Source organism: Psychroserpens luteolus (assembly GCF_021032705.1).
Taxonomy (GTDB): Bacteria; Bacteroidota; Bacteroidia; order Flavobacteriales; family Flavobacteriaceae; genus Psychroserpens; species Psychroserpens luteolus.
The window spans coordinates 288,358-346,028 of record NZ_JAHVXI010000002.1 but is presented as its reverse complement, the minus strand read 5'-3'; the positions used below and the strand labels follow the sequence as shown (position 1 = coordinate 346,028).

At 33.5% G+C, this 57,671-nt stretch carries 55 protein-coding genes (2 of these 55 only partly in view); 26 read left to right on the top strand and 29 right to left on the bottom strand.

All coding sequences use genetic code 11. From position 1 onward, the window contains the following. The 7 genes from KWG70_RS07200 to KWG70_RS07170 form a co-directional block, all read left to right on the top strand. Positions 1 to 685 carry the 3' portion of a retropepsin-like aspartic protease gene (locus KWG70_RS07200; RefSeq protein ID WP_230935321.1) on the top strand. 551 nt of this gene lie to the left of the window's left edge, so 685 of the gene's 1,236 nt are visible here — the last part of the coding sequence; its start codon lies off the left edge, out of view; its stop codon occupies positions 683 to 685. A gap of 4 nt (positions 686 to 689) precedes the next feature. After that, a complete protein-coding gene (locus KWG70_RS07195) occupies positions 690 to 1,172 on the top strand; it encodes a hypothetical protein (protein ID WP_230935320.1) in 483 nt (160 codons plus the stop codon). Next, the gene (locus KWG70_RS07190) at positions 1,172 to 3,820 is read left to right on the top strand and encodes a DNA gyrase/topoisomerase IV subunit A (RefSeq protein ID WP_230935319.1); all 2,649 of its coding nucleotides are present in this window, start codon (positions 1,172 to 1,174) and stop codon (positions 3,818 to 3,820) included. The genes KWG70_RS07195 and KWG70_RS07190 overlap by 1 nt, the downstream gene beginning before the upstream one ends. A 160-nt stretch (positions 3,821 to 3,980) precedes the next feature. After that, on the top strand, positions 3,981 to 4,418 hold the full coding sequence (locus KWG70_RS07185) for a thioredoxin family protein (RefSeq protein WP_230935318.1): 438 nt from the start codon (positions 3,981 to 3,983) through the stop codon (positions 4,416 to 4,418). 1 nt (position 4,419) lies between these two features. After that, positions 4,420 to 5,409: an FAD:protein FMN transferase gene (locus KWG70_RS07180; RefSeq protein ID WP_394801629.1), complete on the top strand. Its 990-nt coding sequence runs from the start codon at positions 4,420 to 4,422 to the stop codon at positions 5,407 to 5,409. Next, positions 5,402 to 5,614: a DUF4266 domain-containing protein gene (locus KWG70_RS07175; protein WP_230935317.1), complete on the top strand. Its 213-nt coding sequence runs from the start codon at positions 5,402 to 5,404 to the stop codon at positions 5,612 to 5,614. Before KWG70_RS07180 ends, KWG70_RS07175 begins: the two co-directional genes overlap by 8 nt. Positions 5,615 to 5,635: 21 nt before the next feature. Next, a complete protein-coding gene (locus KWG70_RS07170; RefSeq protein ID WP_262910615.1) occupies positions 5,636 to 6,952 on the top strand; it encodes a DUF3570 domain-containing protein in 1,317 nt (438 codons plus the stop codon). Here the strand turns inward: KWG70_RS07170 and KWG70_RS07165 are convergent. The 3 genes from KWG70_RS07165 to KWG70_RS07155 all read right to left on the bottom strand — a co-directional run bounded on the left by KWG70_RS07165 (position 6,949) and on the right by KWG70_RS07155 (position 8,621). Then, entirely contained in the window at positions 6,949 to 7,767 is an 819-nt protein-coding gene (locus KWG70_RS07165; protein ID WP_230935316.1) for a TerC family protein, read from the bottom strand. The two genes, KWG70_RS07170 and KWG70_RS07165, sit on opposite strands and share 4 nt — an antisense overlap. A gap of 1 nt (position 7,768) precedes the next feature. Continuing rightward, positions 7,769 to 8,155 carry a hypothetical protein gene (locus KWG70_RS07160; protein WP_230935315.1) on the bottom strand — a complete coding sequence of 129 codons (387 nt, stop codon included), beginning with the start codon at positions 8,153 to 8,155 and terminating at the stop codon, positions 7,769 to 7,771. Positions 8,156 to 8,243: 88 nt separating this feature from the next. Further along, complete coding sequence (locus tag KWG70_RS07155) at positions 8,244 to 8,621, bottom strand: helix-turn-helix domain-containing protein (protein ID WP_230935314.1); 378 nt, start codon at positions 8,619 to 8,621, stop codon at positions 8,244 to 8,246. Between the two features lie 305 nt (positions 8,622 to 8,926). On the opposite strand from KWG70_RS07155, the gene KWG70_RS07150 reads away from it, so the two are divergent. From KWG70_RS07150 to KWG70_RS07140, 3 genes are all read left to right on the top strand, one after another. Beyond that, a complete protein-coding gene (locus KWG70_RS07150; protein ID WP_230935313.1) occupies positions 8,927 to 10,057 on the top strand; it encodes a M14 family zinc carboxypeptidase in 1,131 nt (376 codons plus the stop codon). 75 nt (positions 10,058 to 10,132) lie between these two features. Beyond that, positions 10,133 to 10,612 (top strand): Lrp/AsnC family transcriptional regulator, encoded by a 480-nt coding sequence (locus KWG70_RS07145; protein ID WP_204345223.1) that lies wholly within the window; start codon positions 10,133 to 10,135, stop codon positions 10,610 to 10,612. A gap of 85 nt (positions 10,613 to 10,697) precedes the next feature. Further along, positions 10,698 to 11,213 carry a DinB family protein gene (locus KWG70_RS07140; protein ID WP_230935312.1) on the top strand — a complete coding sequence of 172 codons (516 nt, stop codon included), beginning with the start codon at positions 10,698 to 10,700 and terminating at the stop codon, positions 11,211 to 11,213. Positions 11,214 to 11,266: 53 nt separating this feature from the next. On the opposite strand, the gene KWG70_RS07135 is transcribed toward KWG70_RS07140, so the two are convergent. Then, on the bottom strand, positions 11,267 to 11,749 hold the full coding sequence (locus tag KWG70_RS07135) for a hypothetical protein (RefSeq protein WP_230935311.1): 483 nt from the start codon (positions 11,747 to 11,749) through the stop codon (positions 11,267 to 11,269). Positions 11,750 to 11,900: 151 nt separating this feature from the next. Here KWG70_RS07135 and KWG70_RS07130 point away from each other — a divergent pair, with 151 nt between their 5' ends. The 8 genes from KWG70_RS07130 (at position 11,901) to KWG70_RS07095 (ending at position 21,801) form a co-directional block, all read left to right on the top strand. Next, positions 11,901 to 14,822 carry an FAD-binding and (Fe-S)-binding domain-containing protein gene (locus KWG70_RS07130; protein WP_230935310.1) on the top strand — a complete coding sequence of 974 codons (2,922 nt, stop codon included), beginning with the start codon at positions 11,901 to 11,903 and terminating at the stop codon, positions 14,820 to 14,822. A gap of 162 nt (positions 14,823 to 14,984) precedes the next feature. Continuing rightward, a complete protein-coding gene (gene aroC / locus KWG70_RS07125; protein WP_230935309.1) occupies positions 14,985 to 16,046 on the top strand; it encodes a chorismate synthase in 1,062 nt (353 codons plus the stop codon). A 44-nt stretch (positions 16,047 to 16,090) separates the two neighbouring features. Further along, positions 16,091 to 17,413 carry a dicarboxylate/amino acid:cation symporter gene (locus tag KWG70_RS07120; protein WP_230935308.1) on the top strand — a complete coding sequence of 441 codons (1,323 nt, stop codon included), beginning with the start codon at positions 16,091 to 16,093 and terminating at the stop codon, positions 17,411 to 17,413. A gap of 56 nt (positions 17,414 to 17,469) precedes the next feature. Next, the gene (gene gshB, locus KWG70_RS07115) at positions 17,470 to 18,507 is read left to right on the top strand and encodes a glutathione synthase (RefSeq protein ID WP_230935307.1); all 1,038 of its coding nucleotides are present in this window, start codon (positions 17,470 to 17,472) and stop codon (positions 18,505 to 18,507) included. Continuing rightward, a complete protein-coding gene (locus KWG70_RS07110) occupies positions 18,500 to 19,324 on the top strand; it encodes a sulfurtransferase (RefSeq protein ID WP_230935306.1) in 825 nt (274 codons plus the stop codon). The genes gshB and KWG70_RS07110 overlap by 8 nt, the downstream gene beginning before the upstream one ends. Before the next feature lie 151 nt (positions 19,325 to 19,475). Continuing rightward, entirely contained in the window at positions 19,476 to 19,805 is a 330-nt protein-coding gene (locus KWG70_RS07105; protein ID WP_230935305.1) for a hypothetical protein, read from the top strand. 5 nt (positions 19,806 to 19,810) lie between these two features. Beyond that, positions 19,811 to 20,638: an N-formylglutamate amidohydrolase gene (locus KWG70_RS07100; RefSeq protein WP_230935304.1), complete on the top strand. Its 828-nt coding sequence runs from the start codon at positions 19,811 to 19,813 to the stop codon at positions 20,636 to 20,638. A gap of 2 nt (positions 20,639 to 20,640) precedes the next feature. After that, complete coding sequence (locus KWG70_RS07095) at positions 20,641 to 21,801, top strand: flavohemoglobin expression-modulating QEGLA motif protein (protein ID WP_230935303.1); 1,161 nt, start codon at positions 20,641 to 20,643, stop codon at positions 21,799 to 21,801. Positions 21,802 to 21,948: 147 nt separating this feature from the next. Here the strand turns inward: KWG70_RS07095 and KWG70_RS07090 are convergent, their stop codons facing one another. The 4 genes from KWG70_RS07090 to KWG70_RS07075 all read right to left on the bottom strand — a co-directional run bounded on the left by KWG70_RS07090 (position 21,949) and on the right by KWG70_RS07075 (position 28,170). Further along, positions 21,949 to 24,120: a DUF4139 domain-containing protein gene (locus KWG70_RS07090; RefSeq protein ID WP_230935302.1), complete on the bottom strand. Its 2,172-nt coding sequence runs from the start codon at positions 24,118 to 24,120 to the stop codon at positions 21,949 to 21,951. A 367-nt stretch (positions 24,121 to 24,487) separates the two neighbouring features. Continuing rightward, positions 24,488 to 24,907, bottom strand: coding sequence for a thiol-disulfide oxidoreductase DCC family protein (locus KWG70_RS07085; protein WP_230935301.1), 420 nt, complete (start codon positions 24,905 to 24,907; stop codon positions 24,488 to 24,490). Between the two features lie 138 nt (positions 24,908 to 25,045). After that, positions 25,046 to 27,211 (bottom strand): endonuclease MutS2, encoded by a 2,166-nt coding sequence (locus KWG70_RS07080; RefSeq protein ID WP_230935300.1) that lies wholly within the window; start codon positions 27,209 to 27,211, stop codon positions 25,046 to 25,048. Between the two features lie 80 nt (positions 27,212 to 27,291). Further along, positions 27,292 to 28,170: a cupin-like domain-containing protein gene (locus KWG70_RS07075; protein ID WP_230935299.1), complete on the bottom strand. Its 879-nt coding sequence runs from the start codon at positions 28,168 to 28,170 to the stop codon at positions 27,292 to 27,294. Between the two features lie 135 nt (positions 28,171 to 28,305). On the opposite strand from KWG70_RS07075, the gene ung reads away from it, so the two are divergent. Continuing rightward, positions 28,306 to 28,971, top strand: coding sequence for a uracil-DNA glycosylase (gene ung / locus KWG70_RS07070; protein ID WP_230935298.1), 666 nt, complete (start codon positions 28,306 to 28,308; stop codon positions 28,969 to 28,971). A 368-nt stretch (positions 28,972 to 29,339) separates the two neighbouring features. Here the strand turns inward: ung and KWG70_RS07065 are convergent, their stop codons facing one another. Genes KWG70_RS07065 through KWG70_RS07045 form a run of 5 tightly spaced genes read right to left on the bottom strand, consistent with a single transcriptional unit; the run spans position 29,340 to position 33,328 of the window. After that, positions 29,340 to 30,197, bottom strand: coding sequence for a substrate-binding domain-containing protein (locus tag KWG70_RS07065; protein WP_230935297.1), 858 nt, complete (start codon positions 30,195 to 30,197; stop codon positions 29,340 to 29,342). Between the two features lie 19 nt (positions 30,198 to 30,216). Next, entirely contained in the window at positions 30,217 to 31,092 is an 876-nt protein-coding gene (locus KWG70_RS07060; protein WP_230935296.1) for a nucleoside phosphorylase, read from the bottom strand. Beyond that, the gene (locus KWG70_RS07055; RefSeq protein ID WP_230935295.1) at positions 31,082 to 32,029 is read right to left on the bottom strand and encodes a DUF1835 domain-containing protein; all 948 of its coding nucleotides are present in this window, start codon (positions 32,027 to 32,029) and stop codon (positions 31,082 to 31,084) included. Before KWG70_RS07055 ends, KWG70_RS07060 begins: the two co-directional genes overlap by 11 nt. Continuing rightward, entirely contained in the window at positions 32,030 to 32,362 is a 333-nt protein-coding gene (locus tag KWG70_RS07050; protein WP_230935294.1) for a translation initiation factor, read from the bottom strand. Positions 32,363 to 32,380: 18 nt separating this feature from the next. Continuing rightward, complete coding sequence (locus KWG70_RS07045; RefSeq protein ID WP_230935293.1) at positions 32,381 to 33,328, bottom strand: isopenicillin N synthase family dioxygenase; 948 nt, start codon at positions 33,326 to 33,328, stop codon at positions 32,381 to 32,383. 153 nt (positions 33,329 to 33,481) lie between these two features. On the opposite strand from KWG70_RS07045, the gene KWG70_RS07040 reads away from it, so the two are divergent. Both KWG70_RS07040 and KWG70_RS07035 read left to right on the top strand, forming a co-directional pair. Further along, the gene (locus KWG70_RS07040; protein ID WP_230935292.1) at positions 33,482 to 35,482 is read left to right on the top strand and encodes an alpha-ketoacid dehydrogenase subunit alpha/beta; all 2,001 of its coding nucleotides are present in this window, start codon (positions 33,482 to 33,484) and stop codon (positions 35,480 to 35,482) included. A 9-nt stretch (positions 35,483 to 35,491) separates the two neighbouring features. Continuing rightward, a complete protein-coding gene (locus KWG70_RS07035) occupies positions 35,492 to 35,803 on the top strand; it encodes a hypothetical protein (RefSeq protein ID WP_230935291.1) in 312 nt (103 codons plus the stop codon). Between the two features lie 16 nt (positions 35,804 to 35,819). On the opposite strand, the gene KWG70_RS07030 is transcribed toward KWG70_RS07035, so the two are convergent. Next, positions 35,820 to 37,127, bottom strand: coding sequence for a dipeptidase (locus tag KWG70_RS07030; protein ID WP_230935290.1), 1,308 nt, complete (start codon positions 37,125 to 37,127; stop codon positions 35,820 to 35,822). A gap of 88 nt (positions 37,128 to 37,215) precedes the next feature. On the opposite strand from KWG70_RS07030, the gene KWG70_RS07025 reads away from it, so the two are divergent. Beyond that, entirely contained in the window at positions 37,216 to 37,608 is a 393-nt protein-coding gene (locus KWG70_RS07025) for a 3D domain-containing protein (RefSeq protein WP_230935660.1), read from the top strand. Here KWG70_RS07025 and KWG70_RS07020 read toward each other — a convergent pair. Continuing rightward, positions 37,605 to 38,174 (bottom strand): ExbD/TolR family protein, encoded by a 570-nt coding sequence (locus tag KWG70_RS07020; protein ID WP_230935289.1) that lies wholly within the window; start codon positions 38,172 to 38,174, stop codon positions 37,605 to 37,607. The two genes, KWG70_RS07025 and KWG70_RS07020, sit on opposite strands and share 4 nt — an antisense overlap. Positions 38,175 to 38,878: 704 nt before the next feature. Between KWG70_RS07020 and KWG70_RS07015 the strand changes: the two genes are divergently transcribed. Then, on the top strand, positions 38,879 to 40,390 hold the full coding sequence (locus KWG70_RS07015) for a DEAD/DEAH box helicase (RefSeq protein ID WP_230935288.1): 1,512 nt from the start codon (positions 38,879 to 38,881) through the stop codon (positions 40,388 to 40,390). A gap of 85 nt (positions 40,391 to 40,475) precedes the next feature. Continuing rightward, positions 40,476 to 41,198: a hypothetical protein gene (locus tag KWG70_RS07010; protein ID WP_230935287.1), complete on the top strand. Its 723-nt coding sequence runs from the start codon at positions 40,476 to 40,478 to the stop codon at positions 41,196 to 41,198. On the opposite strand, the gene KWG70_RS07005 is transcribed toward KWG70_RS07010, so the two are convergent. The 4 genes from KWG70_RS07005 to KWG70_RS06990 are packed head-to-tail and all read right to left on the bottom strand — an operon-like array spanning position 41,199 to position 46,314. After that, positions 41,199 to 42,602 carry a TolC family protein gene (locus tag KWG70_RS07005; protein ID WP_230935286.1) on the bottom strand — a complete coding sequence of 468 codons (1,404 nt, stop codon included), beginning with the start codon at positions 42,600 to 42,602 and terminating at the stop codon, positions 41,199 to 41,201. It abuts the gene before it with no gap. Positions 42,603 to 42,610: 8 nt separating this feature from the next. Beyond that, positions 42,611 to 43,966, bottom strand: coding sequence for an HlyD family secretion protein (locus KWG70_RS07000; RefSeq protein ID WP_230935285.1), 1,356 nt, complete (start codon positions 43,964 to 43,966; stop codon positions 42,611 to 42,613). A gap of 12 nt (positions 43,967 to 43,978) precedes the next feature. Then, on the bottom strand, positions 43,979 to 45,637 hold the full coding sequence (locus KWG70_RS06995; protein WP_230935284.1) for a peptidase domain-containing ABC transporter: 1,659 nt from the start codon (positions 45,635 to 45,637) through the stop codon (positions 43,979 to 43,981). Beyond that, positions 45,634 to 46,314, bottom strand: a complete 681-nt coding sequence (locus KWG70_RS06990; protein WP_230935283.1) for a TetR/AcrR family transcriptional regulator — start codon at positions 46,312 to 46,314, stop codon at positions 45,634 to 45,636. The genes KWG70_RS06995 and KWG70_RS06990 overlap by 4 nt, the downstream gene beginning before the upstream one ends. 165 nt (positions 46,315 to 46,479) lie before the next feature. Between KWG70_RS06990 and KWG70_RS06985 the strand changes: the two genes are divergently transcribed. Next, positions 46,480 to 46,941, top strand: coding sequence for a cold-shock protein (locus KWG70_RS06985; protein WP_230935282.1), 462 nt, complete (start codon positions 46,480 to 46,482; stop codon positions 46,939 to 46,941). 55 nt (positions 46,942 to 46,996) lie between these two features. On the opposite strand, the gene KWG70_RS06980 is transcribed toward KWG70_RS06985, so the two are convergent. The 9 genes from KWG70_RS06980 to aroB all read right to left on the bottom strand — a co-directional run bounded on the left by KWG70_RS06980 (position 46,997) and on the right by aroB (position 56,125). Beyond that, entirely contained in the window at positions 46,997 to 47,569 is a 573-nt protein-coding gene (locus KWG70_RS06980; RefSeq protein ID WP_230935281.1) for a pseudouridine synthase, read from the bottom strand. 1 nt (position 47,570) lies between these two features. Next, positions 47,571 to 49,886, bottom strand: coding sequence for a type IA DNA topoisomerase (locus KWG70_RS06975; RefSeq protein WP_230935280.1), 2,316 nt, complete (start codon positions 49,884 to 49,886; stop codon positions 47,571 to 47,573). Between the two features lie 121 nt (positions 49,887 to 50,007). Next, entirely contained in the window at positions 50,008 to 50,520 is a 513-nt protein-coding gene (locus KWG70_RS06970) for a hypothetical protein (protein ID WP_230935279.1), read from the bottom strand. Positions 50,521 to 50,529: 9 nt separating this feature from the next. Beyond that, positions 50,530 to 51,462 (bottom strand): hypothetical protein, encoded by a 933-nt coding sequence (locus KWG70_RS06965; protein WP_230935278.1) that lies wholly within the window; start codon positions 51,460 to 51,462, stop codon positions 50,530 to 50,532. Further along, entirely contained in the window at positions 51,459 to 52,478 is a 1,020-nt protein-coding gene (locus KWG70_RS06960; protein ID WP_230935277.1) for a TlpA family protein disulfide reductase, read from the bottom strand. The genes KWG70_RS06965 and KWG70_RS06960 overlap by 4 nt, the downstream gene beginning before the upstream one ends. Before the next feature lie 107 nt (positions 52,479 to 52,585). After that, complete coding sequence (locus KWG70_RS06955) at positions 52,586 to 53,476, bottom strand: MBL fold metallo-hydrolase (protein ID WP_230935276.1); 891 nt, start codon at positions 53,474 to 53,476, stop codon at positions 52,586 to 52,588. After that, positions 53,473 to 54,081: a GNAT family N-acetyltransferase gene (locus KWG70_RS06950; RefSeq protein WP_230935275.1), complete on the bottom strand. Its 609-nt coding sequence runs from the start codon at positions 54,079 to 54,081 to the stop codon at positions 53,473 to 53,475. The genes KWG70_RS06955 and KWG70_RS06950 overlap by 4 nt, the downstream gene beginning before the upstream one ends. A 93-nt stretch (positions 54,082 to 54,174) precedes the next feature. Beyond that, positions 54,175 to 54,882, bottom strand: a complete 708-nt coding sequence (locus KWG70_RS06945) for a DUF6624 domain-containing protein (RefSeq protein WP_230935274.1) — start codon at positions 54,880 to 54,882, stop codon at positions 54,175 to 54,177. Between the two features lie 166 nt (positions 54,883 to 55,048). Further along, on the bottom strand, positions 55,049 to 56,125 hold the full coding sequence (aroB, locus tag KWG70_RS06940) for a 3-dehydroquinate synthase (RefSeq protein WP_230935273.1): 1,077 nt from the start codon (positions 56,123 to 56,125) through the stop codon (positions 55,049 to 55,051). An 83-nt stretch (positions 56,126 to 56,208) separates the two neighbouring features. Here aroB and KWG70_RS06935 point away from each other — a divergent pair, with 83 nt between their 5' ends. Then, positions 56,209 to 57,381 carry a proline dehydrogenase family protein gene (locus tag KWG70_RS06935; RefSeq protein WP_230935272.1) on the top strand — a complete coding sequence of 391 codons (1,173 nt, stop codon included), beginning with the start codon at positions 56,209 to 56,211 and terminating at the stop codon, positions 57,379 to 57,381. A 52-nt stretch (positions 57,382 to 57,433) separates the two neighbouring features. Here the strand turns inward: KWG70_RS06935 and KWG70_RS06930 are convergent, their stop codons facing one another. After that, positions 57,434 to 57,671: the end of a GumC family protein gene (locus tag KWG70_RS06930; RefSeq protein ID WP_230935271.1), read on the bottom strand. 2,105 nt of this gene lie beyond the right edge of the window; only the last 238 of its 2,343 coding nucleotides appear in the window; the start codon falls outside the window, past its right edge; it ends in the stop codon at positions 57,434 to 57,436.

Genomic DNA, 57,671 nt, shown 5'->3' with positions numbered 1-57,671 from the left:
TCAAGGTAGTCCCTATGTTTGGATAGAACTTCATGGAAAAGACAAAGGCAGGGAACTCGTTTTAATTGACACAGGTATGGGAGGTCTATATGATCTGTCTCGAGAAAATTATGATATTTTTAAATCCAAAGCTATCTTTAATGCTATTGGTCAAAGTAATGGAGCGTCATCAGTAAGTTTATTTGGTGAAGTTCCTGTGAATAATCAGTTAAGAGTGCATTTGCCGAAATTGGTTATCAATGATTTTGAAATTGAAAATTGTATCACGCACACCACTAAAGATGATAATTCTAAAATAGGCGCTGAATTATTAAATTATGGTGTAATGACAATCGATTATAGAAATAAGCGATTTTACTTCAAACCAAAAACAGAAACATTAGATGTGAGTAAGCCAATGTCTGGATATACTTCGACATATAAAAATAATACTATTGTTGTTGGCTATGTTTGGGATAAAGCGCTACAAAAAAGACTTAATTATGGTGACCAAATCCTTGCCGTAAATGGAGAACAGATTACAGAAAGTAAAATTTGTGACTATATTACTAAAGCTTCAAATACAGAAGAATTAAAACAATTAACTTTAAAAGTAAAAAATAAAGAGGGAGAAATTATAGATGTAGATATCACCAAAAAAGACCTCACTACTATTTTAAGTGATTTTAATATTAAATTAAATTAGTACAATGCGTACCAATAATTCAAAAGTAAAGAACACAATCATATCAGTATATTTTGTATTGATACTTCTTGCTGTGCTTTTTGCGACTGTCTTTAGGGCGTTTAGTGAAGTCACTGATAACCCAACGCTTACTTTTTTTATTATTGTTTTTGGGTTTGTGATGCTTTTAGTTTTAGTACATTACATTTCAAAATATTTTGAGTATGATAGTGATGGTGTTAAAGTAGTGGTAATTAATCGAGGGCTGCTGCTTTCAGAAAAATACAATTATAGAGAGCGTAAATTAGAATTTGAAAAAGAACGATTATATGCGTTTAAGTTTAGAAACTATATCGTTTATAAAACACTTACATTTTATCTTAGAGATAGTCGTGGTAGAAAAACCAAGCAGTCCTTTAATGTAACTCTGGTTCCTCGAAAAAAACGGCGCTATATCAGGCAGTCTCTAAGTAAAATTATTAAAATGAATAAAAACAAGAAAGATTAATGAGCGAAGATAATACTGATATCATTGATAATCAAGATGAACCACAAGAAAGCATTACCAGAGTTACTGGTATGTATAAAGATTGGTTTTTAGATTATGCATCTTATGTAATTCTCGAAAGAGCAGTTCCTGCAATTGAAGACGGCTTCAAGCCTGTGCAACGTCGTATTATGCATTCTATGAAAGATTTAGATGACGGTCGATATAATAAGGTTGCAAATATAGTTGGTCATACCATGCAGTACCATCCTCATGGTGACGCTAGTATTGCTGATGCTATGGTTCAGATTGGTCAAAAAGACCTTCTTATCGACACGCAAGGAAACTGGGGAAACATACTTACAGGTGATAGCGCTGCTGCTTCTCGTTATATCGAAGCACGTATTTCTAAGTTTGGATTGGACGTGGTTTATAATCCAAAAATTACACAATGGCAAGCAAGTTATGATGGTCGACGTAAAGAACCAATCAATCTTCCAGTGATGTTTCCTTTACTTCTAGCTCAAGGCGGAGAAGGTATTGCTGTAGGATTGTCAACCAAAATATTGCCCCATAATTTTATAGAACTTATAGATGCTTCTATTAAACACCTTAAAGGAAAACGTTTTACTATTGTTCCAGATTTCCCAACAGCTGGTATTGCTGATGTATCTAATTATAATGACGGACTTCGAGGAGGAAAGGTTCGCGTACGTGCTAAGATCTCCCAATTAGACAAAAACACGTTGGTTATTACCGAAATCCCTTTCGCTACAAACACATCGTCTTTGATTGATTCTATTCTGAAAGCAAATGACAAAGGAAAGATTAAGATTAAAAAAATCGAAGATAATACTGCTGCAGATGTAGAGATTTTGGTGCATTTACCTAGCGGTATTTCACCAGACAAAACAATAGATGCGCTTTATGCATTCACCAATTGTGAAACTTCAATTTCGCCTCTAGGTTGTGTGATTGAAGATAATAAACCGTTGTTTATTGGTGTTTCTGAAATGTTGAGACGTTCAACAGATAATACAGTTCAACTTCTGAAAAGTGAATTGGAAATTAAACTTGGTGAGTTTGAAGAGCAATGGCATTTTGCATCTTTAGAGCGTATTTTTATTGAAAACCGAATTTATCGTGATATTGAAGAAGAAGAAACTTGGGAAGGTGTGATTCAAGCTATAGATAAAGGGTTGAAGCCTCATGTGAAGCATCTTAAACGCGAAATTACAGTCGACGACATTACACGTCTAACCGAGATTAGAATTAAACGTATTTCAAAATTTGATATTGACAAGGCGCAACAAAAAATTGATGCGCTTGAAGATCAAATTGATGAGGTTAAACATCATTTGGCTAACCTTATCGATTATGCTATTTCCTATTTTCAACGTTTAAAAAAGGATTATGGCGATGGTCGTGAGCGTAAAACAGAAATTAGAACATTTGAAGATGTAGATGCAACTAAAGTTGTGATTAGAAACACAAAACTATATGTCAATAGAGCAGAAGGCTTCATAGGGACATCGCTTAGAAGAGATGAATATGTTTGCGATTGTAGTGATATTGATGATATTATAGTGTTTACTCAGGAAGGTAAAATGATGGTGACTAAAGTGGGAAGTAAAACCTTTGTTGGGAAAGATATTATACATGTTGCTGTCTTTAAAAAGAAAGATAAACGTACTATCTATAATTTGATTTATCGCGATGGGAGTAAAGGGCCAACTTATGTGAAGCGTTTTGCGGTGACGTCTATGACAAGAGATAAAGAATATGACCTTACTAACGGATCAAAAAGTTCTAAGTTATGGTACTTTTCTGCAAACCCAAATGGAGAAGCTGAGGTTATCACAGTCCATTTGCGCCAAGTAGGAAGTATTAAAAAGCTTAAATGGGACTTAGATTTTGCTGATGTATTAATTAAAGGTAGAGCTTCAAAAGGTAACCTGGTAACGAAGTATTCGGTTAAGAAAATAGAACTCAAAGAAAAGGGAGTTTCGACATTGAAACCGCGTAAAATATGGTTTGATGATACAGTGCAACGACTTAATGTTGACGAGCGTGGAGAATTGATAGGTGAATTTAGAGGAGAAGATAGATTGCTTATAATTACACAGTCTGGTGTTGTAAAAACGATTTTGCCAGAGTTAAGTACGCATTTTGATGATGATATGATTGTATTGGAAAAATGGATTCCGAAGAAGCCTATCTCTGTCGTATACTACAATGGAGAAAAGGAAATGTACTATGTTAAACGCTTTCTTATAGAGAATGAAGGTAAGGAAGAATCTTTTATTTCAGACCATCCAGACTCTCAATTAGAAATCGTTTCTACAGATTGGAAGCCAATGGCTGAAATAGAATTTAAAAAAGAACGTGGAAAAGATAGAAAGGATAACGAAGAGATTAATCTCGAAGAATTTATTGCAATAAAAGGAATTAATGCTTTAGGTAATCAATTGACGAAAGAGAAGATCAACCAAGTCAATCTATTGGAGCCATTACCATATGAAGCGCCTGAGGAGATTCCAGCGGTAGAAATTGAAGTGATTGATGAAACTGTAGAACCTTCTGATACGAAGTCTGCTTCTGATGAAAAACCTGAAGATAATCCTAAAAAGGATACTGAAGACGATGAGGGACAGATTACTTTGTTTTAATTGATAGTTATCATTTTATAGGATTTGAATACTTCAGTAATTTGATTTTTAGTGACAGTTGTGTAAGTTGAAAAGTTAGTTTTAACATTTTTTAACTGACCGATTGTATGTATTTGATTTTTTTGCCGTTGTAACAACAACCTATTAACTATTAATCATTATGAAGCATAATATCATAGTTGCTTTATGTATACTTTTTTCTGTATCGGCATTTTCTCAAGAATGGATTACAGATTTTGACACAGCTAAATCTTCAGCTCAAGAAGAAAATAAAAAAATAGTGCTGGTTTTTCAAGGATCAGACTGGTGTGCGCCTTGTATCAAATTAGATAAAGAGATATGGCATACGGATGAATTTGAAAATTACGCCAAAGATCATTTTATAATGCTTAAAGCTGACTTTCCAAAACGAAAGAAAAATGCATTATCTCAATCTCAGCAAGAACACAATAATAAATTAGCTGAAACTTATAATAAAAATGGATATTTCCCTTTTGTTGTCGTTCTGGATGCTAAAGGGAATAAGTTAGGAGCTACTGGTTATAAAAAAATGTCGCCTTCCGATTATATAAAAATTTTAGAGTCTTTTAAATTATAATATTTTGAAAAAGATCTCAATACTACTCTTTTTACTTCTCACACAATTTTGTGTTCAAGGACAAATCACACATAAACGTACTTTAAAGCTTATGGGTAGCCGATTTGATATTACAGTAGTGGCAAAAGATACTATTCAGGCAAATCAATATATTGATTTAGCTGTCTTGGAAATAACGAGAATTGAAAAACTGATTTCCTCATGGGATATAAAATCTCAAACTTCCGAAATTAATAGAAATGCTGGTTTAAAACCAGTTGTAGTAGATAAAGAGTTGTTTGATTTAATTCAACGCTCATTATCTATCTCTAAACTAACAGATGGCGCCTTTGATATTTCTTATGCTTCAATGGATAAAATTTGGAAGTTTGATGGAAGTATGAAGCAAATGCCTTCAAAAACAGATATAAAAGCGTCAGTTGAAAAAGTTGGATACGAAAATGTAGTATTGAATTCTGATAATTCTTCAGTTTTTTTAAAAGAAAAAGGAATGAAGATTGGCTTTGGAGCCATAGGGAAAGGTTATGCAGCAGATAAAGCCAAATCTCTTTTGAAATCCAAAGGAGTAGCCTCGGGAATTATAAATGCTTCGGGAGACATGAATACTTGGGGTAAACAGGTAAGTGGAGACGAATGGAACGTGGCAATCACTAACCCATTAGACAAAGCCAAAGCTTATGCGCTGTTACCTATATCTAATGGAGCAGTAGTGACTTCGGGTAATTACGAGAAACACGTCACGTTTAACAATAAGCGTTATTCTCATATTATAGATCCTAGAACCGGTTATCCATCATCGGGAATTATAAGTGTTACTGTATTTGCTCCAAAAGCCGAGTTAGCCGATGCGTTAGCAACTTCGGTATTTGTTATGGGAATAGATGTAGGTCTAAATAGGGTAAATCAATTGCAAAATATAGAGTGCATTATCATCGATGATAATGGTAATCTCTTTACATCAAATAATATAAAAATCAAATCAGATGATTAAAAAAGCATTATTACTCGTTATGTCGATATCATTTTTAACGTCTTGTGTGGCAGTAAAAGAATATGAAAAAGTAAACCTTAATGATCCTGATATGGTTTTGGCCGACAGGAAATCGGATAGAAATATATTAACAGCTCATTCTTATAGAGAAGCAGCGTCTGGTGCTAATGGAGGAAAAACCGGAGGCGGCTGTGGTTGCAATTAAATAATTAAATAAAACAGAAATTTGAAAAAAGGAAGTTTGATTGTTCTTGCCATATGTTCATTTCAATTTGTATTTGGACAATCTCAAGATTCTACGCAAGTTTATAAAAAGAGAGTTTTGGAGACTACTGAAGTTGATTTTCTGTCGAGTTATTATACTCAAGATGGAGATAATGCTGCTGTAAGTGGTGGAATTGGGACAGAAGAACTTACAGATGTTACAGCAACATTTATAGTGTCTATTCCATTAAATGACGATGATATATTAACAATAGATGCAGGTGTTTCTGCTTATACGTCGGCATCTTCAAGTAACGTTGGTCCTTTTGATGTAGATAGTGGAGCTGATCCATTTGTTGCTAGCTCAGGAGCTTCTAAAGGTGATGTTTGGACTAATATAACAGGATCTTATAGCCATAGTTCTGATGATAGAAATGACATTTGGTCTGCTAAGCTTTCTATATCTGCAGAATATGATTATTTCTCAATAGGAGTTGGAGGGAGTTATACAAAACTTTTTAATGAAAAAAATACTGAAATTAGTATTAATGGAAATGTTTATATAGATACTTGGAATGCCCTTTACCCAACAGAGTTAAGGCCGTTTCAAGAAGGCGGTGAAGGCTTAAATAGCAGTTTGTTCAACCAAAATATAGTTACAGGAAACTCTAATTATAATCCAAATTTCACAATTTTTGATAATGAAGGTCGTAACTCCTATGCCTTGGGTTTTGGGTTTTCTCAAATACTATCCAAAAACCTTCAAGGGTCTATTGCACTTGATTTAGTTATGCAAGACGGGCTGTTATCTACACCTTTTCAGCGTGTTTATTTTAGTGATATAGAAGATTCATTTATTGATAATTTTCATCTCGCTGATGATATAGAGCGTTTACCAGACTCTAGATTTAAAATCGCATTGGGAGGACGATTAAATTATTATATAGATGAAACATTTGTGTTAAGAACGTTTTATCGCTATTATACCGATGATTGGGGAATTAAGTCTCATACTACTAGTGTTGAACTTCCTATAAAAATAAGTGATAAATTCACCTTGTATCCATCCTATCGCTTTTATAATCAAACAGCAGCAGATTATTTCAATATTTATGAAGGGCATTTGTCTACAGATGAGTTCTATACATCAGATTATGATTTATCTAAGTATAGTGCGAATCAGTTTAGTTTTGGAGCTTCGTATACAGATATTTTTACAAAACTTCATATATGGAAACTCGGACTAAAGAGTATCGACTTGAAATACACCTATTATGATAGAGATAATAGCTTAAGTTCAAGTATTATAACGACAGGCTTTAAGTTTATAATGGACTAGTCTGTTTTTGTTTTTTTCTTGTTCTTCTTCTGTGCCTTTTTATTGAGCCTGTAATTCAAAAACTCTACAAATAAAGAGAAAGCGATAGCAAAATAGAGATAACCTTTAGGTATTGCGCCAACCTTATTTCCAAAGAACTCTGTATTCGATAAGTGAGCAGCTTCGGTAATTAGCATAAAACCTATTAATATTAAAAAGGCTAGTCCTAACATTTGAATACTCGGATTGGTATCTATAAAGCGACGTATAGGATTTGCAAAAGCAATCATAATCACAATAGAGATCATTACAGCAATAATCATTAATACTAAGGTGTAATTTTGATTAGGATGCAGCCCATTGGTCATTCCTACTGCTGTAAGGATAGAATCTATGGAAAAAATAAAATCAATAATGAGTATTTGCACCAATGCGTTAGATAAAGATTTAATTGTCTTTCCTTTCACCTGGTCTTCATCATGCTCTGGATCTGTAACTTTTTCTCTAATTTCAGAAGTACTTTTATAAATCAAAAATAAACCACCAATAAACAAAATTAGGGCTTGCCAACTAATATGCAGCTGGAGCCAGTTGTTCTCAATAGTATAAAAAGGTTTAGACAAACCAACAAGAAAAGAGACAAAAAACAGAAGAATAACGCGTTGCACTAAAGCTAGGATTAGCCCTATATTTGTGGCTTTGCTTCTCTGATTCTCCGGAAGTTTATTAGCTGCAATAGAAATAAATACAATATTATCTATTCCTAAAATTATCTCTAAAAATGTCAAAGTTAACAATGCAATTATAGCATCACCAGTTAATAAAAATTCTAACATGTTATTTTATCTTTTTTGCAATGCCTTTTTCTACACGTTGCTTTTTAAAATCCTCTTTTACAGCTAATTTATACTCAAAAGTATAAGAATCTTCAGTTGTGCTCAATATTTTAAAATGAATAGCTTTCTGCTCTTCCTTATTTTTGGGGTGTAACTCTTTCTGAATAAATTCACAATCATTAATCCATCGTATGGATGCGGAATCAATTTTATTGTCAAAATAATCGATGTTATAATCTTTAGTCCTAACAAATGTGCCTGTCTTTTCAATACCATCAATTATGTAAGTGAATTCAAAGGTTCCGGTTTTAAAGTCGGTACAATTGCGCTCAGCTTCATAGCAATTTAGAAAAAATAATGGCAGAAGAAGAAGTAACCAGTGTCGCATAATTTGAGTTTTGTACAAAATTACAAAATGGAACATGATTTATGAGACATATTAGAATAATCAGGTATTAAAAAAATAGCTAGCAGATTTATGACTGCTCAAAATTCTTAAATGTACCATCCTTATAAAATATGACTATGCGTTCTATTGATTTATCGTCGGGTTTAGAAATTTGAGGAATTTCTAAGACCGCATTTTTTTCAACTTCGGAAATGGGATGAGAAGATGCTTTGTTTTTTTTAGATGGGAAATTTCCTTTGCCATTCATTAGCCAGTATAATTCCACTTCAGGAAAGGAGGAGAGTACTTTTAAAACAAAATCTAAACTTGGCTTATTTCGACCAGATAATATATGAGAAATACTAGAGCGTTGGACGCCTATTTTTTCTGCAAAAGAAGATGCCGATTCTCCGTAAAAATCGATGACTTTTTGAAGTCGTTTTGTAAATTCTTCGTTGTTGATCATTGTAAACCTTAAAGTTTAATTATGTAACGTTACAAATGTAAATAAAATTGTAAACTCTAAAGATAAAGAACTAATAATAATATATTATATATAAAACTTAAACTTTACTTAAATTGATTTAATTATCTGAATATTAATTATTTGATGCTAATAAATATTTTTTATTGCATTTTCTTCAATTAACATTTAGGTATAAGAGGTAAATTGTATACAAATATCAACAAATGAAACTGTAATTGGATATTTCGTGTGTTTACAATTGTAAATTAACAAATGTTTACCTTTGTGATTGGTAATTTGTAAATATGCAGTTAGAAACTCTTAAAACATTATTCAAAACACACAAAGAAAAGTTGCTTTTTGGACGCTATATTCACCATGGTTTTATAGCGCCTTTACTTAAGAAATTTGATAAAAATTTTAGCATTGATTTGGTTGGGACTTCTGTGAATTCATTACCTGTTTATACAATTACTTTGGGGCATGGAGACAAAAAGGTTTTAATGTGGTCTCAAATGCATGGCAACGAAAGCACAACAACCAAGGCAATTTTTGATATGCTCAATGCTTTTGCTGAGAACACTTTTGATTTGGATTTAATTTTGGAGCAATGTACTATTAAAATAATTCCAATTTTAAACCCTGATGGAGCTTTAGCTTATACGAGACATAATGCAAATGATATAGATTTAAATCGTGATGCTCAAGACTTATCCCAGCCTGAAAGCAGGGTGTTGCGTTCTGTTTTTGAAAAATTTAAACCGCATTTTTGCTATAATTTACATGGACAACGAACAATCTTTAGTGCTGGGCATACGAATAAATCGGCAACAGTATCCTTTCTAGCTCCAGCACAAGATGCTGAGCGTACAGTTACGTCATCCAGAATGGTAGCTATGGAGATTATTACTGTAATGAATAAGAATCTCCAATTGCAGATTAAAGATCAGGTTGGTATATATGATGACGGATTCAATATTAACTGTGTAGGCGATACATTTCAAGCTAAAGATGTGCCAACGGTGTTATTTGAGGCTGGTCATTTTACAAATGACTATATGAGAGAGCAAACGCGAGAATTCATGTTTCAGTCATTACTAGTGTCACTATCTTACATTGCGAACAATGTAGTAAACGGACATAAATATGCGACCTATTTAGATATTCCAAAAAACGAAAAGTTGTTCTATGACATTATTATTAGAAATACTAGCGGATTGGATGTGGCTGTTCAATTTCATGAAAGGCTAGTGGGTGGTGAGGTGAAATTTATCCCTAAAATTGAAAAAATCTCAGATTTAAGCGATTTTAATGCACATAAAGAGCTCAATGCTAATGGATATCAAGTATTCGGAGAGAATAATACTACAATTTCCGAGGGCAACGAAAACGATTTCGTAGTCATAAATAATGAAAAATTCTTATTAAAACCGTAAAAAAGTCCATTTTTAATGCAGTATCTTTAAGGAAATTGCATTATTTTTGTATAATATTTATAAAAAAGTAAGAAAATGGCGAAATTTAAATTAGATGAAATTGATCATCAAATTTTAGATATGTTAATCGATAATACGAGAATTCCTTTTACGGATATTGCTAAAAAATTAGTGATCTCGGCAGGAACTGTGCATGTAAGAGTTAAAAAAATGGAAGAAGCTGGTATTATCAGAGGCTCGTCTTTAACTCTAGATTACCAAAAGCTTGGGTATTCATTCATAGCTTATGTTGGTGTGTTTTTGAATAATACATCTCAAACGAAATTTGTTTTAGAGCGTATTGCTCAGATACCTTATGTAACTGTTGCGCACATCACTACTGGTAAGTTCAATATTTTCTGTAAGGTGAGAGCAAAGAACACGTCTCATGCAAAAGATATTATCTTTATGCTAGACGATATTGAAGGAATTTACAGAACAGAGACTATGATTTCTCTAGAAGAAAGTATTAACGACAAGAAGCGTTTAATGCATACTATTTTTAATGAACTATAACTATTTTAACATTTATAAAATTAACCCTTTGTCATGTATTTGATGAAGGGTTTTTTGTTGCATTTAAATTCTAAACACCATAATTATGACTAAAGATGACTTATTAAAAAGTGAATATAACCCTTATTATCAAACCTATATAGAAAAGGCAGATTCATCTCATTTAAATGAAGGTTTAAAAGATAATGGTAATGCTACAATTGCTTTTTTAGAGTCTATTCCAGAGGACAAACTGGAATATAGATATGCTGAAGGGAAGTGGACTGTAAAAGAGATTATACAGCATTTAATTGATACAGAACGCGTATTTACTTATAGAGCGCTTGGTATTGCTAGAGGCGATAAAACTTTATTCCCTGGTTTTGATCAAGATGAGTATGCAGCCAGTTGTAATGCAAACAATCGCTCGATATATAGTTTAATGAATGAGTATAAAGCTGTTCGATTAGCTACTATTAATTTATTTGATGGCTTTACTGAAGAGATGCTTGCTAAAATTGGAACAGCGAGCAATAGTAATTTATCTCCACGGGCTGTGGCATTTATTGTTACTGGACATGAGAACCATCACTGTGACGTTATTAAAGAACGATACTTATAAAAAAAAAGCCACTTCAAACGAAGTGGCTTTTTAAATATAGTCTTAGATTGATTTTAGAATCTATATCTAATTCCGAGTGCAATATCGAAATCTAAATCATCTCTAAAGTCGCCAAAACCAAGTTCTGGCCTAGCATCAAGAGATAATTGTAGCGGAATGTCAAAATTGTATTCAATACCAATATCTCCAGCTACGAATATAAACGTTTCACTGTCATCAGCACCATTAGGAACATTGTCGAAACTGTATGATCCAACACCGCCACCAGCACCTGCATACCAGTTAAAAGCGCCATCAATATTCCAAACCCATTGATAAAGTCCAGCAAGCTTAAAGCCATCATAATTATTCCCGCTTCTTAAACCGAGATCTAACTCTAAACGATTGTTATCTCCAAGGGCTCTTTGGTATGAAATTTCAGCGCCAAAACCATCACTGTCTCCTAAACGAAGACCAATAGCGTTATCTGCAATGTCTTGTGCATTTACGGTTGTAAAGCCAATTAAAGCTAATGCTAATAAAAATAATTTTTTCATAAAATTTAAGTTTTTGTTGTTATTAATTAATTACGAATGAAAGTCAAATAAAGACGTTTGCTTTCTTTTTCGGATTAACTTTACAAAAATAACGCCAAAAAACAGGTTTTATTAAATTTCTTTTTAGTTTTATAAACATAGTTATTCATATATGATAATCAATTCACAGCTACAAGTATTGTCTTCTCAATTAGATGGTGAGTTGCATTTTGATGACTTGACAAAAACACTTTATGCGACTGATGCTTCGGTATATAGAATGATGCCGTTAGCTGTTGCGCTTCCTAAAACTAAAGCAGATATAAAATGCCTCATTGACTTTGCTAGAGTGTATAATACATCACTTATTCCAAGAACAGCAGGCACGTCACTTGCTGGTCAGTGTGTAGGGAACGGTATTGTAGTTGATGTCTCTAAATATTTTAATAAAATAGTCGATATCAACGAAAAAAAGCGCACTGTTACAGTGCAACCTGGAGTTGTAAGAGATGAGTTAAATAACTATTTAAAGCCTTTTGGTTTATTTTTTGGTCCTAATACGTCTACCTCTAATCGGTGTATGATTGGAGGCATGGTTGGCAATAATTCTTCTGGGACAACATCTATAAAATATGGTGTAACTAGAGATAAGGTATTGGCGCTTGATGTGATTTTAAGTGATGGGAGTGAGGCGGTGTTTTCGAGTGTGTCAATGGAAAGTTTTCAAGAGAAAATGAGATCAAGTACATTGGAAGGGCAGATTTATAAAACAATATATTCTGAATTAAAAGAAGAGCACATTCAAAAACAAATAAAAGACAATTTTCCTAAACCTCAAATACATCGTAGAAATACTGGTTATGCTATAGATGAGTTGTTGAAAAATGAAATATTTGATACGTCTCCTGATGCTTTTAATATGTGTGCTTTATTGTCGGGAAGTGAAGGAACATTAGCATTTACTACACAAATCACACTGCAATTGGATGAGCTTCCTCCTTCAAAAAATGTAATGATTGCTGCACATTTCGAATCTATAGAAAGTTGTTTGGATGCAGTTTCATTGGTCATGAATCATGATTTGTACACCTGTGAAATGCTGGATAAAACCATTTTGGATCTTACAAAGTATAATACAAAGCAACAGGCTAATCGTCAGTTTTTGGAAGGAGATCCAGAGGCTATATTGATGTGCGAATTGAGGTCTGATAATGAAGAGGAGTTGAAAAGGTTGTCTCAATCGCTAATTGTTGACCTGCAGGACTCTAATTTATCTTACGCTAATGTATTGCTTGAAGAAGCCATGATCGATAGGGCTAACGATTTACGAAAAGCGGGATTAGGTTTATTGGGAAATATGATAGGTGATGAGAAGACAGCTGCTTGTATTGAAGATACAGCAGTGGCATTAGAAGATTTGTCCAGTTATATCAAGGCGTTTTCTGAATTAATGAAAAAGTATGATCAGAAACCAGTCTATTATGCACATGCAGGAGCGGGAGAACTACATTTAAGACCAATACTCAATTTAAAGAAAAAAGCAGATGTTGTGTTGTTTAGAGAGATAACTACAGATGTTGCTCATTTGGTAAAGCGTTATAATGGTTCTATGAGTGGAGAACACGGAGACGGTATTGTACGTGCCGAGTTTATTCCAATGATGATTGGCGAGTCTAATTATGAAATTTTAAAACGTATCAAGTCTATATTTGATCCTGAAAACATCTTTAATCCAGGAAAGATTATTGATGCATTTCCAATGGATGAGTCACTACGTTATGAGCCTGGTCGTCAAGAACCAGAAATTGAAACGGTTTTAGATTTCTCGAAGTCTTTAGGGATATTGCGAGAAGTTGAGAAGTGTAATGGGTCTGGTGATTGTAGGAAACTACCTGAATTTGGCGGAACAATGTGTCCGAGTTATCGTGCTACAAGAAATGAAAAAGATACAACTAGAGCAAGAGCTAATGCTTTACGTGAATTTTTGACGCACTCAGAAAAAGCTAATAGATTTAATCATGATGAGTTAAAAACAGTTTTTGATTTGTGTTTGAGTTGTAAGGCCTGTGTTAGTGAATGCCCAAGTAGTGTTGATGTCGCTAGTTTGAAAACTGAGTTTCAATATCAATATCAAAAAGCTAATGGTGTAAGTTGGCGTACAAAGCTCTTTGCATATAACAATCGTTTAAACAAATTTGGAAGTCACTTTCCATGGGTAACGAATTTTATATTTTCGAATGTATTGACGTCTTTTATTCTGAAAAAAATCTTCGGAATTTCGAAGAAAAGAACCTTGCCATTATTATCAAGTAAAAATTTATATAAAGAACTTCAAAGTTCTAAAAATGAATTAAATAATAGTAATTATATAAAGACAATTTATTTGTTTAATGACGAATTCACAAACTATTTAGATACCTCGATTGGGATTGATGCTATCACCTTGTTAAAAGGTCTTAATTACGAAATAAAAATTATTGAACATCATGAATCTGGTCGAGCATTTTTATCAAAAGGATTATTAGATCAGGCTAAAGGTTTTGCTAACAAAAATGTGTCTTTATTTAAAGAGTTAATTTCAGAAGACACACCACTTGTTGGGATAGAACCTTCGGCTATTCTTACGTTTAAAGATGAATATTTAAGATTAGCCGATGATAAAGAGTCCGCCGAACACCTCGCAAAACACACATTTTTGATAGAAGAGTTCATTCAACAAGAAATAAAACTTGGCAATATTAGCTCAGATCAGTTTACATTAGAACATAAGACTATAAAATTTCATGGACATTGTCACCAGAAAGCCTTGGCAAATCAAATGTCTAGTTTTGCGGCTTTGAACTTACCTAAAAACTATAAAGTGACTATCATTCCTAGTGGTTGCTGTGGTATGGCTGGAAGTTTTGGTTATGAAAAAGAGCATTATGAAGTGAGTATGAAGATAGGAGAGCAGACCTTGTTTCCTGTGATTAGAAATGCAAACAAGAATATTATCATTTCTGCTAATGGGACAAGTTGTAGGCATCAAATTAAAGATGGAACAGGACGTGAGGCTTTACATCCTATTACTATTTTGAGGCGAGCATTGATTTGATTAATTAATTCAAATAGAGTTGTGATAATTTCTGTAATTATCAAGCAATCAGTAAATTGTTTAGCTGTTGTTATATGTTTTTTCTATGGAAATTAAAGGCTTTATGAAATTCTGTTTTTGTTTCTCTATTTTTAGAATTACATTAGCGTAAAATCTAAGTCTATGGCAGGAAATTCCTTTGGAAAAATTTTTAAATTATCCACCTTTGGTGAGTCTCATGGTATTGCTATTGGAGGTGTAATTGATGGATGTCCTGCAGGATTAAAATTAGATTTAGATGCGATTCAAGCAGAAATGGATCGCCGAAAGCCTGGTCAATCTGACATCGTGACACAGCGCAAAGAGCCTGATAGTGTTGAGTTTTTATCCGGAATTTTTGAAGGCCAAACTACAGGAACTCCAATTGGATTTATTATTAGAAATACAAATCAAAAATCTAAAGACTATTCGCATATCAAGGATGTCTATCGACCAAGTCATGCCGATTACACGTATGAAAAAAAATATGGCGTGCGTGATTATAGAGGTGGTGGACGTAGTTCAGCGCGAGAAACTGCATGTCGCGTTGTTGCTGGAGCAATTGCAAAGCAACTGCTAAGTACAATTAAGATTAACGCTTACACATCTTCGGTTGGTGATTTGTTTTTAGAAAAACCGTATCAGGATTTAGATTTTTCTAAAATTGAAAGTAATAGCGTACGCTGCCCAGATGAGACTACTGCCGAACAGATGATTTCTAAAATAAAGGCCATTAGAAAAGAAGGTGATACTATTGGAGGTACTGTGACTTGCGTACTTCAAAATGTGCCTATTGGTTTAGGCGAACCTGTTTTTGATAAATTGCATGCCGATTTAGGTAAAGCCATGCTTTCTATTAACGCGGTTAAAGGTTTTGAATATGGCAGTGGCTTTTGTGGCGCGAAAATGAAAGGAAGCGAACATAATGACCTATTCAATGAAGACGGAACGACAACAACCAATTTGTCTGGTGGTATTCAAGGTGGAATTAGCAATGGTATGGATATTTACTTTAGAGTAGCCTTTAAACCAGTAGCAACTATTATTCAAAAACAAGAAACTTTAAATAGTTCTGGAGACTTAGTAGAAATGCAGGGTAAAGGTAGGCATGATCCTTGCGTAGTGCCTAGAGCTATTCCAATAGTGGAAGCTATGGCTGCACTAGTCTTGGCCGATTTTTATTTACTGAATAAACTCTATAATTAAACAAAATAACTACTTTTTCCTTTGGAAAAAGCTAAATACTACATATGAAAAAACTAGCATTACACTGGAAAATAATAATTGGAATGGTTTTAGGAATCATCTTTGGTTTTATTATGAATTCTGTAGGAGGAAAAGATTTTGTGACCAATTGGATTTCACCTTTTGGTACTATTTTTATTAATTTATTGAAATTAATTGCCATTCCTTTAATATTAGCATCGCTTATCAAAGGGATATCTGATCTTAAAGATATTTCCAAGATTAAATCCATGGGATTACGTACAATAATCATCTATATAGGAACAACATTGATTGCCATCGTCATTGGATTGTCTATTGTGAACACCGTACAGCCAGGTACAGGAATGTCAGAGGAAACTATAGCTAAGATTAAAATGAAATACGAAAATGATGCTGGTGTCTTAGATAAGTTAGAAAAAGCCTCTGCCACAAAAGATGCTGGGCCATTGCAAGCTTTAGTCGATATTTTTCCTAGCAATATTTTCACGTCATTCGCAGAAGCTAAAATGCTTCAAGTGATTTTCTTTGCTCTGTTTGTTGGAATTTGTTTGTTATTAATTCCTGAAGAAAAAGCCAAACCATTGGTGAAATTTTTTGACTCGCTCAATGAGGTCGTTATGAAAATGGTAGACCTTATCATGTTGTTTGCACCTTATGCCGTTTTTGCATTAATGGCTAATGTTATTATTGCTTTTGACGATACTGAAATTCTCTTAAAACTGCTTAATTACGCACTTTGCGTAGTAATTGGTTTAGCCTTGATGATTGTATTTTATCTTATTCTTGTAAAGGTGTATACCAAAAAATCTCCTCTTTGGTTTTTAAATAAAATTTCTCCAGCTCAGCTTTTAGCATTTTCAACTAGTAGTAGTGCAGCAACGCTTCCGGTAACTATGGAACGTGTCGAAGAGCATATTGGTGTTGACAAAGAAGTGTCTGGGTTTGTATTACCTGTTGGAGCTACTGTAAATATGGATGGTACCAGTTTGTATCAAGGTATTGCTGCTGTTTTTATTATGCAAGTCATTTGGCCTGAGGGCTTAACTTTTACCAATCAGTTAGTGATTATCGCTACAGCGTTGTTAGCGTCTATTGGTAGTGCCGCTGTGCCTAGTGCAGGAATGGTAATGTTAGTGATTGTATTAGAATCTATTGGGTTTCCAGCAGAATTATTACCAATCGGATTGGCACTTATTTTTGCAGTTGATAGACCATTAGATATGTGTAGAACAGTTGTAAATGTAACTGGTGATGCAACAGTTTCTATGATGGTTGCTAAATCATTAGACAAGTTGCATGACCCACAACCTAAAGAATGGGATGATCATTATGAAGCCGTGAAATAGTTTTAAGAATAGATTATTCTTTTTAAATTTATAATATCCAACCAAAATAATTGACTATGAATGTTTGTTTTATCATGTATCCTTGGGAACAAATAGATCCTGAAAACGATACAAGTTTAGCTTTAATAAAAGAATGTGTTAAAAGAGGTCATGGTGTTGCTACATGTACACCAGCTAACTTAACTATTAGAGATAGTGTTACTAATGCATTTTGTACGGTTATTAATCGTATGGAAAAAGTGCCATCAACATTAAAAGCTTTTTACAATAAAGCAACCCTAAGAGAAGAAATGTTACCGCTTGCTGGTTTTGATGCTATTTTCTTTAGAGCTAATCCGCCACTAGACCCAATAATGCTTAATTTTTTGGATTCAGTAAAAGATGATGTGTTTATAGTGAATTCATTGCAAGGTATGCGTGAGGCAAATAACAAATTGTATACTGCTGCTTTTGGTGATGCTCATAGTAATATCATTCCAAATACACATGTATCAAAAAACAAAAACTATCTCATACAGCAAATTAAGGAATCTAAAGCTGATAAAATGATCTTAAAGCCTTTAAATGGCTTTGGAGGCTCTGGTGTGATACTTATTGAAAAATCGGCAATGAGTAATATTAATTCATTATTAGACTTTTATATCACGAGTGGTGATGGCACATCAAACTATGTGATTCTTCAAGATTATATTGAAGGCGCCGATCAAGGTGACGTTAGAATTTTGTTACTTAATGGAGAACCAGTTGGAGCTATGAAACGTGTTCCTGGTACTGATGATCATCGTTCTAATGTATCAGCAGGTGGTTCGGTTCAAAAGCACTCATTGACCAAAGCTGAAAAAGCATTGTGTAAGCAAATAGGTCCAAAATTGGTTAAAGACGGTTTATATTTCGTTGGAATTGACGTTATAGGCGGAAAACTCGTAGAGGTTAATGTGATGTCTCCAGGCGGAATTACATATATCAACAAAGTCTATAAGAATAAGGTTAAAGTTGAAGAGCGCGTTATTGATTTTCTTGAAAGTAAAGTAGTCGATCAATTACAAGCATTTGACAGACGTACACGTTTAAGAAAAACTGTTGAGGATGCCTAATGCCAGTCGATTAGTTTCGACTATTGTAAGTTGTGAGTGGTTGTTTCAAAATCAGCATATAGAGGAACTTGTTATTCTAGATGCTCGAGTTTTAAAAGCTGATGATTTCACCTCACAAACTTATATTCCAAACTCAAGATATTTTGATATTAAAGGGAAATTCAGTGATCAAGACGATGAATTTCCTAATGCATTTCCATCGCAAGAACAGTTTGAACGAGAGGCCAGAAACCTAGGCATAAATAACAATTCCTTGATTGTTGTTTATGATGATAAAGGTATATATTGGAGTCCGAGAGTATGGTGGCTATTCAAGTCATTTGGATTCAATAATATTGCTGTATTAGATGGAGGGCTTCCAGAATGGGAACGTCATAACTATAACACAATAAATTCATTAGCCATATCGCATTGGGAAGAAGGGGATTTTAAAGCCAAATTTCAGCAAGATAAAATGCGCTTTTTTCATCACATACTTAACATCGCTAGAGATGAGAACTGTGGTATCCTAGATGCGCGTTCAGAAGACCGCTTTAAAGGGATTGCTCCTGAGCCTAGAATTGGCTTGCGAAGCGGAACTATTCCTAATTCGGGCAATCTTCCGTATACCAAATTATTGAATGGTAATTGCTTAAGGCCTGAAGAAGAATTAAAAGCTATTTTTAAATCTTTTGATATTGCGAATAGATCCTTGACCTTTTCTTGTGGTTCTGGGATTACAGCTTGTATTTTGGCTTTAGCCGCGGACATTTCTGGGTATCAAAACATATCGGTTTATGATGGCTCGTGGACAGAATTTGGAACATTAACTAAATAGTTTTACATGCAAAATATAATGCTATATATGTGTTTTTTGTGATATTATTAGTAGCTTTATTTTTGTATAAGCTTTAAGAAGAATCTTGACGATTCTCATTTTAATTTTGAAAACGTTTTATATGAGTTCAACTTAAATAACAGATAAGACGATGGCACACACTAATTGGACAAAGCAAGAACTAGTAGCCTATATTTTATTATATGTGGCGCATTCTGATCTAAAAGAAACACAGCAAGAACACGATTATATCTTATCTCGTGTAGATAAAGAGACGTATAAGCACATCAAAACCGAATTTGAAAGTGATAACGATTATCAGAGTATTACTAAAATTGTGGATGCTGTAAATACAGAATCTACTTATAGTGATCATCCTGATGCCCTTTTTGCCGACATCAAATTGATGGCTTTTGCAGACGGTCGAATGGATCAAATGGAACATGCTATATACAATAGCTTAAAAAGAATATTAAGTTAGATTTTATGGAGCGCTTACCAATTCAAACCATCATTGAGAATATCAATACTGAAAAATGCTTTCACGCTGTGGCAGAGGATTATTCATTCACAATCAAAATAGATGACTATGTTCACTATGCTTGTGGAGCAGTGCATGACGGACATCAATTTAGAAAAGAGCTTTGGGACAATTGTATACATACAGACTATGAGCGTTGGTATGAGGAAGATCCTGAAACAAAAAACATGGTAAAATCTCATCCTATTGTCATTGCAGGTTGTGATTCTCGTTTTGAATACGACCTAAACAGAGCACCCAAAGATGCCGTTTTTGATACAGCTTGGGGAAAACAGTTATGGTATGAGCCACTTTCCGAAGAGAAAAAACAAAAGAGCTTGCTAAAGCATGAGAATTTCTATAAGGTTGTTCACGCCTTAATCACTAAGCTCGAAGCGAAATTTGGTGTGGCTATAGTTTATGATATGCATAGTTACAATTGGAAACGTTGGGATCGAGAAGTACCAACGTGGAATTTAGGAACTTCTAATGTAGATAACGATAGATTTGGAGCCGATATCGAACAATGGAGGAAACGATTATCAGAGATGATTTTGCCTCATGAAATTAAATCGACCTCAAAAATCAATGACACGTTTCAAGGAAATGGATATTTCTTGAAATTTATAACGAAAAACTTTCAAAATACCTTAGTTTTGGCAACTGAGATTGCAAAGGTTTACTGTGATGAATACAATTATGTTATGTATCCAGAAGTTGTTGCAAGTGTTGAAGAACAGTTGAGAACAAGATTACCAGAGCATGCCGCAAATTTTTATAAAAAGCACGCTTAACAATGCCACAAATTACAAGTACAGACGAATACCAAGATCTATTTGATATTGATGCTAATTTAAATCGATTAGTAAAGAAGATAGAGGTACTTAATTATATTAATCCGTTGAATATCCAACGCGAGAAAAAACAATTCTTTTCTTCAAAGTTTACCTACGACCCCGTATTTAAATACCCGAAAATGAAATTTAACGGTTATAAATTGCATCGTCTATTCTTTTCTCAAAGACTGGAACGCATAACCGATGATGATATTAGACAGTTGTATGAAGATGTAATCTATGAATATTCTGGGTTGATAGAATGTATTGAAACCATTAACCAAGGGCGTAAATTCTACTTTAATAGTCTCAAGAGTTTTGGTACACCAACAGAGAAAGATATTGATAATGCTAAATTTATCTTGCGCTTTGATGATAGTGATTTTGATGAGGAGATGTTACCTATGTATTCGGCGACCGACGCCGTAGATTATTTTAAGGAGTATTCTAAGCGTTATGATTTTGATTACAATATCAAGTTGTCTACCAACCTTTCGGCTGCAGCTATGGTCTTAAACCATTCACAAACTTTGGTGTTACATAAAAATCATAAATTCAGTAAAAATCAATTAAAGGTTTTAACCAACCATGAAGTTGGTGTGCACATGGTTACGACGTTTAACGGATTGGCGCAACCATTAAAGGTATTCTCAAATGGGTTTCCAAATAACGTAGAAACCCAAGAAGGCTTAGCAGTGTATTCAGAATACATGTCTGGATGTTTAACTATGAAGCGTCTTAAAGAACTGGCATATCGCGTCATAGCTGTAGATACACTTAATAAAGGTTATAGCTTTGCTGATACGTTTGATTTACTTTACAGTCAATACAAACTCAATAGAGATAAGGCGTTTTCAATAACACTTAGAGTGCATAGAGGAGGAGGCTTTACTAAAGATCATCAATATCTAACAGGGATCAATCGTGTTTATAATTATGCGAAGCAAGGTGGTGATCTTGATATTCTTCTCACAGGAAAAGTGAGTTTAGATTATATAGATACCATTAAAAAGCTTCAAGATCTCGGGTTGGCGATCTCTTCAAAGTATTATACAGATTCTTACATCAACAACGATAACTCTAATAAGAACTTGGACTTTATTTTAAAGAGCTTGAAATAAAAGCCTTAAAGTCAACATTTCTAATCTGAGGTTTTAATTCTGAAACTTCTTTATTGTTAGACCTTCACATTAAAGAAGAACTTGATCTGTTCCTAACTAACTGAAGTCAGGCTCAAGCTGATACTGTCACTTTAAGGCTTTATTCATCTATAAATTAACCCGCTTATACTTTGGATATTTTATGATATAGGAGAAACTAAATGTCTCTTTGTTGTTTGCTGGCATATTGACAGTCCATTTTAAGATGCCTTTTTTATCATCATATTCAGAATTACCAGTTTCTATATCATCAATCTTGATCTCTTTGTTTTGACTAATTGGAATTCTATCATATAATATCAAGTCTATAGCTGAAGATTTATTATTTTTTAATTCAATGTCATAATGCTTAGAAATGATTTTGTTGCTACCAATGAAGGCATTCTTTTTAAAATCTGTTGGTTGCGTGCGTTTAACAACCACATTTGGATCAACACCTAAAGAGATGGTGAGTTCTTCGGTTGTGCTTTGTGGATTGATATTAGTTTTTCCAGAATAGCTGCCTTCAAAGTATACATTGGCTTCGGCTGGCAATAAATTGTATTGTTCCCAATCATCAATTTTAGCGGTTAAAAACACGTTTTCGTTTAAAACAGGAGCGGCAAAATAGGCATAAGTTGCTGGCACCTCATAATCTTCGATTTCAATTACTGTCACATCACCATCACTTGGTATCGTGTATGATTTATTAATTTCAAAACGTGTATTGGTAATGCCTTCTTCTATGACATCACCATTAGAGGTGTAGTTTCCTTTTTTTGTTTCTACTACAATTACACCATTTGCGGCTCTATTACCATAAATAGAAGTCGCTCCCTCATCTTTTAGAACCTCCACAGATGCAATATCGTTAGGATTTAATCCGCGAAACCTAAAAGCATTTACTGGAACTCCATCAACAATAAATAAAGGTTGTACATTTTTATCTACCGAGGCCACTCCTCTTAATTGCACATATGCATTCGCATCAGGTTGCCCGGAATTGGAGGTAATGTTTAGACTAGGTAGTTGTCCGGACAATGTTTGTACAAAACCAGCATTTGGTCTGTTCTCTATAGTTTCGGCCGAAACCCTTTTTGTTGCGGCAGTATTTTTGCCGCCATAACCAACGATTACAACCTCTTCTAATGCACTAGCATCTGTGTCCATTACAACATTCATAATGCTAGAGTGAATGGGCAAGCTTTCAGTTTTCATACCAACAAATGAGTATACCAGCTCTTGACCTCCTTGAGTTTTAATAGAATACTTGCCATCAAAATCGGTTTGCGTACCATTGGTTGTTCCTTTTTCCATAACAGTTGTTCCAGGTAGAGGCAATCCGTCGTCGCTAGATGTCACAACGCCAGATACAGTTTTTACTAATGGATTGTATTTGTAATTGTAATTTTTTGTTGCTCTATTGCTGCGATAGTTGCTATTGGCACTAATGAAATTCAAGTATTTCGGATTCACATCTGGCTTGACATTATTCGTATTTGGATCACTTGTAGATAAGGTTAGTTTTACATTATCCCAATCATTTCCGGTGTTTTGATACACATGTGCTTTATAGACGAGTTGGATAGGTTCGTTTATTTTTTCGGCTTTAATATCGTAAATAGGAAACCATCCAGCGTTGCTAACATTATAGGTAATACGAAGTTTTAATTCGGTTTTGATATCAGAGTTGAGCTTGATTTTAATTTCACCTGTTTGTATTTTGTCATCAACATTAAGTTCGTTGAGTTGTTTTTTTAAATCTGAAATTTGTGCATTCAACTCCCTTTTTAATTTTTGAGAGGCATAAATTTTAGCTTTAATTTCGGTAGTTCGAGTTCTATAATATGTAGCAAAAGTTTTAAGTTTTTCTAAACTAACAACTTCATTGGTATTTCCAAGAACTCTGTTTTGTGTAATGAGGTATATTTCTTCGCTATATCCAGCAATAAGATGGTCTTGGGCTTGAACATCATCATAAATGACTTTAATTTCATTTTGAATACGTTCAACGTCTTCAGATCGATCTTGCTTTGATAAGTAATTGATGCCGTAATTGATAGATAGAATCGTAGCGTTGTCAAGGCCAGAAACTTGAATGCTACTTTCTTGGATGTTTGGCGATAATTTATCAAATACAAATTGGGTAGTACCAACTGGAAGTATAAGATCCGCAGTTCTTTCAATTTGTGCTCCGCTTAGATATACGGTCACTTTTTTAAGTTTTGATGGCGTGCCTTTTTCGGTATTAGCAAAGCTCAATGTGCTGATAAGAAATAAGAATAATACTAGCTGTTTCATGATATGGTTGTTTTATTTAAGGTAAAACTATATCATGTTTTTAAGGCAGAAAATCACACTTGAGGGAATCTATATTTTGAATGAGTAAAGACCTATTATGGATGAGTTTAAAACAAAACATCACAATTGTGCAACTCATAGATGTTTTTTGCACGTCTCTCTTTTTTAACAAATATTTTTGGGTTTATACCGATGTTTTTGCTCAAACTTTGAGTTATAGAGTAGATTTATACTATAAATAATGTGCTATTAATCAAATTCATCTAATACTAGATAATCCCTCTTTGATTAAGAAATTATTTAAGAGTTAAATTAAGTTTTAATTAGTTGTTAATTATTAAAGTCCTTTTTCCCGAAAGGGCTTTTTTTATGCTAGGAACTTAGCTTTTAGTTCTGGCGTAGGAATCATACATTCGTCTTTTTTACCATACCACTTGTATCGATTTTTTGCAATATAATCATAGACCCAATTGCGCATAAAGGCAGGGACGATGTAGAAAATCACTAGGAGATGTCTTGGAAACCCTAAATGCATTGCAATCTTTAAAGCTGCTGTTGACCTACTCGAAAGTCCGTTTTCATTAGAATACAATAATATAGAATCGGTTTTTGTGGTATCAATTTTAAATTCGTTGATGATCTGTGTTCCAATAGAACTCTGTAGAGGAGCAAACATAAAAAGGTCCTTTTTATCATGTTTGATAACATATTGAATAGATGAGTTGCATAAGTTACATACACCATCAAAGAGAATCAATTGTTTATGTTTTGGTAGGCTTTCAATCACATTACAAAGATACAATAACCAATTCTAAGGTATTTAAAAATTGAGTTAAATCGTAAGTGTCTTGCCAAGGTAAACTTCTTTTAAAGAAGGTGTTTTTGGGTATAAGTAATTATAATAGAATAAATAGGAGATGACGAATTACTTCTTGGCTTCAACTAACTCTAACAATTCTGTATTAACATTTGTCGTGAAAATACCATAGTTTACTATCGCTTTTCCTTTTTCGATAGAGTCAATAGATCCTATGGCTCTTCCATCGTGCATTCGCACACGATCACCGACTTTTAAAATAGGCTTCGGTTTTTCAATCTTGATTTCTTTTTTCTTTGCCGATTTTTTCTTTTGGCGAATCACTGCGACTTTCTTTTCAGCCTCTTTTTTGATTTGAGCTTCTTTCGCTTTTTCGGCACGTTTTTGTTTGGCAGAAACTTTCTTTCGCTTGGAATTTTCTATCTGAACCAGTTTAAACAGTTCAGCCATAAGCTCACGCTTCTTTTTGTTATCGAAGTATTTTTCTGAAATATCATTGAATTTTTGTCCGAGATAAATCAAACGCTGATTCGTATCATAGAGTTCTTGAAAGCTTTCTAGCTTTTTTTGAACCTTAGCATTTACTTCTTCTAGTTTGTCGGCTTCTGATTGCTTTTTCTTCTCATTTTCTTTAAGGGAACGTTCTGTTTTTTCAAGTTTACTACGTTCTTTTTGAAGCTTTGCTATCGTTGCATCAAAACGAACTTTACCACGCTCTATCTTCTTTTTTGCGCGATTGATAAGGCTGTACGGAATTCCGTTTTTTTGAGCGACTTCAAATGTGAATGAACTACCAGCCTGACCTAAAACCAGTTTAAACATAGGTTCTAAGCTTTTTTCATCAAACATCATATTGGCATTTTGCATATATGGCAGTTCGTTGGCTAATACCTTTAGATTGGAGTAGTGGGTCGTTATAATGCCGTAAGCTTCACGATAATAAAACTCTTCTAAGAATGTTTCGGCTAGAGCGCCTCCAAGTTCTGGATCACTTCCAGTGCCAAACTCATCAATTAAGAATAGAGTATTCTTGTTACATTTCCGAAGGAAAAAATTCATCTGCTTTAATCTGTAACTATATGTACTAAGGTGGTTTTCAATAGATTGATTGTCACCTATGTCACTAATAATTCTATCAAATAGACAAATGTTGCTTTTCTCATGAACTGGAATTAATAAACCACTTTGTAACATGACTTGCAGCAAACCAATGGTTTTTAGCGTAATACTTTTTCCACCAGCATTTGGTCCAGAAATAACGATGATCCTATTTTCTGGATTTAAAATGATAGACTGCGGAAATGTTTTTTTGCCTTCAGTTTTGTTAGATAAATAAAGTAGCGGATGATACGCATCTTTTGCTATATAGACTTTCTCATTATTAATTTCAGGACGTATAGCATTTATAGATTGCGCATATTTTGCTTTAGCGTAAACGACATCTATATTAACCAAGAAGTTTTGATACTGCTGTAGTAAAGCTGTGTAAGGTCTTATGTATTCTGTTAGGTTTCTAAGTATTTTGTCAACTTCCTCACTTTCGTCAAATTCTAAATTGTTGAGTTCTCTTGCGTATTGAAAAGTTTGTTCAGGTTGTATGTAAACAATACTTCCTGTTTTGCTGCTGCCCATAATGCTGCCCTTCACTTTACGTCTGTACATAGCTTTTACAGCAAGTACACGCTTATTTTCTACTACAGACTCTCTAATATCATCGAGGTAATCGAGATTGTGATAGGTGTTTAGTGCAGATGAAAAACTTTGATTGATTTTTCCTCTTACTAAATTTATGGCTTTTCGTAGTTGATATAGTGTTTCTGAGGCATTATCCTTTACATCTCCAAAGCGATCAATAATCGCATCTATTTCTGTAACCACATGTTTGATAACCTCAAGATTAGAAGACGATTGATATAATGTTGGGTAGTACTCTTGGAACTTTTTTAGAAATACTAAGAGATCATTTACACAAAGTGTGATAGCGGCAATTTTCTTAAAGCTTTTAGTATCTAAATAAGAATTTTCAATGTTTAAAAGCTTAATTTCCTTTGTAATAGGTTCGAACCCATGATTTGGGATTCTATTATCATTATAAAATGAAGAGACATATTCATTAGTATACTCAAGAGATTGCATAGCAAGTTCTTGCGAAGAAAACGGCTTTATTTTTAAAGCTTCAAGTCTTCCCAAATCGGTTATACAAAGCTCTGCAACTTGCTGCAAAACTGAGTAAAACTCAATATCTTGTAATGTTTTTTCGTGAATATTAATCATTAATGTTTACCTCTACATACTAAAAGACGCAAAGGTAATTATTAATGGGGTACTAATAAAATGTTTAAATCTAATAGTCATTAACGTCTTATGCGTTTTCCATTATCATCAATAAAATGGCATACACAATCTTCGGTTCCGTATAAGCCTAAGTTGTGCAGGCTTACCTTAGCAAAACTCTTTAATTTTCCTTCGATGTAATCATAGTTTGTGTAAGACATGCAGTTGACACTTATTGAAGTATCTGTCGAGTACACACAATGCCAAAAGTTCTTAGGATTAAAAACCATTTCGCCAGCGTTAATCTCTACAAAATAAATATCTGCTTCTTGTAATAAAGGGTATTTATCGCGATCAAAATTTTCTAAATCAATTTCGCTTAAAATTGATCCTGGTTCGAATTTTTTACTGCGATACATATATTTAGACTGTTTGTCGTCGACAATTAACCAAACTTTAGACCCTTTTACTTGAGCAAGAATATTGTCTGCTCTATCTTGGTGAAACCCAGTGATTGTTCCTTTTGGACCAATCCAAATCGACATAGAGTCTTTGACTTTATGATCTGAAAGTATAGAGAAATCAACATCATCTTTTAATTCTGGAAACATTCTAATAATGGAAAGATTTGCTAGATATGTAACATCTTTATGATCTTTAGCATTTCTAATTTGTTTTACGTAGTCTATAAAATTCCCGTATTCCCATTTAGTTTCTTGCTGTCTAATATTTCCTTTAGAAATATACGCCTGTTTGTTTTTTCCAATTTCTTCAAAATAATCTAAGGACCATTTCTTAGTAGCTCCCCAGTCTTCCATCATATTGGTAATTTTAACTGGCTTTCTTTTTTTTATGTAATTATTTAAAAAATCCTTGTGGCTAATTGTATCGATTGTCTCCAGGTCAAGCAGAGGTTTATCTAATAAACTCTGTATTCTATTTCTTAATTCTTGTGACATGGTGTTATGGTTAAGATTTGTTATCTATTTGTTTTTAAGCTAATTAATGTTTGTAATAGCGAATATACTATAAATGATACTACAAATTTATGACATATTTCATATTTTAGATAATAAGATTCTTTTTTAGATAAAATGAAAGTAAATATACACCATAGCTGGAAACACAGGCTAGTTAACGAATTTGAAAAACCATACTTTATAGACTTAGTGGATTTTGTTAAGCATGAGTATGCAAAAACGAAATGTTTTCCACCTGGATCACAAATATTCTCTGCGTTTGATTTATGTCCTTTAGACGCTGTTAAAGTTGTTATTATTGGTCAAGATCCGTATCATGGAGATGGTCAAGCCAACGGATTGTGTTTCTCAGTTGCAGATGGTATTTCACATCCACCATCGCTCATTAATATTTTCAAAGAAATTGAAAGCGATTTAGATATTCCTTATCCTGAATCTGGTAATTTAGAGCGTTGGGCAAAACAAGGCATACTATTGCTCAATGCAACATTAAGTGTTAGAGCACATCAAGCTGGTAGTCACCAAAATAAGGGTTGGGAGTTATTTACAGATCAAGTAATTAAGCTAGTGAGCGATGAAAAAGAAAACGTAGTGTTCCTACTTTGGGGTGGATTTGCTAAAAAGAAAGCTAAACTTATTAATTCTACTAAACATATAGTATTAACTTCTGGTCACCCTTCACCATTAAGCGCTAATAGAGGTTATTGGTTTGGGAATAAGCATTTTAGCAAAGCCAATAAAGAATTAAAATCTAGAAATATAAAAGAAATACACTGGTAAACACCTTAACTTCCAGTAGGAGCCAACTGTGTAGCAGTAAGTTGTTTTGTCGGTTTTTGTAATTTAGTAGGTTTAAAAATTACTTTATTTTCTGTAGTAACTTTCTTAGTCGTTTTGTTACAGCTAAATATCAATAACAAAAAATTTAATGCAACTAAAGATGAAAGTATTAGAGTAATTGTTATTATCATAATGTATAGTTTTTGTCAAGTAGCACATAGATTTGGTTGGGGTAAATGTAATTAAAATTTTGATAAATAGAAAGTTAACGAAATAAAAAGCTAAAATTTCGTTAATTTCTAGACGTTACAAATAGCCAAATCAATCAATTATATAACAACTGAATTTTAGTTTTTCCTAGCTAAAAATTAATTGATTTGTTTTACTAGTTGCTTGTAATCAATTTTTTTTGGGATGATGTCTAAGTTAAATAACTTGTCCTGAATAGTATTTATGGTGTTTTCATCAATAAGATTTTGAGACCATTCTGTAAGTGATAACCATTCTTGTACATCTTCTAGTTTTTGATCATACCTATTCGCAATAGTTTTGTCAATACTTGGGATTTGCTTGAACTCCTGAGTAGTATCATTTATGATGTTAAGTATTGTTTTAACGTCTTCTAGGTTGGTGTCTAAAAATGCTTCTCTTACAGCAATTACAAAGCAAGGCCATGGTGTAGGACAGTTTCCTATACGTCTAAATACACCGTCATCAACGATGGGTTTTGTGGTAAACTTTTCCCACATAAAATAATCTGCATCACCATTAGTTAGACCTTCTACAGCACCATCAAGGTTTTTAATCACTTGAAAATTCATATCTTCATCAAGATTCCATTCATTGTTTTCGGCATTTATATAGGCCATAAGGTGAGAACCTGAGCCATAGCGACTAATGGCTGCTTTAGTCCCTCTTAACTGGTCGATTGTATTGTATTTTGAATCATTTGCAACGTGAATTCCCCAAATTAACGGTGATTGTACAAATGTTTGTACAATTCTAGAAGGGTTACCATCAATAATATCCTTTATGATACCTTCAGTTAAAATGACAGCAATATCAATTTCGCCCTCACGAAGTGCTTTATTCATGGCTCCTGTACCTCCAAAATAATCTTTCCAACGTAAATTAATACCTTCTTCTTTGTACTCACCATTTTTTAATGTTAAATACCAGGCGAGATTAAAGTGTTCTGGTACACCTCCAATTTTTATAGTTTTCAATATGTTGACTTTGTCGTTGTTAATCTAAATCTAAAATTTTATCTAAAGTGTAAACTATTAAGTCGTTTACAACCTTTTTTGGGTCAGCACTAAACTCACCAGTCGCTCTATTAGCGATAATGGCATTCATGGATAACGCATGATGACCAAGTAAATTTGCGATACCATAAATGCCTGCAGTTTCCATTTCTAGGTTAGTAATTGTCCTACCGTTATGATTGAAATTTGCAAGCTTGTCATTTAAGTCGTTATCTTGAATAGCCAACCTCAATATTCTTCCTTGAGGTCCATAAAAACCTACATTTGTAGCTGTAAAGCCCGTGAAAGTCTTGTCGCTAAACAATTGTTTATACAAGCGCTCGCTAGATTTTACAACATAAGGGTCAGATTTTTTTTCAAACCAATTGGTTTGTCGTTTTAATGCTTCAGAAATTTCAAAATATTGAACTTGAGCGCTGTCATAAAAATGTAACAAACTATCAAACCCAGCTGCATATTCACTTGCGACAAATGAATCTATTGGGATATTTGCTTGTATAGATCCTGAAGTACCAATTCTAATAATATCTAATGAGGTTAGCTTAGATTTCACCTCTCTTTTTTTAAGATCAATATTTACCAGCGCATCTAATTCGTTAAATACGATATCAATATTATCAGTACCAATACCAGTAGAAATAACTGTTATTGGTTTTCCTTTATAAACACCAGTTTGTGTGTGAAATTCTCGTTTATGAGTCGAGAAATTTACTTTGTCAAAATATTTGGTAACACTACTAACTCGATCAGGATCACCTACTGTTATTATGGTATTAGCAATATGCTCTGGCAGAAGATTTAAATGATAGACACTGCCGTCTGGATTTAATATTAATTCTGATGCTTTAATTGGCATGAACAACTGTTTTTATAAGTTTGTTTTGTTTTTTATCGAAGGTATAATCTAAACTAGTAACACCACCAAAATAAATAGTGTTATTCATTTCTTTTTGATAATTGTGCTGATGACTTAATGCTAAATGACCTTCACGATTGAGCTTTAAGCTACCTTTTTCTTCAATGAAAAAAATAGATAATAAATCGATGACACGTTCTAATTGTAAATCACCATAGCCATAGTAACCTTGATAATGTAAGGTGTAACCGACTAAGTGATGTCTAGAAGTAATAGTATTCTCTTTGACAAGTTTTAATATATTATATTCAAGGGTACTAATACCACTTCTAGTATCTGGAAAACGTTTAATATGAGCTTTCAAACAAATACTCATATATTCAAATGAAGACGATCTTAATATAAGCGGTAATAATAAGTTGTGATCTTTTCCGCAGTAAATCCGCCAGATGTTTTTTGCCAGAGCAATATCATCAACAGTTAGCTTAACCTTATCGTGATAATGGGTTTCTAATTGTTTTGGTTTGAGTTCACTAAGTCCTTTCAGTCCTTTTTCTCCTTCAACACGACCACTGCATACAAGGTATATTGGTAAATAAATACCTTTTTGTTCTAATAAACTAATAACGGCTACCATGTTAATATGACAGAATAAATCATATTCGAACCACAATACAATTTCAGTAAAATCAGAAATTTTATCCAGCTTTTTGAGTTCACTATTCATTTCTTTCCGACTCAAGCTAATATTATAAAATGATTTGAAAAATGCTTTTCTTATTTTGAAAAACTCTTTTGATGAAATGTCTTCAACAGTAGGGCCTACACAAAGTGTCTCTTGCCAGGTAATTGTATTTTCTGTTGTTGAAATGCCTAATTGGAACAAATAATTGGTCAAACTTGTACCATTAGTAATATGTAATGTACTTAAACTCATTTAACCTCCAACGCGCTTCACATTAAACCCTTTATCTTTTAAAATCTGCATGATTTTATCTCTATAGTCACCTTGAATGATGATTTTATCATCTTTGAAACTACCTCCAACACTTAACTTTTGCTTGAGTTCTTTGGCTAACTTCTTAAAATCTTCATCAGCGCCAGTGTAACCTTCAAGAATTGTGATAGGCTTACCTTTTCTTTTTTCGTACTTACAAAGGATAGGGTCATCTTGTAACCAAATGCCTTGATCTTTTGTGTGTTTTTCTTCGGAAATATCCTCAGATACATGATCTGGAAAGAGGTTCTTTAATTGATCTTTTAAATCCATTTGTTATAATAAATAGATTTATTTCTTTAATCCAAGTTCAACCAAACGTTCATTTAAGAACTCTCCAGCTGTAATATCAGCAAACTGTTTCGGATGGTCTTCATCAATACAGCTATCCAAAACATCCAATTTCATTTCACTTATTGGATGCATAAAAAATGGTATAGAATACCGTGAAGTTCCCCAAAGTTCACGAGGCGGATTAACAACACGATGTATTGTAGATTTTAGTTTGTTGTTTGTATGACGTGATAACATATCACCTACATTTATCATTAATTCGTCTGGCTCTGCTATGGCATCTATCCATTCGCCTTCATGATTTTGAACTTGTAGACCTCGTCCTTGAGCACCCATTAATAGTGTAATTAAATTAATATCACCATGAGCAGCAGCACGAACTGCATTTTCCGGTTCTTCAAGAATAGGAGGATAGTGAATAGGTCTTAAGATAGAATTACCATTATGAATGTAATTATCAAAATAATTTTCTTCCAAATCTAAGAACAAGGCTAGTGCACGTAATACATATTTAGCAGTTTTTTCAAGCATCTGGTACGTTTCTTTACCAATTGTATTGAATTCAGGAACTTCCTTAACTTCTACATTATCAGGATATTCTTTGGCACGTTCTGGGTCATCTTCGACATACTGACCAAAATGCCAGAATTCTTTTAAGTCACCTTCTTTCTTCCCTTTTGCACTTTCTTTTCCGAAGGATACGTATCCACGTTGTCCGCCAATACCTTCAATTTCATAACTTCTTTTAGTCTCCACAGGTAGACTAAAAAAATTCTTTACTTCTTTATATAAATTATCTACGAGCTGATCGTCTAAAAAATGACCTTTAAGAGCTACGAATCCAATTTCTTGGTATGCTTTTCCTATTTCATTTATAAACTTCTGCTTTCTGCTTTCGTCTCCAGAAAGAAAATCCTGAAGATTCACACTTGGTATTCTATTCATTTTAAAATGGATTTTATTGTAGTTCGATTAACAAAAATAGCGAAAATACTGGTAAAATCACACATTTCAATTTCGCTTAAAAATAAATGGTCTGAACCTTTAAAAACGTCAATTTTTATTTACATTTGATTTACTAACGCAATTTTAAACATAATGTTGACCTCAACCAAGAGATTAATAACCTACGATAGAAAAAATTTAGACGACAAGACCCTATTGAGTCTCTATAAGAATATGCTTAAACCTCGCATGATAGAAGAGAAAATGCTCATTCTATTGCGCCAAGGTAAAATTTCTAAATGGTTTTCCGGAATAGGCCAAGAGGCTATTTCAGTTGGTGTGACCATGGCAATGAACAAGGAAGAATATATACTACCTATGCATCGTAATTTGGGTGTGTTCACGACTCGAGAGATTCCTTTGTATCGTTTGTTCAGTCAGTGGCAAGGTAAAGCAAATGGCTTTACTAAGGGTCGTGATCGATCATTTCATTTTGGAACCCAAGAGTTTAATATTGTTGGAATGATTTCACATTTGGGGCCACAATTAGGTGTCGCTGATGGTATTGCATTAGCGAGTCTATTAAAAAACAAAGAACAAGTCACTGCTGTATTTACTGGCGAGGGTGGAACTAGTGAAGGAGATTTTCATGAAGCTTTAAATGTCGCTTCTGTTTGGCAATTACCAGTATTATTTTGTGTAGAGAATAATGGGTATGGTTTGTCTACACCTACTAATGAACAATACAGATGTAAAGATATTGCTGATAGAGGTAAGGGTTATGGTATGGAATCTTTTATTCTTGATGGTAATAATATTATTGAAGTCTATACAAAAATGCAAAAGCTTGCAGCAAGTATTCGTAAACGTCCTAGACCAATTCTGGTCGAATTCAAAACATTTAGAATGCGAGGTCATGAAGAGGCAAGTGGAACAAAATACGTACCTAAAACGTTGATGCAAGAATGGGCTAAGAAAGATCCTTTAGAAAATTTTCAAGCCTATTTAAAAGATGAGAAGATTTTAACCGAAAAGCAGGAAGTTGCAATCAAGGAAGGGATAATGCATGAGATTCATGAGCATTTACAAATGGCATTTGATGAAGCGCCTATTGTACCAAATATAGAGACAGAACTTAAAGATGTTTATAAAGCTTTTGATTTTAAAGCGGTTGAGCCTAAATCAAAAACAGAAGAACTTAGACTTATTGATGCTATTTCTAAAGGTTTAAAACAGTCGATGGAGAAGTATGATGATTTGGTTATTATGGGACAAGATATTGCAGAATATGGTGGCGTATTTAAAATCACCGAAGGTTTTGTCAAGCAGTTTGGTAAGGATCGCGTTCGAAATACACCAATTTGTGAGTCTGCTATTGTAGAAGCTGCTATGGGATTATCTATTGCGGGAATGAAGGCTGTCATGGAAATGCAATTTGCAGATTTTGTGACTTCTGGTTTTAATCCTGTAGTGAACTATTTAGCAAAATCACATTATCGCTGGAATCAACAGGCTGATGTTGTTGTTAGAATGCCTTGTGGTGGAGGTGTCGCCGCTGGACCATTTCATTCACAAACTAATGAAGCTTGGTTTACTAAAACACCAGGTTTAAAAGTCGTATATCCAGCATTTCCTTATGACGCAAAAGGATTATTAGCAGCAGCCATTGAAGATCCAAACCCTGTATTGTTCTTTGAACATAAAGCGTTGTACAGAAGTATTCGTCAACAAGTGCCTACAGATTATTACACACTACCTTTAGGAAAGGCTTCTATGCTAAGAGAAGGTAATGATGTGACAATTATTAGTTATGGTGCTGGTGTGCATTGGGCTTTAGAGACACTAGATAATAATGCTGATATTAGTGCTGATATGATTGATTTGAGAAGCCTTCAGCCATTAGATCTAGATGCTATTTTGGATTCTGTCAAGAAAACAGGAAAGGCCATTATTTTACAAGAAGATTCATTATTTGGAGGTATTGCTAGTGATATTTCATCGTTAATTATGGAACATTCTTTTGAACACTTGGATGCACCAGTAAGACGCGTTGCTAGTATGGAAACGCCAATTCCGTTTATTAATCAATTGGAAGAACAATACATGGCTAAAGGACGTTTTGAAAATGCACTAAAAGAGCTTTTAGCTTATTAAATTACAGTCATGACATCATCACACTCAAAGAAAGGCTTTCAATTCGCAATTATTACAATTGTAACGTTTCTACTATTTTTGTTGTTACAATTTTTAGCTGCTAATGAAAAGATCTCACTAGATTTTTATAGATATGTTAGTGGTTTCCTAATGATCTTAGTGTTTGTGTCTTCAATTATAGGTTTTGTGTTTAGTATGAAAGGATTAAAAGACCCTAATTCTGTTAAAAAGATATTTGGGATCATTGCAAATTCCATACTCTTCTTATTATTTGTAGTGACTGTTGTAATGCGATATATCGATTTTAAAAACGCCTTATAACTTTTTTATTTGATTACTAACTTTTTTTGGCAATTGCTTCAACTTCATCCAAGACTCTAAGCAAATTACCACTCCATAGCATTTCAATTTCGTCTTCGGTGTATCCACGTTTTACTAATTCTAAAGTTACATTAAAGGTTTCTGAAGCATCACTCCAACCTTCAACACCACCACCACCATCAAAATCACTGCTAATACCAACATGTTTGAGTCCGATCTTTTCAACCATGTAATCGATATGGTCTACAAAGTCAGCAACATTTACTTTAGGAGGAAAGTCACTCATTTGACTCGCCTTTTCATCTGCTAATGTTACAATTTTTGATCTTACCTCGTAAAATGCTTCTTTTTCGTCGTCAGTTAATGTTTTCATTTCACTCCATTCATACCATTTAGTATTTAAGGATGTTGCAATCTCTTTTCTAATATCTTTTATGGCTTTGTTTCTAGCATCGTTCTTTTCGGTATTAGTATAGGCTTGAAACGCCACTGTTTGAATAACGCCTCCATTTTCTTTCATCCATTCTAGCTGTTCATCATCAAGATTTCTACTATGATCACATAAAGCTCTTGCTGATGAATGGGATGCAATTATTGGCGCCTTACTAAGTTCGATCATTTGGCGCATAGACTCTTTTGAAGGATGAGACACATCAATCATGATGCCTAAGCGATTCATTTCTTTAATCACTTCCTTTCCTAAATCGCTCAAACCATTATGTAACCATATATCATCTTCTTCACCTGTATTGCTATCGCATAATTGACTGTGTCCGTTGTGAGACAAAGACATGTATCGTGCTCCAAGATTGTAGAATTTCTCTACGTTAGAAATATCTGTTCCTACTGGATATCCATTTTCAATACCAATCATTGCTACTTTTTTCCCAGTTTTTGAAATACGGCGCACATCATCAGAGTTCAACGCAAGTTCGATTTGGTTTGGCGCGATATCTTCAACTAATTTATGTATAGCATTAAATTTTGACATGGCATTCTCGTATGCTTTTTTGTAGCCTTCATCTGTAAGTGTATCTTGACCAGTATATACAATAAACCAAGCTACATCTAAACCTCCAGCTTTCATTTTAGGTAAATTAACCTGAGATTCTAAATTTTGTGTGTAATTGATGGAATCTGTAAAATTCTTTACATTGATGTCACAATGTGTATCTAAGGTAATTACGCGATCATGAATGGCTTTAGCACGTTCAATAAGTGCTATAGAATCATTTTTACTAGTTGTTTTGCTATCAGTTTTAGAATCGGTTTTGCAAGAAGACGCCATAATTAAAATACAAAAGGAGAGATATAATGATTTCATAAAAGTTGGATTTCGTTTCGATTGTGAAGTTACAAAATCTTATATTTAAAATATGAATTCCTCTGCGTCTTATACTGTCTATGTTTTAATGTTAGTCTGTGTATTATTGGTCAGCTGTAAAAGTGAACCGCCTAATCCTTATGAATGGAAAACCATTGAAGTCACAGCAACGGCCTACAATTCTTTGGCATATCAAACTAGCTCAAATCCGCATATTACGGCTTTTGGTGATAGCTTAAAACCAGGTTTGCGTTATATCGCTGTTTCAAGAGATTTGCTTAAAAATGGTTTGGTACATAATACACCTGTGAAGATTGAAGGGGTTGAAGGGACGTATTTAGTCAAGGATAAAATGAACAGACGTTGGAGGAAACGAATAGATATCTATATGGGAACTGATGTTAAAGCTGCTAAGGAATGGGGCAGACGCAAAGTTAACATCAGTTATAGAATTGAAATTGAGTTAGACTCTTTGAATTAATTCTTGATTTCTGCTTCAGACAGTATAAATGGATAGGCGTCCTTGACCTGTTTTAATTCTTTTTTTGTGAGTTTATTAGATGGTTTTTTGATAATGGTTTCAGAATAATTATTTCGCAATTCATAATAGGCTTTAGTTAATTCGTCCTGAACTTGGATGTAGAATTTGTAGGACGTAAGCTTGTCATTATTTAAGGATATTACTGCTTTGCTTGGGTTGTCAGATGAATTATTATCTTTTAAACCATTACAATAATTACATGTATTATCACCATTGTTGTCAAGAAAAGCGATTGCAATGTCCTTGAGTTCTTCAATATCAATAATCTCATTTTCTACCCACAACTCATTTTTAGAGTTAATTTTAACTTCTAAAACATTGCGTTGTTTGATGGTTCCGTCATCGCAAATTGTATTAGGCGGACAAGGAGGTGGAAGTTTTCGAGTGATACCTTCGTCCTTTTCTGGTATAGCAGCAGTAACTAAGAAAAAGATAAGAAGTAAAAAAGCAATGTCAGCCATTGAGCCTGCATTAACTTGAGGAGATTGTCGTCTTGATGTTCTCATGATAATAGTTTTTAAGATTATTGTTATACGTCACAAGCCTCAAAAACGATACCATTTTCTTAAAACCAAAAAAACCAGAATACTAAAAGTATGCTGGTTTTTCCGGATATTATATTGAGAATAAACTCAATATGCATTTTGATTGATGAATAATGTTGTTGTTATCACTATTAACGTAACGTTTCTAAGTCGTCATTTGTTGTATGTGATGTGTTGATAATTTTTGTTAAAGCTTTCATGGTAGATTGATGTTTTGATTGATGAATTTTAATTCCTATAGTTATCTATAGCGTCTTTTTTTGTTCCAATTGTACATTCTTGTTTCAGTTGAAGTACTTGATAATTGATTGTTGTTTAAAGTTCTCATGATAATTGATTTTTTTTTGATTGATGATTTTGAAATAGATATAATTATCTATATCGTCTTTTTTGATTCCAAGTATAAATTTTAGTTTCAGTTGAAGTACTTGATAATTGATTGTTGTTTAAAGTTCTCATAATAATTGGTTTTAATGATTGATGTTATACTAGAAAGACGACAGAATTATAAAAATGTTACAGTACTTTGCATTACATAGTAGTAATTTAACATTTTTTAACAGGATAGGGTAGGAATTACTTTTCAATTGTTTTTAACAATATGCCTAAATAACTCTTATAAAAGCTTAATTTTGCAAGAATTGATTTTCTGAAGCTATTAATTTATGTCCGAAACCCTTCAAATAACAAAAAAGGAAACAAAAAAGCGTCTTTATGATTACCAAATTGCTGATCTAAATCGCATATTTGATGTCTTTGAGGCTGCACCTGATAATTACAATCTCTTGTATCAGTTACCAACAGGAGGAGGTAAAACGGTTATTTTTTCTGAAATTGTTAGACAGTATATAAAGAAACACCAAAAAAAGGTGGTCATTCTTACACACCGAATTGAACTATGTAAACAAACGTCTAAAGTTTTGCATGGTTTTGGTGTTAATAATAAAATTATCAACAGTAAGGTTAAAGAATTACCAGATCAAGACCAGTACCAGTGTTTTGTGGCTATGGTTGAGACGTTGAACAACCGATTAAATGATGGTAAACTTAACCTAGAAGATATTGGTCTTGTCATTATTGACGAAGCACACTACAATTCGTTTAGAAAGTTGTTTAAATTTTTTGACAATTGTTTCATTCTTGGAGTTACAGCAACACCTTTAAGTAGTAATATTAAATTGCCAATGAAAGACAACTATAAGGAGTTGATCGTTGGAGATAATATTTCGACATTAATTAAAAACGGGTTTTTGGCTTCAGCCGAAATTTATAATTATGATGTTTCTCTTAATACCCTAAAAATTGGTATCAATGGAGATTATACTGTAAAATCTTCCGAAGCATTATATACTAATGCAGCGATGCAAGGTAAGCTATTGTTTGCCTATGAAGAATTATCTAAAGGTAAGAAAACCTTAATTTTTAATAATGGTATTAATACCTCAAAAGAAGTTTACTACACCTTCAAAAGAGCTGGATATGATATTCGCCATTTGGATAACACATCAAGCAAACAGGATCGTAAAGAAATTTTAAAGTGGTTTAAAAATACACCTAATGGAATATTGACTTCTGTAAGTATTTTGACGACAGGTTTTGACGAACCATCTGTAGAGTCTATTATCCTAAATAGGGCAACACGTTCGTTAACCTTATATTTTCAAATGATTGGTAGAGGGTCGAGAATTCATGGTGATAAAAGTAAGTTTACGGTTATTGACTTAGGAAATAATGCAGTGCGATTTGGACCATGGAGTCAACCAGTTGATTGGCAACATATCTTTAAAAATCCAGATTTCTATTTAGAGAATCTTCGTAATGATGAAGACATAGAACGTGAGTTTGTATATAAAATGCCAGAGTCGTTAAGAAAGCGTTTTACCAAAAACCCTAATGACGATTTTGATATAAAAGAAGAATACAAAAAGGTGATTAGAGAAGGTAAGAAGTCTATGCAGGCTATTGAAAATAGTATTGCACAGCATTCAGCTTTAGTTATCGCAAATAGTGAAGATGTTTTTGAGGCGAGAGAGTTAGCAAAATTATTACACGATGATATCTGTTATCGTATTAAACAGTATTGTTATTGTATTATGAACAGTACAAAAAACTATAAAGACTGGTTATTAGAAGAATATACGCGTAAATTGCGTTTAAGTTTCAACGGAAAGTTTTAACGTAAAATTAAAATGTTTACGCTATAAAGTCGTTACTTTTATTGTTAGGTATGGTTTTTGAAACGACTATACTAAAAGAAATGTGATGAAAAGACAGCTATTTTTTTTCTTATTTGCTTTATGTACTTGTTCTCTGTTTGCGCAGCAACCAGATAAGAACGAGAAGAAATCTATTAGAATACCTGCTGTTGAAACCAAAAAAAAGGACACTACACCTAAACTTATTATTAAACCTGAATCTAAAATTGGAATTACCAAGCCTAAAAAGAATGTAGCTGGTATTCCAACTGAAAGTAAAGCAGCTATTAAGAAGTCTAAAAAGGAATTCTCAATGATTCATGATAATGGTTTGAGAAATCCTGGAGAAATCTTTGAAAAGCGTTTTAAGAAAGTAGCTGTTGAGCAAGGTTTAGCTATTGAAACCATGGCCGATGTGTTCTTAGGTGATATCAAAAGTAATGGTGCCTTTGTTAAGATTGTTTGTCGTGATCACGAATACCCAGATGGTGATTTGGTTCGTGTATTTGTTAATGATGAAATTATAGTTCCTTCATTATTACTTACTGGTGGTTATAAAGGCTTTGACGTAGCTTTAACTCCAGGTGTTAATAAAATTGTGTTCTTGGCTTTAAACCAAGGCGATTCTGGTCCTAATACGGCTGAGTTTATCGTATATGACGATAATGGAAACTTAGTCTCTTCAAAAAAATGGAATCTTCTAACAGGTGTTAGAGCCACAGTTAATGTGATTAAGCAAAAACCTCTAAATGAAGAAGAATCTAAAAGTGAAAAAGCAGATAATAATTAATTAAAGATTCTGAATATCTCTTGATAGACTATTAAAGAGCTTTGCTTTTGTCTTCAAATACTTATTTTGCAGTGAAATGGCTTTTAACTGTGAATCAATCAAACTTTTTTCTCGAGAATTAATTAGAAATAAAGAACTTTCTCCAAAACTAAACTTTCGTTCTTCGGCATTGAGCATAGTTGTATAATCTAAAACGATGTCATCTATGAGCAAGTTTTGTGTTTGAAACGATTCTAACTCTCTATATAAAGCCAAAACTTTGTTTTGAATCGTAATTTTCGCATTATCAATTTCAAATTGTAAATCTTGAAGCTTAGCTTTAGCCAATCTTAAGTCACCTCGTTCTTTTCTTAAAAATAGAGGGAAGGCTATACTAAATCCGCCTTTATATTGGTTCGTATTAAATGATCTTGCAATATCTGGAGTTTCAGTTAAAAAGTTATATTGTACATCAATTTTTGGTAAAAGCTTATTTGCTTTAAGTCGCTTATCGACTTCTAATCCCTCATATTTAAATGCTAATGACCGCAATTTTGGATGATTTTCTAAAACAAAATCTGTTAGCGGTAAACCAGAAATTTCCAGAACATCATCAACAGTATTTTCAATAGTTGTGTCTGGAATAACACTGGGTTGTAGTTCTATGGGAATGTCATTATTAAGCCATAAAAATGTCGATAGTTCTAATGAAGCCTTCATAAATTTTACTTTGGACTGTTCTAGACCTAAAGCTCTATTCTTTACTGTTATACCAGCTTCAACAGAATCTATAGCTGCTTTATCTCCATTTTCAGCACTGCGTTTAACACCTTGAAATCGCACTCTAGCATTTTCCAAAAACTGCTCATAAAGTTTGGTTTCATTGTAAGTTTGTAGCCAATTAAAATAGGCTAATGAAGCATCAAACAAGATCTGGTTGACTAATATCTCTCGATCTGCTTTTGTTTGTTCTCTAAAAAATTTGGCCTTCTTTAAGTCGGCCATTCGTTTGTTAATAAACAGACCTTGTCCCAGTGAGGCTGAAATGCCAGCACTATATAAACCATCATCTGGTAAAGAGTTCTGTGGGTTTAAAAATACACCATCAGTTTGCTCAAAGCTCCCTTTGAGTTCAATACCATACCAAGTTGGGATCTTAAATGTTGCATTGAGTTGATCATAGTATTCTATATTTTTAAATGTCTTACGCTCGTTATCAACTTCAATTTTTGGATCAAAACTACCTCGTGCTTTCATTAAGTTGGCTTGCCCAATTTGTAAAGTTAGTTCGGCTTGTTTTGCTATGGGATGATATTTTTTTACATAGCCTAAATATTCACTAAAACTAAGTATTGTTGGCTCATCATTTTGTGAAAAGCAAAGCGATACCATAAGAAGACATAATGCACTAAAATGTTTCGTCATAATGGTCATTATTTTTTAGCTGTTTTAGGTTTCGAATCAGTTTCAGGTTGATAATAGTTAGGAGGGAAGCCATTCAGTTTTCGCCATAATTCGAACCAGATAGGAACATCTTCTAATAATGCAATTGTTTTTGCACCAGAACCAACGCGTATGGCATCTGGCCATGGATGGTCTTCTTCATCTGGAGCGAGTAAGACTCTAAATTTGCCATTGTCACTTATAAATCGTTCTATGGCTACTACTTTTGCGCCATAAGTACCATAGGATATATTTGGCCAACCACTAAATACAATAGCAGGCCAGCCATCAAACTGTACACGAACTTTTTCGCCTTTGTGAACTAAAGGTAAGTCTATTGGATCTACAAACATTTCTACTGCGATATCATAATTAGAAGGCATAATACCTACTAGTTCTTCCCCTTCTTTAAATGTTTCTCCAATTCCGCCTTTAATGGCTTTGTTTATAAAACCGTCTTGAGGCGCTCGAATATAATAGAGGTCATTCCTAATTTCATAACTCGTGAAATCACTTTCTAGTTTTGTGACTTGAGCTTCAGCATCAAATTGATTAGACTCTGCCGTGAATTTATCACTCTGTGCTTTAGAAATCTTGTCTGCATATTCTGCCTGTACACGATTAATTTCGACTCTTGAATTAATCACTTCGTTTTTGGCCGCAAGTAATTTGTTTTTCTGAGAGATTAACTTTGCCTGCGATTCTTGAAATTTTGAACGCTTTTCTTCGAGCTCTGTCAATGACTTTAGACCTTCATCATATAATTTTTGTATGGCTCCAATTTGACGCTCAGCTATTCCTAAATTAATTTTTACTGCTTCTAAATCAATGCTATCATTCTGTACTTTTAGTTTTGCTTGCAGTAATTTATTTTGGGCTTGCTCTAATTTTAATTTACGCTCTCTACTTAAAGCACCAATTTGGTTGTTAAGCGCATTTACTTTTGAACCATATGATACAACAGAAGCTTCTTTAGCTTTAATTTGTTGCCCTGTACGATTAACTAGGTTAGGATCAAAATACTCATTCTTTATTTCTGAAATAAATAAAATTGTATCTCCTTTTTTTACTTCATCACCTTCTCTTACATACCATTTTTCTATACGTCCCGGAATTGGAGATTGAATAGTTTGTGGTCGTTGGTCTGGTGTTAAGGTCGTTATATTACCACGACTATTTATGTTTTGTGTCCATGGCAAAAACATGATGACAACAACGGTAATCGCAAAAGCAATTAAAAAGCGATTGAAATGCTTAAAATGTCTTTTGTGAAATACCTTTTGTACCGATTTATATGGTGATAAATCAACTTTTTTATTGAGTTTATTATGAGAAATATTTAGCATCGTCTTTCTGGTTTAAACAATTTTACCATTTTCTAAATTGATAATTCTTGTGCATTTAGTTTTCCAATCCATGTTATAGCTCACTACAACTAATGCCCACGGATTTCGTTTATCTGTTATGAAATCTATGATTTTTAAGGCTTCAGGCTGTTCAAATTGCTCTAAAGGATCTTTAAGTAACAAGAGTTTTGGTTTTTTAAGTATGCTTCGCGCTAACACAATTTTCTTTGAAACTGTTGACGACAAACGCTTTCCTTCTGGATATAAGATGGTTCTTAAACCATTTGGCTGCGATTTGACAAATTCTACCAAGTTTGTTTGTTCTAAAACAGTATTGATCTCCTCTTGAGAAATGGTCTCATCACCAAAGGTTAGATTGTCTCTTATGCTGCCTTCAAAAGGAGATTCCTCTGCTAGAGATTGACCTACTAAACTTCTATAATCATTAAGCTTTATACCACTTAAAGCAATATCATTGACGTAAATACCTCCTTTAGATGGCTTATTGATTCCAGCTATTAGCTTCAATAAGGTAGACTTTCCAGAGCCATGGGAACCATGTATTAAAATTCGATCTTTTGGATCGATCTGTAATGAAATATCTTCAATGATTGGGTTTGGTTTTTCAGGAACAGTATAACTCACACGATCCAATTCGACTTTAAGTATTGAGTTTTCAGAACTCACAAGGTCTCCATCTTGTGGTTCTAGTTCTTTATCAACTACTTGTCCGAGTTTTTCAATTGAAGTAAGTACATCATAAAAGGATTCTAAGCCTAAAATTAGTTTTTCAACAGAATTTATGACCAATAGAATGATGATTTCTGCAGCAACAAACTGCCCAATATTCATTTCTTGGCTTAATACTAAAAAACCTCCAATAACTAGTAATCCAGCAGTAACAAGGACTTTAAAGCCTATAAGCTTTATGAATTGTTGCACCAGAACTCTGAAATGACCTTCTCTGGCGTCTAAATAATCAGACACTAATTGGTCGTTTTTGTTAAGGGCTAGATTCGTTTTTCCTGATAGTTTGAAACTTAATATAGAACGCGCTACCTCTTGTATCCAATGTGCTACCTTATACTTTTGTTTAGACTCATCTAAACTTGTGTCCAGACCTCGTTGCGCCGAAAACTTAAATACGACGTAGATTAAAAGAATGAGTAAAATCCCATAGATAATGAAAAAAGGGTGATAAAATGACAGTAGCATTAACCCAAAAATAATTTGAAGCAATGCAGCAGGAAAGTCTATCAATATTTTGGACAACCCTTTTTGTACTGTTAATGTGTCAAAAAACCTATTCGCCAATTCTGGTGGATAGTAATTACGTAATTCACTCATTTTTATCTTCGGAAATCGATATGAGAATTCAAATGAAGATCTAGTGAATATTTTTTGTTGTACGTTTTCTATGATACGCATTTGCATGAGTTGTAAAATTCCTGCAAATGCCACACCTAGCGTAACTAAAATAACTAGTACAATCCATGAGCTACTGATTTGTGCTCCTTGTATAAGGTTGATGATTGCTTGAATCCCTAATGGTAGTGAAAGGTTCACTAATCCTGCAAAAATGGCATAGTAAAACACCTGCTTAATATCTTTGCGGTCTAGTTTTAAAAGACCTATTAAGCGTTGCCAAGACGTCAATATTGTTTTTGTCATTTGTTAGTTGTTAAGGCATTAAAAACTAAATGTGTAAAATAATCTGAAGGTTGTATTTTATGATCACAGTCTGTAAGCGACTTGAAATGATCTTTTAAAAAGTGCTGATGTAAAGCGCCTTCTAAAACAGTGCTAGCAAGACTATGAGGGAATTTATAATCTTTATTAACTCCAATAATCATATCACGTAATCGAGTGACAAGACGTTTATAGATAGAGAAATACCCATCTTTATTTTCTTCGTCAACCTCTTTGGTTAAATATGATTTTGAGTATTCATTAATGACTACACGACTTAGTACAACTTCGTCTATATGCTCAAATGTTGAATCTGCTTCTATTGTACGTGTTAATATATTAATTGCCTTTTCTAACTTTTCGTTTGGATTAGACATATTGGCCGTTGAGAATACTAGCTGATATTCTAGCCAAGCCCAATACCAAGAGGTAAGATAGAGTAGCAGTTTATGCTTGCTGTCGAAGTAGCGATATATAGAGCTTTCGTTAGAACCAATGGCATTTCCTAGCTTTTTGAAGGTAAAACTGTCAAAACCTATATCATCAATGAGCTTGATGCTGTTCGCTATAATGCGCTTCCCGAGATCTGATGATTGAGGATCTTTTAAATAGATCTTATCGTTGATGTCAATCTTTAAATTTGATAGTAAACTTTTCATTTATTTATAAATTACATGCAAATATAATAGTAATACTATTAATTTTGCAAGTTTTAACTTTAGGTTAACTTATTTCATATTTACTTTAGATATTCAATTATTACTGCTATCTTTACGTAAAGAGGTGTATTGTGCACCTTATAATACTAGATTTCAAAATAAAGAATGGCAAAGTCGCAACAGACATTTAACAAAAGTGAAAAAGAAAAAAAACGTTTAAAGAAACGCGAAGAAAAGCGTAAAAAAATGGAAGCTCGTAAGCTCGAAAAGGAAGAAAAGGGAGGTGTTGATAGTATTCCGTTTGCTTACGTAGATCAGTTTGGCAATTTAACAGATACACCACCAGATCCAGCAAACAAAATTAAAGTAAAAGCAAAAAACATTGTACTTGGCGTACCTAAAAAAGAAGACGTTGAGGAAGAAGAGTACGATCCAATTAGAAAAGGGAAAGTATCTTTCTTTGATAATTCTAAAGGTTTTGGTTTTATTATCGATACAGAAGATCAGGAAAAGTATTTCTGCCACGTGAGTGGATTAATTGATGAGATTCAAGAAAATGATAAAGTACAGTTCGAATTAGAGAAAGGGAATCGTGGTATGAATGCGGTTCGTGTGAAGTTAATCTAATTTGACAGAATAATTAAAAAATATTAAAAAGCTAATGATTCTTCATTGGCTTTTTTTATGGGATAGCTATTAGCTTATTAACTTCTCCCATCTCTAGGTCTTTTAAAGTAATACTCCCAATTCTTACTCTTACCAATCGCAATGTAGGAAAACCTACTTGTGCAGTCATTTTGCGTACTTGCCTAAACTTTCCTTCATTAATAGTAATTGAAATCCATGAGGTTTTGCCGTGGCGTTCATCACGAATCTTTTTAACGCGTTGAGGAAGATTAGGAGTAGCTTCTAATTTAAAAACTTTGCAAGGTTTTGTTAGGTATGATTCATTTTTATGAGTAATGGTTACACCTTGCTGCAATTCAACTATGGCTTCATCTGTAATGTCTCCATCTACTTGTACATAATATTCTTTATCGGTTTTTGAGCTGGTAATCTCGTAGCTTATTTTTCCATCTGTAGTAAGTAGAAGCAAACCTTCAGAATCTTTATCTAGTCGTCCAATAGCCATCGTGCCTTCTGGGAAATCGTATAATTCTCCTAAGAATTTTTTATTGCGTTCATGCCTAGCATTTGTTTTAAACTGACTCAAATACCCATAAGGCTTAAAGAGTTTAAAATGGTAATGCTCCATATTAAATATCTCCTTTTAAAATTGAATACACTAAATCCTTAGTTAGCTGTTTGTCTTTAGCTTTGGAGCGAATAGTATCAAACGACATTCTAAAATCGCAGCCCAATTTGTAGGCACTGCAGCCATAAGCCGTTTTTCCTTTGATAATAGTCCCATTTTGACATTTCGGACATTTAGCGTCATCTGATTTTTTTTCTTCGGAAACTTTAACAGCTCCTTTCTTGGCTTCCAAAATTAATTTAAAAGACGCATCAAAACGAAGTAAGCCTTCTGAGACTCCATTATCAGATTTGAATCCTTTAAGGTTAACAGTAGATCCTTTTTGTAATAAACGGACAAATTGTTTTTCGGAAATCTTTTTTCCGTAGATTTTAAAAGGCATTACAAAATCGCAACCCGATTTAAAATGACTACAGCCATAGGCCGATTTTCCTTTGAGGATATGACCCTTTTTACATTTAGGACATTGCTCTGAGGAAATACCTGCAGCTTTGGTTTGGTTTGCTTTTGCCTGTCGTTGTTTAATAACAATGGCTTGAGAGATATTCGCACGCGACGATTCACTGCGGACTTCATACACGAGCTCATCAACCATTTTTTTCATATTCTTGATAAACAAACTGGCACTAAAGTCTCCTTTTTCAATGTCTTTGAGCTGCTTTTCCCAGAGTCCGGTGAGTTCAGCCGATTTCAGTAATTCATTTTGAATCGTATCTATAAGCGCTATTCCTGTTACTGTTGGTAAGATTTGCTTTTTATTGCGTTTGATATATTGACGCTTAAACAGGGTCTCAATTATATTGGCGCGTGTTGATGGTCTACCAATACCATTTTCTTTCATTAAATCACGCAGCTCATCATCGTCTACTTGTTTTCCAGCTGTTTCCATAGCACGTAGGAGAGAGGCTTCGGTAAACTGATTTGGAGGTTTGGTTTGTTTTTCTAAAAATGAAGGTTGGTGAGGTCCTTTTTCGCCTTTTTCAAATGTTGGGAGTATATCCTTAGGCTGATTGCTAGAGGAGGAAGAGGTCTTTCCGAATTTAAACACGACTTTCCAGCCTTCTTTTAAAATTTCTTTTCCAGTAGTTTTAAAATTGACATCATCTGCTTTTCCAATAACAGTTGTATTAGAAACGTCACAGTCTGGATAGAATACAGCTATGAAACGCTTGACAATAATATCATAGACTTGTTGCTGATTGTATTGCAGGTTGATTTGAATTCCGGTTGGAATAATCGCATGGTGATCGGTTACTTTTTTATCGTTGAATACTTTAGCCGACTTCTTTATTTTTGTACCTAAAAGCGATTGGGTCAATTCAGAATAATTAGTCAGTTTCTGAAGTATACCAGGCACTTTTGGATAAATGTCTGTTGGTAAAAACGTCGTATCAACCCTTGGGTAAGTCACTACTTTTTGTTCGTAGAGTTTTTGTACAATCTTTAAAGTTTCATCAGCTGAAAATCCAAATTTAGTATTGCAGTACACTTGTAATCCTGTTAAATCAAAAAGCTTTGGTGCGTATTCTTTACCTTTCTTTTTAGTAATGGAAACAATTTCAAAATCATGCTCCTTGACTTTATTAGCTAAAACTTCACCATCGCTCATATTTAGAAAGCGACCTTCCTCATAAGCAAATAATGTGTCTCGATATAGCGTTTGTAATTCCCAATACGGTTGTGGCTTAAAATTTTCAATTTCTTTAAAGCGATTTACAACCATACTTAAGGTTGGTGTTTGTACACGACCAACAGAGAGTACTTGCTTATAACCACCATGTTTTACTGTATACAAGCGCGTTGCATTCATGCCTAAAAGCCAATCACCAATGGCACGAGAAAACCCTGCATAATATAGATTGTCATAAGTTTCTGAATCTTTGAGGCTTTCAAAACCTTCTTTAATAGCTTCTGTTGTTAATGATGAAATCCAAAGGCGTTGCACTTTTCCTTTGTAGTTGGCTTGATCTAACACCCAACGCTGAATGAGTTCTCCTTCTTGACCAGCATCACCACAGTTAATGACAACGTCGGCTTTATCAAAAAGAGATTTTACAATATTAAACTGTTTTTCTATACCTGAATTGCTCACCACTTTGGTTTTGAACTTTTCTGGAAGCATGGGCAAGTTATTCAAATCCCAGCTTTTCCAATAGGGCTTGTAGTCGTTGGGCTCCATGAGTGTGCATAGATGCCCAAACGTATAGGTCACTGCATAGCCATTCCCTTCGTAATAACCATCGCGCTTGGTATTGGCACCAAGAACTTGTGCTATTTCTCGAGCGACACTAGGTTTTTCGGCAATACAGACCTTCATTTATAATGGCAGTTTTTTTGGATTAAACAGAACTGCAAAATAGGAAATTGTTGTTGTTTTTTGAAAGAGATTTATGCAGAGTTATTAACTATCCTTATTTAAAACTCATGTTTATAAATCTTTATATTTTCTTAGTAACCAGTAAGCGATGCCAAAACATATTCCATTTATATCTAAGACCTTGTAATTCCCAATTAACATCAAATTTTTCAGAATTATTTTTGCGATATATCGGAAAAGTGATTTTGGAGTGTAGCATCGGTCGTTCTTCCTTTACCGTTTTTAAAAAAGAAGCCTCAAGGGAAGATTTTGGGAAATATTGAATCTCTATTATGGTATAACGAGTAGTGCTTTTGTATACATAAAGATTGATGTCGTAAAGATTATCGTAAATATTGTTTAAATCTTGAGTGATTTGTTCTAAGGACTTTACTGTTTTTTTATCGTTTTTCTTTTTTCGACTTTTTAGAGTATTTATATGTATGTCTTTAGGGTTTTTTTCTATTTCAGAAATGATATAAACAGCATTACTCGATATCGTATTCCAGCACGTTTGCCTTGCCAGTTGGAGCAAGCGCATTGTTGCGTCTTCTAAGTCTGACTTTAAATCTTCTTTCTTTACTTTTTTTAGCACGTGACTTTCTTATTTATTGAAATATTCATAGTCGTAACTAATAGAAAAGCGTTGCTCATCATTTTCATAAACATCTACTTGACTCAACAAACCATTGTCCAGATAATGATGTTTGTATAAAAAATGATTATCAAGACTCATACAAGGGTCGCTAAAATAGGTGTATTTTTCCTTAATGCTTCCGTTAGTGTTATAGGACATTCTTGTTGTTATAGCTGTTAAAGGGGCTCTATGTCCAAAGGTCATGTTGTTCAATTGTTCTAAACGAGAAGGATTGATTTCTATTTTTTCAATTAGTCTATTGGAATTATCATAGCTATAGGTGATGGTGTTTTTAACTTGATAATTTGAAAAATGGAGTTCTTTTATTAAGTTTTGATTGCCGTCGTATTTATAAGTTTTAACATATAAATCTTTTAGCGTTGGTTGACTAGACTCACTAATAATTTCTATTTTAGTTGTCTTGCTTAAGAGCTTATTAAAGTCTGACCAAACTTGCAACACTGTTTTTCTCTTAATGGCATTAGTGCCATTTTTAGTCTCACTGGTAATTTGAATTAAATTCCCTCTTTTGTCATAATCATTTTTATAAACGCCATCTTCATCTTTAATTAAATTGCCATACTTATCATAGGCGTATTTAAATAATGTAACATCTGTGGTATCTATTTTGTCAATCCATTGCAGTGCAATTTTATTGTCATTTTTATCATATGTACTCCTATAAAATGTGCCAATACGTCCCATGTTCCATTCAATAACATTTCCGCGTCTGTCATATGCTTTAAAAAAGGATGTGCAGCCGCTATTAGAGCCTGTAAAGCAATGTTTTTCAAATGATGACTTTAATTGGTTTTTGGCAATGATTTTTTTGTCATTGCCAACTTGCGAAAAAGACCATTGGACCGTTAGAATGCATAGAAAGCTTATGATTTTTTTCATTTTAATTGCTCTTCAATATCTTTATAGTTATTCGTGTTTTTGATAATATTACCTTGATCATCAACAAGCATATAGGTTGGAAATGTGCTGATATACATGTTTTTAGTCAGTCTGTCATCATAATTATCGACATCTCTAAAATTTGCCCAATTATAAGAGTTACTGTCAAGGTAGTTCATCCACTTTGAGTGGTCTCTATCTATGGATACACCAATAAGTTCAATGTTATTGGCTTTTAATTTATCCAGTTGCTTTGATATGTATTTATGGTCTTTTACACAAGGTTTGCAATCTACAAACCAGAAATCTATAAGATGGATTTTTCCTTCAGAAAATGTAATATCAGAGAGCTCATTATTAGTATTTAAAAATTTATAATTGGAAATATCAATGGCATTTACAGTTAAGAGATTTTCGATTTTTTTAAAGTCATTATACAAATGATTTTTAATCTGTTTGGGTTGACGATTTAATATAGCATAGGCTTTTTGTAACTCGTCTTTGTTTTGCATATTTTTCATCAAAAACTGTGAGGCCACATGAATTGAAAATGGATTTTCTATATGTGCATCTAATTCTTGCAACAAAAATTCGTTTTCCGAAGTACTAATTTCTGATGAATTTGATGACATTTTTTTATATCGCTTACTAAAGTCTTTGGCTTTGTAGTACAGGCTAGATCCTATAACAGTATCTATTTCTATTTTTTTTGAAATGCGACCTTTAATTTGTAACTGTTGTCCGTCTAACCACATTTGATTCATTATCAATCCGTTTTTTGTATAAAAATTGATATTGTATAAATCATTGATACTATCATTTAAATCAATATTCATAACATTTGAAAATGGTAAAAACTGAAATTCTCTGTCTTGTGCTATATTGGAAATAAATACACTGTCAATTTCAATATCCGATTCAAAATAGAGATTTAAATCTGATAACTTCTTCTTAGGTTCAGATTGACAACTAGCGATTATTAATGAGAAGAGGGCAAGTATTAAGAACTTCTTCATAGATAAGTATGTATAGGTTTTGACTGATTTTGCTTCTTCAACAATATAGCAAAAGATAAATAGATATTTACGAGTTTAACAAAAGCTTAAATAGGGTTGACATCTTATTATTTTGAAAAATAATGTACTTCACCTAAGTCCATTAACAACGTAATATTTGGGAATCGCTCTTGTAGTTCATTTTGATTACGTTTACTAAAATCTGGCGGAATATGTGTAGCGATAATATGTTTTGGAGCAAGGATATCGTTCACTTGACTACTATCACTATCGTCCAAGAGTAGCCAATAGGGCAGGATTGCTATATCTAGTGTTTTGTTTTTAATGTCTAAAGTTTTAGCAGGCTCACGAGTTAAACTCCAATCGGTATCACCAACATGCAAAATGTTATAACCACCAAGATTGACTAAATAAGCAATGTTCTGAGTTTTATTGTGTCGTTGTGGATTGGTATGATCGCACTGAATTGCTTCAATTTTAATTCCTGTGGCATTAAAAGAATGTGCTTTTTTATTATATGGAACAGGAAAAAACCGACTAGACATACTATCTAATTTTGTGCGAAGCGTAACAACATCTTTCATTAACTGAGATGAGCCTATAACATAGGCTTCATCACTAGATTCAAGATATCGTTTTGCATATCTTCCACTAAAATGATCACCATGAAGATGCGTAAAGAGACAAAACTCTATTTTGGAAAAATTTTTGAATTCTCCTTTTATTAATTGATTGACCATAGATTCTGGAGGATAGACATATGGTTTATCATAATACTCATGTAAACCATCAATGATAACGGTTTTATCATCATACTCTAAACAAACACCCATATTTCCAGTATAAGCTAATTTAAGTGTGTTTTTAGTATCTGAATCCAGAACAGCTGTTTGATGCTTTAAATAACCAGTAGAACTTGAGTCTTGTTTAGAAGTATTGGTCTGACAAGCAATTAAGCAAATGCTGTATATAATTAGAATATATTTATTTAATCTCATGTGATTAGATTTAATCTTTTTTGTAATTGGGATTTAACCGAAGATTCCCAATCTGTTTTTAAAATACTCATCAAAACGGCATCTGTACGACCTATTCCATCTATAGCTGGAAAAATGCTACGTAAAACACCTTCTTTTTTACAACCAACACTTTCCATGGCAGCAATACTAATGTCATTTTCAACATAAGCTCCTAATCCAATTCTTTCAGCACCCATATTTTCAAATGCAAATTTAAAAAGTAGGTATTTACAATGCTTATTTAATCCAGTACCTCTAAATTCTTTTCCATACCAAGTATAACCTAGCCTGATAGCTTTTAATATTGGAGTAATTTCACAGTACCTTGTGCTTCCTGCAAATTTATTTTTGATTTTATCAAAAACGATAAAAGGATAGTCTTTTTCAGCTTTTCGATTGTTTATAGTAGACTGAATATATGCCGTAAGATTTTTAACGCCATCACCTTTTATAAATGAATATTTCCATATATCACTTTCATTAGCGATATCAATCAAATCATGAACATGTTCAATTTTTAGCGGACTCAGTTTTACAACATCGTCTTCTAAAATATAATTGTCTTTAAAGTTGAAGTTAAGCATTTAGCCCGTTTTATATCTTGAGACTAAAGTTAGTGAAAAAGGGGATACTATGTTTTGATACTTGAGTAGTTTAAAATGATGATTAGATAGATGTCAATTGTTCGTATCTGTATTCTTTTGCTGTTGTCTTACAAATTCTGCTGTTCTCTCTAACTGTTCTTCAAGATTCCATTCAAAGTTAAAACGGTTTCTTAAAAATTCAGCGATGGGTTCGAGACCAATTTCAGATCTTCTTTTGTCAATATTTTTGGGATCATAAACAGGCCATACATTGAAGGTTTTGGTTTCAGGATAAAATTTCATTTGACCACCGTAAATTTGTAACTCTCCCTTTTCTGTAGCAATCCTATCTGCAGCTCTTACTAAAAAACGAGGTTCTAGTTTTTTATCTTTTACGGCCTGTGTCATCATGGGAAGGTATTTAATTCTAATCTCATTATCAGAATGTTGAATCACATTGCAGAGTGTTAGATTACCTTGTTCGCCTCCAATCATTTCTCTTGTAGGCCAACCGTACTTGTCTAGAATATCAATTACTTTTTTTTCATTTATGATATGATTCTTCTTATAGATGTCTTGTTGTACTCGAGCTTCTTTTGACTCTACACCATAAATATCCATTAGGGAGTCTCGCAATCTTATAGGTTCCTGCTCAGTTCTCCATATGGTGTCCAAAACAGCAATTAGATTTACATTCTCATTGTTTAAATCTGTTGATGTTTTAGTTTTTGTTTTATTTGTGCAAGACATCAATAAAAGCACATTGAATACTAGTAGAAATCGCATTAAAATTGTTTTCATAACGTATATTATTTATTACCGTGGTTTTTTGTAAAAGATGTATCCAAGCCATAATAGGCCTAAACTAATACTAATTGCTACGTAAGTGGTAAAATTAATGAGTTCATTAGAATATAAAACATGTGTAAAGATTATGAGATATGCTAAATATATCAGATTTAAGATTCTATTTTAATGATTTAGCATAGAACTCAAAACCCCTTACAATCAAATCATTATCTACTAAACAATCAATCTTTGGACGCCCAATTTCAGTTAGTAATACAAAATTGATATTACCATGTTCATTTTTCTTATCGTACTTTAATAAATCGATAATCGCATCATAGTCAGACGTTGAGATTTCAACATGCTTATAGATGTTATTAATAGTTTCAGCGATGTATTCTAAATCTTGTTTTGGAAAGCCCAATAATTCCGAAGAAATAAAACATTCTAAAACCATACCTATAGCAATAGCTTCGCCATGGAGTAACTCTTCTTTTTCAGGATGACTTAAAAAATAGGATTCTATGGCATGGCCAAGTGTATGACCAAAATTAAGATGTTTGCGTTCACCTTGTTCTAGAGGGTCACTCGTCACTATATCTTTTTTAATGACTACAGATTCATGAATTAAAACGTCTAAATCCTCCAGCGTGAGCTGAGATAAATCGGTAAGCTTATCAAAGTAGTTTTTGTCTTTTATAAGTCCGTGCTTTAGCATTTCAGCCAAACCAGATTTCATTTGATTTTGTGGTAGTGTGTCTAAATAGGATGTATCAATGATCACCATGTCACCAGAACTAATAACGCCAACTTGATTTTTTAAAGTACCAAGATCAACACCTGTTTTTCCACCGACAGATGCATCAACCATAGCCAATAATGACGTTGGGATATTAATATATTTAATACCGCGTTTGAATGTGCAGGCTACAAATCCGCCAAGATCCGTCACGACACCACCACCAAGATTGAGTAGTAGGCTTTTACGATCTGCACCAAGTTCAGATAAAGCATTCCATACACCAACGCAAGTTTCTATGGTTTTAAATTGTTCGCCAGCATCAATTTCAATTACCTCTATAATTATAGGTGTATTGAGTTTTGACATAAACTTTGATAGACAATGTTCATGTGTGTTATTGTCTACAAGGATAAAAATCTTTGAGAAGTTATGAGTATCAATATAAGTATTAAGCTCTTGGTAAGCCTTGGTATTGAAATGAACAGTATAGGTTTTGGTTGTTATAGAATTCATACATATTTTGAAAGTGGAAAATTAGCGACTTTTAGTAACATAATAACTACCGAATAATTATTTTTGTTATATATTTTTCACAAATGGATACAAATACTCTTTTTGATAATACTGAAGTTGCTTTTGCACTAAAAAACGACTCCCAACTAGAACGCGCCTATTTTCTTTTTAAAATGATTTCTCATGAGCCTTTGGTAAGAATTGGTACAGCGGCTACTAATTTTGCTTTAAAAGCCAAATTGCCTGTTGAAGGTTTAATTCGTTCAACAGTATTTGACCATTTTTGTGGCGGTGTAAATGAAGAAGATTGTTTGCCTGTAATCGATAAGATGTATACTAAAGGCGTGAGTTCGGTTTTAGATTATTCGGTAGAAGGGAAGGAAGAGGAATCAACTTTTGATGAAGCGAGAGATAAGATTATAAAGATTATCAAATTTGCAGATGAAAAGGAAGCGATGCCAATTGTAGTATTTAAACCTACAGGTTTTGGGCGCTTTTATTTGTATCAAAAGAAAGGAGAAGGACAAATATTCACGCAAGAGGAACATGAAGAATGGAATAGAATAGTAGACCGATTTGATATGGTTTGCCAATTAGCTAAAGAAAAAGATGTTGAAGTACTGATTGACGGCGAAGAAAGCTGGATGCAAGATGCAGCAGATGAGCTTTGTGAAGATATGATGCGCAAGTATAATACAGAAAAGCCCATTGTGTATAATACCTTACAGACTTATAGATGGGATCGTTTAGAGTATTTAAAAGCAATTCACGAACGTGCAAAAAACGGCAATTTTAAAGTTGGATTTAAAATCGTACGAGGTGCTTACATGGAAAAGGAACGCAATCGAGCAGAGGAGAAGGGCTATAAATCTCCGATTTGTGAAACCAAGGAAATTACTGATGAAAATTTCAATACGTGCATGAGATATATTTTAAATAACTTAGATGATATCTCTTTGTTTATAGGGACTCATAACGAAGAGAGTTGTTATATAGCAATGGATCTCATGAGGGATTTGGGTATTGATAAAAAAGATAATAATGTTTGGTTTGGTCAACTCTATGGAATGAGCGATCATATTAGTTTTAATTTGGCAGAACAAGGTTATAATGTAGCTAAGTATGTGCCATTCGGGCCAGTAAAAGACGTTATGCCTTATTTAATACGTCGTGCTGAAGAGAATACCTCAGTTGCTGGGCAAACAAGTAGAGAGCTTAATTTGTTGAAGCAAGAAAAAAAGCGCAGACGACTGTAAGCATAAAAAAATCCGCAAGCAATGCGGATCTTTTCGTTAGGTTATCATTAAATTAGAAGGGTTTGTACCATTTTTTCTTTCGTGTAGGATTATTTCCATAGCCATAGCCATAGCCTTTCTTTTTCACTGTTCCGTTAAGTAATGTTACCATACGCGGTAAACGCTTTTCTTCATACATGGTTTGTGCGATATGCAATTGGCGCTTGTCAATATTGTTAGCACTAATAACATAAATAAAAAGATCTGCATGATCACTAATCAAAAGGGTATCTGTTACTAATCCAACAGCA

What these genes read in the sequence shown, in the direction of transcription:
- aroC (WP_230935309.1), top strand. Translation starts at nt 14,985, where the DNA reads ATGGCAGGAAATTCCTTTGGAAAAATTTTTAAATTATCCACCTTTGGT.
- aroB (WP_230935273.1), bottom strand. Translation starts at nt 56,125, where the DNA reads ATGAATTCTATAACAACCAAAACCTATACTGTTCATTTCAATACCAAG.
- KWG70_RS07140 (WP_230935312.1), top strand. Translation starts at nt 10,698, where the DNA reads ATGACTAAAGATGACTTATTAAAAAGTGAATATAACCCTTATTATCAA.
- KWG70_RS06990 (WP_230935283.1), bottom strand. Translation starts at nt 46,314, where the DNA reads ATGAAAAGTTTACTATCAAATTTAAAGATTGACATCAACGATAAGATC.
- KWG70_RS07015 (WP_230935288.1), top strand. Translation starts at nt 38,879, where the DNA reads ATGTCCGAAACCCTTCAAATAACAAAAAAGGAAACAAAAAAGCGTCTT.
- KWG70_RS07160 (WP_230935315.1), bottom strand. Translation starts at nt 8,155, where the DNA reads ATGCGACACTGGTTACTTCTTCTTCTGCCATTATTTTTTCTAAATTGC.
- KWG70_RS07050 (WP_230935294.1), bottom strand. Translation starts at nt 32,362, where the DNA reads ATGGATTTAAAAGATCAATTAAAGAACCTCTTTCCAGATCATGTATCT.
- KWG70_RS06985 (WP_230935282.1), top strand. Translation starts at nt 46,480, where the DNA reads ATGGCAAAGTCGCAACAGACATTTAACAAAAGTGAAAAAGAAAAAAAA.
- KWG70_RS06965 (WP_230935278.1), bottom strand. Translation starts at nt 51,462, where the DNA reads ATGAAAAAAATCATAAGCTTTCTATGCATTCTAACGGTCCAATGGTCT.
- KWG70_RS06995 (WP_230935284.1), bottom strand. Translation starts at nt 45,637, where the DNA reads ATGACAAAAACAATATTGACGTCTTGGCAACGCTTAATAGGTCTTTTA.
- KWG70_RS07145 (WP_204345223.1), top strand. Translation starts at nt 10,133, where the DNA reads ATGGCGAAATTTAAATTAGATGAAATTGATCATCAAATTTTAGATATG.
- KWG70_RS07195 (WP_230935320.1), top strand. Translation starts at nt 690, where the DNA reads ATGCGTACCAATAATTCAAAAGTAAAGAACACAATCATATCAGTATAT.
- KWG70_RS07120 (WP_230935308.1), top strand. Translation starts at nt 16,091, where the DNA reads ATGAAAAAACTAGCATTACACTGGAAAATAATAATTGGAATGGTTTTA.
- KWG70_RS07005 (WP_230935286.1), bottom strand. Translation starts at nt 42,602, where the DNA reads ATGACGAAACATTTTAGTGCATTATGTCTTCTTATGGTATCGCTTTGC.
- KWG70_RS07190 (WP_230935319.1), top strand. Translation starts at nt 1,172, where the DNA reads ATGAGCGAAGATAATACTGATATCATTGATAATCAAGATGAACCACAA.
- KWG70_RS07055 (WP_230935295.1), bottom strand. Translation starts at nt 32,029, where the DNA reads ATGAGTTTAAGTACATTACATATTACTAATGGTACAAGTTTGACCAAT.
- gshB (WP_230935307.1), top strand. Translation starts at nt 17,470, where the DNA reads ATGAATGTTTGTTTTATCATGTATCCTTGGGAACAAATAGATCCTGAA.
- KWG70_RS06975 (WP_230935280.1), bottom strand. Translation starts at nt 49,886, where the DNA reads ATGAAGGTCTGTATTGCCGAAAAACCTAGTGTCGCTCGAGAAATAGCA.
- KWG70_RS07185 (WP_230935318.1), top strand. Translation starts at nt 3,981, where the DNA reads ATGAAGCATAATATCATAGTTGCTTTATGTATACTTTTTTCTGTATCG.
- KWG70_RS07100 (WP_230935304.1), top strand. Translation starts at nt 19,811, where the DNA reads ATGGAGCGCTTACCAATTCAAACCATCATTGAGAATATCAATACTGAA.
- KWG70_RS07030 (WP_230935290.1), bottom strand. Translation starts at nt 37,127, where the DNA reads ATGAAATCATTATATCTCTCCTTTTGTATTTTAATTATGGCGTCTTCT.
- KWG70_RS06980 (WP_230935281.1), bottom strand. Translation starts at nt 47,569, where the DNA reads ATGGAGCATTACCATTTTAAACTCTTTAAGCCTTATGGGTATTTGAGT.
- KWG70_RS07155 (WP_230935314.1), bottom strand. Translation starts at nt 8,621, where the DNA reads ATGATCAACAACGAAGAATTTACAAAACGACTTCAAAAAGTCATCGAT.
- KWG70_RS07035 (WP_230935291.1), top strand. Translation starts at nt 35,492, where the DNA reads ATGACATCATCACACTCAAAGAAAGGCTTTCAATTCGCAATTATTACA.
- ung (WP_230935298.1), top strand. Translation starts at nt 28,306, where the DNA reads ATGAAAGTAAATATACACCATAGCTGGAAACACAGGCTAGTTAACGAA.
- KWG70_RS07095 (WP_230935303.1), top strand. Translation starts at nt 20,641, where the DNA reads ATGCCACAAATTACAAGTACAGACGAATACCAAGATCTATTTGATATT.
- KWG70_RS06960 (WP_230935277.1), bottom strand. Translation starts at nt 52,478, where the DNA reads ATGAAGAAGTTCTTAATACTTGCCCTCTTCTCATTAATAATCGCTAGT.
- KWG70_RS07150 (WP_230935313.1), top strand. Translation starts at nt 8,927, where the DNA reads ATGCAGTTAGAAACTCTTAAAACATTATTCAAAACACACAAAGAAAAG.
- KWG70_RS07090 (WP_230935302.1), bottom strand. Translation starts at nt 24,120, where the DNA reads ATGAAACAGCTAGTATTATTCTTATTTCTTATCAGCACATTGAGCTTT.
- KWG70_RS07075 (WP_230935299.1), bottom strand. Translation starts at nt 28,170, where the DNA reads ATGTCACAAGAATTAAGAAATAGAATACAGAGTTTATTAGATAAACCT.
- KWG70_RS07135 (WP_230935311.1), bottom strand. Translation starts at nt 11,749, where the DNA reads ATGAAAAAATTATTTTTATTAGCATTAGCTTTAATTGGCTTTACAACC.
- KWG70_RS07045 (WP_230935293.1), bottom strand. Translation starts at nt 33,328, where the DNA reads ATGAATAGAATACCAAGTGTGAATCTTCAGGATTTTCTTTCTGGAGAC.
- KWG70_RS06935 (WP_230935272.1), top strand. Translation starts at nt 56,209, where the DNA reads ATGGATACAAATACTCTTTTTGATAATACTGAAGTTGCTTTTGCACTA.
- KWG70_RS07000 (WP_230935285.1), bottom strand. Translation starts at nt 43,966, where the DNA reads ATGCTAAATATTTCTCATAATAAACTCAATAAAAAAGTTGATTTATCA.
- KWG70_RS07175 (WP_230935317.1), top strand. Translation starts at nt 5,402, where the DNA reads ATGATTAAAAAAGCATTATTACTCGTTATGTCGATATCATTTTTAACG.
- KWG70_RS07080 (WP_230935300.1), bottom strand. Translation starts at nt 27,211, where the DNA reads ATGATTAATATTCACGAAAAAACATTACAAGATATTGAGTTTTACTCA.
- KWG70_RS06950 (WP_230935275.1), bottom strand. Translation starts at nt 54,081, where the DNA reads ATGCTTAACTTCAACTTTAAAGACAATTATATTTTAGAAGACGATGTT.
- KWG70_RS06955 (WP_230935276.1), bottom strand. Translation starts at nt 53,476, where the DNA reads ATGAGATTAAATAAATATATTCTAATTATATACAGCATTTGCTTAATT.
- KWG70_RS06945 (WP_230935274.1), bottom strand. Translation starts at nt 54,882, where the DNA reads ATGAAAACAATTTTAATGCGATTTCTACTAGTATTCAATGTGCTTTTA.
- KWG70_RS07020 (WP_230935289.1), bottom strand. Translation starts at nt 38,174, where the DNA reads ATGAGAACATCAAGACGACAATCTCCTCAAGTTAATGCAGGCTCAATG.
- KWG70_RS07105 (WP_230935305.1), top strand. Translation starts at nt 19,476, where the DNA reads ATGGCACACACTAATTGGACAAAGCAAGAACTAGTAGCCTATATTTTA.
- KWG70_RS07010 (WP_230935287.1), top strand. Translation starts at nt 40,476, where the DNA reads ATGAAAAGACAGCTATTTTTTTTCTTATTTGCTTTATGTACTTGTTCT.
- KWG70_RS07130 (WP_230935310.1), top strand. Translation starts at nt 11,901, where the DNA reads ATGATAATCAATTCACAGCTACAAGTATTGTCTTCTCAATTAGATGGT.
- KWG70_RS07060 (WP_230935296.1), bottom strand. Translation starts at nt 31,092, where the DNA reads ATGCCAATTAAAGCATCAGAATTAATATTAAATCCAGACGGCAGTGTC.
- KWG70_RS07110 (WP_230935306.1), top strand. Translation starts at nt 18,500, where the DNA reads ATGCCTAATGCCAGTCGATTAGTTTCGACTATTGTAAGTTGTGAGTGG.
- KWG70_RS07040 (WP_230935292.1), top strand. Translation starts at nt 33,482, where the DNA reads ATGTTGACCTCAACCAAGAGATTAATAACCTACGATAGAAAAAATTTA.
- KWG70_RS07025 (WP_230935660.1), top strand. Translation starts at nt 37,216, where the DNA reads ATGTTAGTCTGTGTATTATTGGTCAGCTGTAAAAGTGAACCGCCTAAT.
- KWG70_RS07165 (WP_230935316.1), bottom strand. Translation starts at nt 7,767, where the DNA reads ATGTTAGAATTTTTATTAACTGGTGATGCTATAATTGCATTGTTAACT.